The sequence below is a fragment of the Pedobacter quisquiliarum genome (assembly GCF_014642175.1).
Taxonomy (GTDB): Bacteria; Bacteroidota; Bacteroidia; order Sphingobacteriales; family Sphingobacteriaceae; genus Pedobacter; species Pedobacter quisquiliarum.
In genome coordinates this window covers 57,672-115,342 of sequence record NZ_BMIL01000009.1, presented here as the reverse complement: position 1 = coordinate 115,342, position 57,671 = coordinate 57,672, and the positions used below count along the sequence as shown (strand labels likewise).

Genomic DNA, 57,671 nt, shown 5'->3' with positions numbered 1-57,671 from the left:
ACCTGCGAATGAAAGCACACTGTGAAAACGGTGCTCGTGTGGCGGCGTTCCTAAAGACGCATCCAAAGATCGACAAGATCTACTGGCCAGGTTTTGAAGATCATCCTAACCATGACGTTGCAAAGCGTCAGATGCGTGATTTCGGCGGTATGGTATCCATCACAATCAAAGATGCAGACCTTCAGGAAACCTATCGTATTGCTTCAAGATTCAAGGTGTTTACATTGGCAGAATCACTTGGCGGTGTGGAGTCCTTGATCAATCACCCGACAAGCATGACCCATGGTTCAATTCCTAAAGACGAACGCGAGAAAGTTGGTGTAACCGATAACCTGCTCCGCTTGAGCGTAGGGGTAGAGGATATTGAAGACCTGCTTGCAGATCTTGAACAGGCACTTAGCTAAGGACCTTGGACTTTCTGGAATTACAATCCTTTCTGGATCTTAAAGTGCGGGCATATAATCAACCCGGGTTCATCACCAATGACCCGATTTGTATTCCGCACCAATATCACATCAAACAAGACATCGAAATTGCCGCATTTTTCGCGGCAATTTTAGCTTGGGGCCAGCGCAAAACGATCATAAACAAATGTAACGAGTTGTTTCAGCGGATGGACAACGCGCCATATCAATTTATGCTGCAACATGAAGACCAGGATCTGAAACGTTTATTGGGCTTTAAGCATCGGACCTTCAACGATACCGATCTACTCTATTTCGTGCATTTCTTCAAGCATCATTACAGTCAATCCGATACCCTTGAAGATGCCTTTTTACCTGATCCGAAAGCTAAAAGCGGAACATTCGATGGCGAGCAGGTACTCAACCATTTCAGATCTTATTTTTTCAGTCTGCCTGATTTTCCACACCGTACTAAAAAGCATATTTCTTCGCCCATGCAGAAATCTACCTGCAAGCGACTAAACATGTTTCTAAGATGGATGGTGCGTAAAGATAACTGTGGCGTTGACTTCGGCTTGTGGGCCAAGATTAAGCCCGCTGCGTTGATATGTCCCTGTGATGTGCACGTTGACAGGGTAGCCAGAATTCTAGGGCTTATATCAAGAAAACAGACGGATTGGCTTACGGCAGTAGAACTAACAGCGAAGCTACGGGCGTTTGATCCAGCAGACCCGGTGAAGTATGACTTTGCTTTATTTGGACTAGGGGTAGAGGCTAAGCTCTAACGCCTAAAGTTCTTGAACTTAGCGCTTGTAGTTTCTGAACCAACTGTTAACCTTCATCTGAATGACGCCCAAAAACGCTTCCCTGAAAATTCTGGTACTCATCTTTGACACGCCCTCTGTACGATCGGTGAATATAATCGGCACTTCAATAACCTTAAACCCGTACTGGATGGCGGTGAACTTCATCTCGATCTGAAAGGCATAACCAACGAATTTGATTTTTTCCATAGGAATGGTCTCCAACACCACTCTGCGATAGCACTTAAAACCCGCTGTGGCATCTTGTATGTCTATCCTGGTAATCAGTCGTACGTACATTGAAGCGAAGTAAGACATCAACACCCTGCTCATCGGCCAGTTTACCACATTAACCCCCTTCACATACCTGGAGCCAATAGCAACATCGGCGCCTTCCATGCATGCTGCCCTTAGGCGAATCAAGTCCAATGGATTGTGTGAGAAATCGGCATCCATCTCAAAGATGTAGCTATAATTCCGGCTGAGTGCCCATTTAAAACCGTGGATATAGGCAGTCCCAAGGCCTAGTTTTCCAACACGTTGCTCCAGGTGCAGCAAACCAGGAAATTCCATCTGTAACCTTTGTACAATCGCTGCTGTACCATCAGGTGAGCCATCGTCGATGATCAGAATCTCAAAGTCGGAATTCAGTTCTATTACTTTCCTTATAATTTTCTCAACGTTCTCTTTCTCATTATAAGTAGGAATAATTACTAAGCTGTCTCTCACGCGGGGGTATTGGTGGTTTAAAATGTTCTGCAAAAATATTGATTTTAAATTAAAAAACCCGTAGTAAAAATCTTACTACGGGTCTATATCAATTTGGGGAGCTGAATTATCTCACACCGTGCATCATTTTCTTAAGGAATCCTGAAATCAGGAACAACACGATTGCTGCAACACCTGAAAGCGTTACGAACACCATGAAGAATTCATAAAGATTATGGATGGTAAAACCAGCAAATGTTGGATATACAAGGTCAATTTTCTCTTTGGTCATGATCGCAATCTGCTCTGCAGTTGCAGTGACATTACCGTCCAGGATCCCTTTCAGGTCAATTCCTTTAGAAGTGGCAAATTCGAACTTATCACCGGTTGGTGGAATTAATGCGCCCAAGGTACCTGCAAGTGCATAACCTGCAGCATTACCAATGAACCATACACCCATTAACAGAGAAGAGAAACGTTTAGGCGCAAGTTTAGACACCAACGAAAGTCCGATAGGAGAAAGACAAAGCTCTCCAAGCGTGTGGAACAGATACATGACAAATAACCAGTGTACTGCCAATTTACCCGTATCACCGATCTTTGCAATCTGAATTGCGATGATGTAATAACCTACAGCAAGTAATAATAAACCAATTGCTTGTTTAACGGGAGAGATTGGCTCCAGGTTTCTTGCCTGAAGTTTTAACCATAACCAGCTAAATGGCAAGGCAAACATCACGATGAAAATCGAGTTGGCATTCTGAACGAAACTTGGCGGCAATTGGAAGCCCAGGAAGTTTAAGTCCGTCTGTTTATCTGCAACGAAGGTTAATGATGAACCCGCCTGTTCAAAGGCAGACCAGAAGAAGATCACGAAGAAAGCGATGATGTACATCACGATAATACGGTCACGTTCGATCTTGGTAATTGATTTATCTGTAAGAATCAATACGGCCAGGCTGACCGCTGCCGCATAAATGAAGGGATAAACCCAGCTCTTAATTGGATTTGGATCAAGCGATAAGTAGTGAAAAGCGAAGTATAGAACCACCATTAAGATACCACAGCCCAGCATAGCTGGCTTTGTGAAGTTCGCTTTTTCCACTTCTTCGCCAGCAACAGTATTAGTGAAGTCAGGCTTAGCACCTACCGGTTTGCCATTTGGATCTACAACAAACTTGTTTTTAAGTACGAAGAACAACAGGGTACCAAAGAACATCGCCAGACCTGCAGCAAGGAATCCCCAACGGAAAGCCTCCACAACACGTACTTCACCAACCTTCACATCACCCAGGAAAGGGCAGATCGACATACCTAAGAAGGCACCCACGTTGATACCCATGTAGAAGATTGTAAACGCTGAATCCAGCCTGTTATCGCCTTTATGGTATAGCTGCCCAACAATTGAAGAAATGTTTGGTTTAAAGAAACCATTACCTAAGATAATCGTACCTAAGGCAATCCACATCAATGTTTTAGCTAACTCCAGATTGGTATCGAAAGTGGAACCACTCATGAACAGCAGCAACTGTCCTATACCCATAACCAGACCACCCAGCATAATACAATTACGGTTACCCAGATACCTGTCTGCAACAAAACCGCCCAACATTGGCGTGAGGTAGCAAAGGCCTAAGAATCCACCGTAGATGATTGAGGAGTCTTTATCTGAAAATGCGAGTGCATTTACTAAAAACAGCGTAAGTAGTGCGCGCATTCCGTAGAAGTTGAAACGCTCCCACATCTCCGTCGTAAAAAGCACATACAAGCCCTTCGGGTGTCCCTTTTTGGAACCTGTATGATGTTCAGGTTGTAGAATTTCTTCCATTGTGTGTTTATTTGTAAATAAAGTTTAAGAATTAAAATCTAAATGCATCAAAGTTGGGCAAGTTAATCAGACATTGTCAAACTCGCAAATATTAAATCCTGAGGTGGAATAGCCGGTATACCTGCTTTAGGGGATTCTAGAACTTCTTTTTCGCAGGAATGTCTTTCCGTAAAGGATCAATATAGAACGCATCCTGATCATCCGGATCGTTGTTCAATTCAATGTTTTCCACAAGCTTCAAGCGACCTTTCTGGATCTGATAACCATCAAAGCTGGAGTCAGATGCATAAAACTCGTAGTTCCCCTGCATGGCAGGGTCATACGGCGCCAGGTGATCACAAACAATCATGTTTACTTTCTTGTCGAAACGTAGGGTCATCGAGTTCAGCTTGTTGTAAGTAAAAACAAGCCTGTTTTTTGTGCTCAGCTGCCCAGCTTGTTCAAAGACTGGTTTACCGAAAGTGGCAGTGCCGCCTTTTAGTGAAAGGATTTCAATCACCTTGCTGGTTGTCTTCTGGTTGTTGCCTTTCCAGCCTAAAAGCGCATAATAGGTGTCTTTACCCTCCGCTACAGGTACAATATCGTAGTACCGGCTACCAAACCAAATCTTAGGTTCTGTAACTGCATTACTGTCTGTGAAGTTAGAGGTTTGATCAATTAAAGGAATCAACTTGACCTCGCCTTGTTTGGAAGGCAGTTGAATGGTTCCGAAGTACCTGAATCCGCCTTCATCTGTCGGTACAAACCAGGTATAGAGTTTTACCGCATTGTCTGGCGATTTGATCACGGATACCATATCAAGCGAATCAAAACCGAAATTGAAGCTGCCCGGTAAGCGCAACGCCTGAACCAGGGTTTTAATGAAAGTGGCATTCTGCTCAAAGCGTGCCGTGTTTTCGCGCGCTTCAATGATTTTCTTACTGAGGCCAAGCAGGCTGTCCTGTAAGGCTGTTAGCTCGGTTGTTGCCGATATGTCACTATTTTGCTGTGCCCGGGTGTTGAGCCCTGCACAGCAAAGATAACTTGCTAATAAAAAAGCTGTTAAAGCCTTCTTCATTCAATATTAATTTAGGTTTTCGATCACGATTGCACTTGCGCCACCGCCACCATTACAGATCCCGGCAACGCCGATCTTGCCTTGCTGTTGGTTCAGCACGTTGACTAAGGTAACCACGATCCTGGCACCGGAAGCACCAAGTGGATGCCCTAAGGCAACAGCACCACCGTTAATGTTAACCTTGCTGTCATCTAAAGATAGTGCCTGGTTGTTCGCAATGGCAACAACAGAGAAAGCCTCATTGATTTCAAAGAAATCAACATCCTTAATGTCGATGTTTCCTCTTTGTAAAGCTAAAGGAATGGCTTTAGATGGGGCAGTGGTAAACCATTCTGGTGCTTGTTGTGCGTCAGCATAGCTGATGATCTTTGCCAATGGCTTTAATCCTAGTGCTACTGCTTTTTCCATGCTCATCAATACCAATGCTGCAGCACCGTCATTCAAAGTAGATGCATTTGCAGCAGTAACGGTACCTTCTTTAGAGAACACCGGCTTTAAGCCAGGAATCTTATCGAATTTAACTGTTGATGGTTCTTCATCCTGATCAATCAGCGTTACATTACCTTTACGATCCTTTACTTCAACCGCAACGATCTCAGATTTGAAATTTCCGGAAGCATGTGCCGCTTGCGCACGCTCGTATGAAGCGATGGCATAAGCATCTTGCTGCTCCCTGCTGATCTCACAAGTGCTGGCACAAAGTTCAGCCGCAGACCCCATGTGGTAGTCGTTATAAACGTCCCAAAGTCCGTCCTTAACCAAACCGTCTGTTAATTGTCCATGGCCCAAACGGTAACCTGTTCTGGCTTTGTCCAGGTAAAAGGGAACATTGCTCATGCTTTCCATACCGCCAGCTACAATGATGTCCTGCTCACCTAAAGCAATACTTTGCGCAGCAAGCATAATTGCTTTAGTACCAGAAGCACAAACTTTATTAATGGTTGTTGCCGGTAGATCATGAAGGCCAGCATTTTTTGCTGCCTGCGTAGCCGGAGCCTGGCCCAGGTTGGCAGATAATACATTTCCCATGTACACTTCCTGCACATCTTCGGGCTTAATTCCAGCCCTTTCGATAGCTCCCTTTATGGCAATACCGCCCAACTGGGTGGCTGAGAATCCTGCTAAACTTCCACCAAAAGCGCCTATTGGTGTTCTAACTGCAGATACAATAACAACTTCTTTCATTCTTGTTTATATAAATTGGTTCTTACAAAGTTAGCAAATTAAGCCCAGTTGGGCAACGCAGCCGATCATGGAAAACCTTTTCTGAACACCCTTGTTTTTAGACTTTACGTTAAGCTATGGTCAAAAGATTACCCATCCTTTTTTTGCTATTGTTCATCAGCGTCAATGCTTCCGCTCAATATACAGACAGCACCCAGTACTTTTTTGGATATGCCTTTACCGGATCCATCAACAAAACAGATGACGGTACGGCAAATCTGCTTAATAATGCCGTTAAACTCGGGATGAAGAAAAAGAGCATTTCCATGAACTTCAACAATTCTTATGTTTATGGAAAGCAGAACGGTCAACTGACCAATGATGATATTTCCTCTGCTTTTGACATAAACCTTTACAAGACCTTCCCGCACTTTAACTATTGGGGCTTAGCGAACTTTAACAAAAGTTTCTCCCTGAAAGTGAATCAGCAATGGCTTGCAGGGGTCGGCATCGCATATAGCATCATTGATCGGGAGCATGCCTACTTAAACCTGAGCGATGGGATTCTCATTGATCATAGCGATTTGATTCTCGAAGGTGGCATTGCCGATAAATACGAGACGCTCCGAAACTCCTTCCGTTTCAATTACAACTTCGTGATCAAAGAAAAGATCGTTTTCAATGGATCGAATTTTATTCAAAACTCCCTGTCCAATAAGAACGATTTCAACATCAAAACAACAAACCGCCTTGGCCTGAAATTCAATAAATGGTTAAACCTGAATGCGCAGCTGGACTACAACAGGGTAAATCGAAATCGTCGGGAAAACCTGCTTTTAAGTTATGGACTGAGCTTCGAAAGATACTTCTAACTGCCTTGCCGCCCAGCCCGCAAGTTTCAGGCGGTTCAAACAACACCCGGATCATGTTGTTATAAGTACGAACCTCAAATTGAACATTATGGATACGACAGACAATAAATTACCACTGGATGATAGCATGGGCCAGGACTATGATGAACAATCAAGTCAGCAGGATGTACACTCGAATGGCCTGAGCGATGAATTTGTTCTGAACCAGTTGAAAGCAGAAGATGAAGACGATGATGGCATACAGATGCCGGAGTCTGATTTACTGGAACAAGCATCAGATTCTTCGGAGCCATCCTTCACCTTAGACCCTGATAAAGGCATTGCACCGAAACAGTCTGATGAAGACACTAACGTGAAAAGTTAATCCGGCATTCAGGAGAAACACAGTATGCACACACAACAAACGCACACGAAACGCACATAACTTGTGCGCTTGGTGTGCGTCTCGTGTGCGGTTCGTGTGCGTTTGGTCTGCGTTTGGTACGGAGCTATCCCCTCCGCTATATCCCTTTCTCGTAGATCCGGTACCTTTTGTATGGTGTACCTTTAATTGCAATGATGGCGTTATTCACCATGTCATTGTTTTCCAGCGTCCAGCCAGCCTCTGCATATTGAAGACCTTTCTTGCGGTAAGATTTAATGATGGAGCCGTATATACATGCTTCAATCCCCATCTTCCGGTATCCGTCAACAACACCTAAAAGCAGGATGCGTATACCTTTGATCTTCTTCTTGCCGAGTAGTAACTTGAAAATACCTGTCGGCAACAAGCGACCTCGTTTAACTTTAATCAGAATTTCGTTTAAGTCTGGTATTGCAGCGCCAAAGCCGACAACCTTCCCGTTCTGTTCTGCAATAAAGCAGAAGTCAGGATCCAGAATCAGCTTCAGGTCTTTAGCCTGGTAGTCGTACTCTTCGTCATTCAGCGGCACAAAGCCCAGGTTTTTGTCCCATGCTTTATTGTAAACTTCACGCAGGGCTTCCGCATCTTGCTTGAAGTTCTTCATGTTGATTTTGCGAATGATGATATCATTCCTATTCAGACGCTCTTCCAACCTGTCCATCAGTTTTACCGACCGGTCGTCGTAGTTCGAGCCATCCCATTTCCAGGCAAGTAGGTCTACCTTCTTCGCCAGATTCCAGTTTTCCAGCAGGGTTGCGTAGTAGGGTGCGTTGTACGGCATCATCACCACAGGTGGCGAGTCAAATCCTTCAATCAGCAGTCCACAGGATTCGTTCGTAGAGAAGTTTACCGGACCGATTATCGTGGAAAGTCCTTTTTCCAATAACCAGGTTTTCGCCTGTTCGAGCAGCATATTTGCGGTTTCCTGATCATTGATGCAGTCAAAAAAACCATAAAACCCGTCGTTGGTTCCATTAAACTCATTGTGCGCGGTATTGTGGATTGCTGCAACACGCCCGGTGATTTTATCACCGTCGAACAAAAGAAAGCACTGGAGGGATGAATGTTTGTGGAAGGGGTGCGTGGTTAGCAGATCCCGTTGTGCTATGAAAAGTTCTGGTACATAGTTGGGATCGTGGGCATATAGATCGTGTGGAAAATCAATGAAAGCCTTTAATTCGGCTTTTGATTTTACCGGTACTATTTTCTTCATCGGATTCTTCGTAATTTAGGACTAAGTTAGTCTATTTATTTAAAATCATAGAACACGCCAGAACATGCCAGAGCTCCCAGACCTTCAGGCTTTCAGCCAGAACTTACAGCGGCGACTTTCGGGAAAGCGCATAAAAGCGGTGGCCTTGAATTCCAAAAAAGCTGAAGCGACTTTAGCTGAACTTGAATCTGCCTTGCTGGGTGGCGTTATAGAAAAGGTGTTCCGGGAAGGTAAGCAACTTCGTATTGCTTTTAATTCAGGTCAGTTGCTTGGCTTGCACTTGATGTTACATGGCGAGCTGCATATTTCGCCAGCTGATGAACCGGTCAAGTTCAGCGTGTTCGAGCTACTGCTGGATACAGGGGAAAAGTTCGTGCTTTCGGACTTTCAGAAACAAGCACGACCGATGTTGAACCCTGAACCAGTTGATGTTCCTGATGCATTATCGAAAGCATTAAACTTCAAGTATCTGAAGGAAGTACTAGGTGGCAAGAAAGCGATTATCAAAAATGTGTTGCTTGATCAGGAGGTAGTACGGGGGATCGGAAATGCGTATGCGGATGAGATTTTATGGCATGCAAAGATATCACCGTTTTCCATTAGTAAGGCAGTGCCGGATGCTGAAGTCAAGACCTTGCTAAAATCGATACGGCATGTGCTCGAACATGCTATAAAACAAATCTTAAAAGAAAAGCCGGATATCATGTCCGGAGAGCTGCGGGATTTTCTGCTCATCCACCAGAACAAAAGTCCGGAAAGCCCAACAGGGCATAAGATCGAGATCGTAAAGGCTGGTGCAAGAAAGACCTATTTCACCGATGAACAGGTTTTATTTCAATTGTAACCCGAACAGTACAGTTGGTTCAGTATAGTAGATATTCAACGCGCCGAGCTTTGCGTACATAAAAAAACTTTCCAGGTGCGGCTTCTACCGCAATGGTGCGGACAAATCCCACAACTGGAAAGCTTTAAATAATCAACCAACTAGTCGATTACTTCATGCATGTTTTCTGCATAAACCTTTAATCTTGACTTCAAAATCTGACGTGCCAGATGTATTCTGGTTTTTACGGTTCCGATCGGGATGTTCAGCATCTCTGCAATTTCCTGATATTTATAGCCTTCAAAGTATTTGACGAAGGGTGTGTAGTATTCTGGTTGTAGTTTGGAAAGGATTTTATTGATGTCATCTGTGACGAACTTGCTGTTGCAGGTATTTGATTCAGCGTTGTTGGAGAGGTTGTGATTGCTGATTTCGTCGGATTGGATGATTACGTTTTCTTTTCTTTTGATCCTTCTGTATTCGTTGATGTAGGTGTTCTTTAAAATGGTAAATAACCATCCACGTAAATTTGTTCCCTGTTTAAAAAGTCCTGAATACCTAAAGGCTTTTAAGAGTGTATCCTGAACTAAATCGTTGGCATCATCAATATCCTGGGTGTATTTAAGGGCAAACGCTTGAAGCGCATTCTTGTGGTCACAGATCTGTACGTTGATGTCTAGGTTTTTCATAGGTTTTAAGTTATAGGATGTGCTTTTTTCAGAACAATCTATGTACCAAAGTATTACTACGGGCCAATATGTTTTTGATTACGGCATCAAACTAAGTGCAGGCCTTTACTGTTGTATTTTAAACAAATATGAAAATCATGGAAAACACCAATTTGAACAACCAGCAGTCCGGAACTCCGGAAAATGATTCTGTGAAATTGAACAATGATACAGACTTTGAAAACCCGAGTGTAGATCCAGGATTTGCAGAATCTGATGACGATTCAGCAGGAAATGAAATGGATGGTCGCGAAGATGAGCGCAGCGGCAACATCGATTCTGGCAAGAGCATCAAAGAGATGCGTGAAGAGTTCGACCAGGATCAGGATGCGATGAATAATAAACCAGGCGATGGTGCCTATGATCCCACTAAAATATAGATAACGCTTATGCCGTCAAAGGTTGTAGAAGATTGTGCGAAATTATTAGCTGCGCAGGAACTGAACATCGCTTTTGCAGAAAGTGCTACTGTCGGTAGAATGGCTGCTGAATTCGGCCTTACTGATGAAGCAGGAAAAATTCTAAAGGGTGGCATTGTTTGTTATGATGCCGGCGTGAAGGAAGATCTCCTAAAGGTGGATGATAAACTTGTGGAGGAATTTACGCCGGAGTCGGCCGAAGTAACGGAAGCTGCTGCAAATGGCTTACGGTCGTTCATGCCCGCTAAGATTCATGTAGCGATTACCGGACTAACCTGTCCTGGTGGAAGTGAAAGCCCGGAGAAGCCGGTGGGAACAATGTTTATCCACTGTATCTCTGATGACTTTGAGTTTTCTGATCGGAGTACTTTCACCGGTGGAAAGGAAGTCATCATCATGAAGTGTATAGAAAACTTCGCCCATTTATTAATTCAAAAAATAAGCCCTGCTAAATAACAGGGCTTATTTTTTGGCTTTAACGTTTATAGTTGTTGTGCCGCAGTATAGTGATTCTGAATTACAGAAAGCGATTTCTCAGCAAAGGCCTTTACTTTCTCTTCTCTTGTATTTGCACCGAACTTCATAAGTTGGACCGCTTTATCATGACTCTTGATCATCATGTCTTTATAGTGCTTGTCAAATGCTGCGCCTTTCATGCCTTTCATCATGTCCAGCTCTTCACGCTGCTCCTTGCTAAAGTCGCCTTTAAGAATAATCTGGCTTTCGGTTGCTAAGGCTTCCGCTTCCTTATCCATTTGCGTATGATCTTTAATCATCATCTCTGCAAAGCTTTTGATCTTCGGATCGGTAGACACCTGTAGGGCCTGCTTTGCCATGGTAATCTCCAATAAGCCGGAAGCCTTTACGCCATCCATGAATATCTTGTCGTCATCAGACACTTTCGTCTTCTGTGAAATGTTGTTATCTGTAGGTCTGTTACCACCTGGTTCAACCGAGTTGTTTAATTCTTTTGATCCGGAGCCACTCGCATCGCTTTGGAAGGTGGTGTCTTCAGTGGCATTCTGGTTCACGGCACGCGTCTCCGGGCTTTGGCAAGCCGGGAGCACAAAAATCAAGCTTGTTATAAAGCAATAGGCAATATTCTTTTTCATAGTTGTCATTTTTGTATAATAAACATTGGAATGCGCGAGAAAGTTTGTCTTTTTTGAATGGCAGGAGTACCCCTGAATATGTGTGAAGGAAATATTGCCGTAACTTAGGGAGGCAATTTATGAAGATACTACATACGGCCGACTGGCACTTAGGAAAGAAACTGGAGCAGTGTGAAAGAACCGAAGAACATCAGGATTTCTTAGACTGGTTAATTGTAAAGCTTAGCGCGGAATGCATTGATGTGTTAATCATTGCCGGTGATGTATTTGACACTGGATCACCCTCCAATACGGCGCTTGAGCAATACTACCGTTTCCTGCGCATGGTGAAAGATACTTGCTGCAGGGAAGTTGTCATCATTGGCGGCAATCATGATTCCATCAGTACGTTGAATGCGCCGAAGTCCTTGCTCAAATACTTCAATGTTCACATTGTGGGCGGTGTTCCGGCCACATTCACGGAGCAGATCATTCCCATTCATGATGCCCGGGACAAGCTAGAGCTTGTCGTTTGTGCCGTGCCATTTTTGCGTGACCGCGATATCCGGTTATCGATTTCCGGAGAAACGAATGAAGAACGGGAACAACGGATTAAGCAGGGCATCAGTGAACACTACCATCGATTTGTAGAACACATTACAACTTATAAGGAAGCCGATATCCCGGTTATCGCAACAGGACATCTGTTTGCAGCAGGCGCTTCTACTTCTGAAAGTGAAAAGGAGATTCACGTGGGCAACCTGGGGCAGGTGCATGGCGATCATTTTCCAGTGGAGTTCAACTACATCGCGTTAGGGCACATCCATCGCCCGCAGGTGGTTAATAAAATGGAGCACATCCGCTATTCCGGATCGCCAATACCCTTGAGTTTTTCTGAAAATGAGGACCGAAAGCAGGTGCTTATTCTGGAGTTTAAAGGCGGCGAATTGTTGAGCCTGGTGCCGCATGAGGTGCCTTGCGTAAGGAAGTTGATCCGTATCAAAGGGGATCTGGAAACGGTGAGACAAAAGATCCTTGCGCTGGAGGATCCTGGGCTGAAGTATCAGCCATGGGTGGAAGTTCAGGTGGAAACGCAAACTGCGATTCTGGATCTTGACCAGCAGCTATCGGCCCTGCAGGCGCAAAAGCCTTTCATCGAAAGGTTCTTCCCAAGGCAGAACCGACTAAGAACCAGCAAATCTCTGGATGTGCTGCAGCAGGAAGAAATGGCCCTAAAGGACCTTACTCCCAAAGCAGTGTTCCTGAAACGTTGCGAATCCAAGATCGCAAATGAAGAAGTTCCGGAACTGATGCGCACTTTCGAAGAAGCCTTGGAGCTGATGGGTCAGAAAATTAATTAGCGCATTGCTCAATGAAGATACTTAGTATTAAAATTAAAAATCTCAACTCTTTAAGGGCTGAGCATAAAATAGATTTTAGTCAGCCGCCATTTTCGGAAACTGGCCTTTTCGCCATTACTGGTCCTACAGGTGCCGGCAAAACCACCATTTTGGATGCAATCACTGTTGCACTCTATGGGAAAGTGCACCGGCATAATCGTGATGTTGAAGAAATCATGTCCCGCCACACCGGCGAGTGTTATTCAGAACTTGAATTCGAAGCCAAAGATAAAGTCTACCGCGCGAAGTGGTCCCTGCATCGTGCAGGTGGCAAAGCGGACGGAAAACTCCAACAGGAAAAAATGGAGCTTTCTGAACTTCGAGACAGCGAATACGTCATGATCGGTGAACATCGCGTGACGCAGATCAGGCAGCAGATTGAATCACTGTGTGGCCTGGATTATCAACAGTTCCTTAGATCCGTGATTTTGTGCCAGGGTGACTTTACGCAGTTTTTGAAGTCTTCAGACCGGGACAGGAGTTTCCTATTAGAAAATATTACGGGCACGGAGATTTATTCACAGATCTCGGTATTTGTATTCGATAAGTTAAAGGAGGAGCGTGATCGCCTGAGCGCATTACAAAATGAACTCGGCAATGTGAAACTGCTTACAGCGGAGGAAAAGCAGGAACATGAGGCCACGTTGGCGCAGCTGCTGGCGAAAGAAACGCTGTTGCGCACAGATCAGCAAAGCGTTTCCGCAAACATTTCCTGGTTAGCACAACTCGACAAGCTGGAGCAGCGGAAACGCAGCCTGGCGGCAGATTATATTGCTGCACAGGAAAAGTATGCGACACAGCAGGAGGCCTTCGAGCGGCTGAAATGGCACGAGGCAGCCTTGCGCTTTAAGCCGCAATACGAGTATATTAAGGAAATAGAAGCAGAGGAGCAGAAAACAGCAGCACAGATAAAGGCTCTTGAAGTCAGCCTACCGGCGCTTGAAGCGGATGCAAATGCAGCGGGCGCTACCCTTAAGCTTGCTACGGAACAGCTTGAACAAGCTGCAGCAAGCCTGGAGTTGCAAAATCCAATCATTGATGAAGCCATCATTAAGGATGAAGGCATTAAGGCGGTAGAAGTTAGTTTAGAAGCTGCCCGAAACGCTCTTTATGTACTGCAACCGGAAATCGTTAACATTCAGACGCAAAAGGCACATTATGAATCCGGTTTAAAGTGGGTTAACGAGGAACTGAAAGCAGTTGAAGCTTATCTGCTTGCAAATGCGGCAGATGAGGGGCTGGGTAGAGAGCGACTCGTGTTTGAACAAAAGATAGCACGGCTGGAGGAGCTCAAAACGGCTTTACTTGCTGCGGAGGCGGACCGCCTGAAAACGGAGAACCTGATTCAGCAAAGCCAGTTGCGGCTAGAACAACAGGACGTGCTACAGCAAACAGCAATAGCCAGGCACAGCGCCCTGGAGAAAGACATTACGGCCCTTGAAGCACAACTGCAACAGCGCTTAGCAGGAAAGTCCCTGGACGAGCTCGAAGCTGCGGTGGCGGGTTTACCGGTATTGGTGAACAACTACCAGCAGCAAATGGATACCGTGTCGGCATTGGTGACTTTCCGAAAGGAATATGCCGCTACGCAGGCCGAGCTGAAAGCTGCAGCGCTTCAGCAGGCCGTGGAGGAGGAGAAACTATCCCGGTTAGAAGTGGCCAATGAAGAAGCCAGGCAGCTGTTTGATGCGCATGAAAAAGTGCTTAATGCTGAGCAAAGGCTTCAGAAGTATGAAGCCGATCGCGTTCACCTGGTAGATGGTGAACCCTGCACGCTTTGTGGAGCGGTGCATCACCCTTTTGCAGTAGTAAGTCCTCAGGATAACCTTTCTGCAGCAAAGCAGGCGCTGGAAGCCCAAAGGTCCGTGGTCGACACGGTCGGTAAACAGCTGTTCGAGGCAAAGATGGAAGTGCAAAAGCTAAAGTTGACTGTTCAAGGTGCCGAAAAAGCATTACAGGAAAAGCTGAATGCCGGCATGACGCTGAAAACCAAGTTCGAGACTTTGAATGCTGAACTTCCCGCTGCGGTTGGCGATAAAGATGCGTCATTGATTGAAGCACTGATGCTGGAAACCAGGCATAAGTGGGAGTCGCTAAGACAGACCCTGCTGACTGCTAAGCAGCTGAAGGAAGACATGATCAGGCAGCAGAAGCAGTTGGATGATCAGAAATTGACTACCATAAACCTGAAGAACGAGTCCGCCTTGATTCATGGTGATATCAAGAATTACCAGGAACATATCAGACGTGTTCAAACCGTTACCACACAGCTGCAGGAACAGCAGGAACAGGTTGTTCAGGAGCTCCGTCAGATGCTGGAGGGCTATCAGGTATCATTCGACCTGCAGCAGTTAGCTACAATTTCGAGTGCTTTAAAGGTCCGTATGGAACGATACCAGGAGGCGGAGCAGCGGTTGAAGAAGCTTACAGAGGAGGCTTTGATGCTAAACAAAGCACTGGATCCACTTACTTATGCGCTTCAGGAAAAATTAAAAGCTGCAGAAAAGCTCCAGGAAGATATCGCAAGGATTGGTGGCGAATTGCTGGGCCTGCAGTCCGCCAGAAAGGCATTGTTCGGTGATCGAGATCCCGTTGCAGAGCGAAATCGTTTAAACCTGGAGCTGAAGAAATTCGGCTCGACCAGAGAACAAGCGATGAACGTACAGCAGGAGAAGCAAAGGCGCCATTCAGAAGCGTTACTGACACACAAGCAGCTTGCTGAAAGCCATTTATCTTTGGCAGAAAAACTGTCTCGTTTGCAGCATGCTTTGGTGACGCATTTGGAACAGGAAGGCATTGCCGGCCTTGCCGCACTTGCTGACTTATTGCTACCCGATGACGTCGCAACATCGCTGAAGGCGCTAAAAAAGGAATTGGAAGAAAGTCTTAGCACCACACAGGAGCTTATTAAAGCGAATGCTGCGGATCTTAATTCGGAGCGTGAACGTGCATTGACCAGCAGCACGTTGGAAGCTTTACAGCAGCAGTTTAAAGAATTGGGCGATGCGATATCTGTATTAAACCAGGAAATTGGACGTATTAAAGGCATTTTTGCCGCTGATGAAGCAACCCTGAAGCAACATGCCAGCATCACTGGTAAAATCCAGCTGCAACAGCAGGAGTTTAGTCGTTGGAACAGATTATGTAACCTCATCGGCTCTGCGGACGGAAACAGCTTCAGGATGTTTGCGCAGGGGCTCACTTTGGCTCGACTTACAGAACTGGCGAATAAACATCTTGCTCAGCTTACGGATCGCTACAGTATTTTGAAGAGCAAAGACAAGGACCTTGGCCTGGAGATTGAAGATCACTATCAGGCCGATGCCACACGACCAATGGCGACACTCTCCGGTGGTGAAAGTTTTCTGGTGAGTCTGGCGCTTGCCTTAGGATTATCCGACCTGGCTAGTCACAAGGTGCAGATCAATACTTTATTCATTGATGAAGGTTTCGGCACCCTGGATGCGGATACACTTGATGTGGCCATTTCTGCTTTGGAAAACCTACAGGCAAAAGGGAAGTTGGTCGGGATCATCTCCCACGTGGAAGCGTTAAAAGAACGGATCGGCACGCAGATTCAGGTGGAGAAACAGCCTGGCGGCTCAAGCAAGATTAAAATACAGCACTACGGCGTGATCATGAATTAAGGCACGCTTGTTATTTACTTAAAAACATACATGAACTTCAATAAGACACTACTTGCTTTACTATTTGTGCCTCTGCTTACAGAAGCGCAGCAAACGAAGAAAGCAAACGAAGTATATATCGACAAAACCGGGATCATCAGGCTGCAAGCCAACAATAAGGAAGCAAGCTATTTCGGCGTGAACTACACACTTCCTTTTGCCTACGGCTACCGGTCGCACAAGAAGCTGAACATCAATATAGAGCAGGCAATTGACCGGGATGTTTATCATCTGGCGAGGCTTGGCATAAATGCCTTTAGGGTCCATGTCTGGGATACGGAAATCAGTGATGCTGCGGGCAACCTGAAGGAAAATGAACACCTACGCTTGTTCGACTATTTGATTGCAAAGCTCGAGGAGCGGGGCATCCGCATTTTGATTACACCTATTGCATTTTGGGGTAATGGCTATCCGGATGAGGATGAGAAGACCGGGAGTTTTGTAGAACGTTATACCAAGGGGGGCGCAGTGGTTGAAGAGGCCGCTTTTGTGGCTCAGGAGCGGTATCTGGACCAGTTCTTCAGACATGTAAACCCATACACCAAGAAGACCTATGCTGAAGATCCATTTGTAATTGCGACAGAGATTAACAATGAACCTAAACATAGTGGGCCGAAGTCACGCGCAACGGAATACGTAAACCGGATGGTGGCTGCGGTGCGGAAAACCGGCTGGACAAAGCCTGTATTTTACAACATCAGTGAGTCACCAAGCTATGCAGATGCTGTTGCAGCATCCACGGCGGATGGATTCAGTTTTCAGTGGTACCCTACAGGACTTGTTGCAGGACATGAGCAACAAGGCAACCTTTTACCACATGTAGATCGATACCAAATTCCTTTTGATACCATTCCTGCGTTTAAACATAAGCCGCGCATGGTTTATGAATTTGAATCTGCCGACGTGCTTAAGCCTTACATGTATCCGGCAATGGCGAGGAGTTTTAAGACTGCTGGTATGCAGTGGGCTACGCAGTTTGCTTATGACCCATTGGGCACTGCTTATGCAAATACTGAATACCAGACCCACTACCTGAATCTGGCTTACACGCCGGCTAAGGCGATTAGTTTACTGATTGCTTCAAGGATTTTCCACCATATGCCAGCTTACAAAGACTATGGCAGTTTCCCGGAGAACACCAGCTTTGCGGGTTTTAAGCTTGATTCAAAAGCAGCGGCAGCAGAGATGAACACCGCTTCGGAATATTATTATACCAGCGGATCGGAAAGTAAGCCCGTGGAGGCAAAAGCGCTGCAGCACATTGCTGGGGTGGGTTCATCTCCTGTTCTGAAATACAGTGGCAACGGTGCCTACTTTTTAGACAAGGTTAAAGCAGGTGTGTGGCGCCTGGAGGTGATGCCTGATGTAAAGGTACTCGCAGATCCATTTGGAAAGAACGAGTTGGATAAGCCGGTAAGGACCACCGTTTGGGCCAGTCACGATATGGAAGTTGTGCTGCCCGACCTGGGCGAAGGTTTTAGCGTACTTGCGTTGAACGCTGGAAACAAACACCAGCCTACAGTAAATAGGGGTAAGTTTAAGATTACGCCGGGTACGTATTTGCTGCGCAAAAAAGGTCTGGCTTTTACAGCTTCCGCACAGACGAAGGTTGGTGTGCTGGGCTTGAACGAATTTGTGGCGCCCGAGGCAGTTTCCAAAGCTACTGATGTAGCAGCGGCGACTTCGCTTCTGAAAGCAAAGGTTGCTGCAGATGGCACTCTGCCACTGTTTGATGGTACGGTTGCAGCTTCGAATGTTGTCGTTTATGCACCCTCTTGGGAGACTGATCCTTATGCATTTGTAAACGAAGCAGGTCAGCATGCACATCTAAGCTTAAAGCACAAACCATCTGGCACAGGTCAGTTGGGTGGTGTTCAGGTTAATTTAACTGATGTCGTGGATAAAGGTTCGCTTTCATCAGCGGATTGGAAAACGCTAAGCGTGAGGATTTCAGGCGATCGCGAAAGCAGGGCAAAGGTCATCCTGGTAGATGCGCGGGGGAATGCCGTTTCCGGGCTGATTAACATTGGGCGCAGGACAGTGGAAGTTCCTGTAGCAGTTCAGGCGATGAAGCCAGATGAGTTCATGCTACTACCACGACCTTACCCGGGCTTTCAGGCTTTGTATTTCAAGGGTAGTGGCAAGGAAGCCTTCAAACTTCAGGAGCTTGAAAAGATTCAGGTCCTGCTATTGGGGGATGATCAGGCCAATGAGGTTCGAATTGAAAGTATTAAGTTAGTTCGTTAGCTTTTTCAATCGCCATAGGTAACCGTTCTTCGATTGGAACCGGTCTAAACGGTCCAACTCGAAGAGCTGGTTTAAAAAGGTTTCCGCCTCCGGCATGTTCTTATGGGTAAGAACCGCGTATTCTTTAGTGGTTAGCGTAGGGTAATGGCTGAAGAGATTGAGGTAATTGGTGTTAATGGGTTTTTTCGAGGCTTTGGGATTCCATTTCTGGATGGCCTGCTCAAACTCTTCATAGGGTTTGAAGCCATATAGCAGGTATTGGTCCTGATTGGCATCCGTGAAGAGGATAGAGGGAAAGCCTTTAATGCCCAGGCTTCTGGCAAGCTTAACATCATCCTCAAAGGCTTTTATTGCAGCACCCTGCATGTCTTTGGCGAGTTGTTTAGGATCTAATCCACACTGTAATGCTGCGGTTTGGAGGTGTTCTAATCTGGTGGTATTGATCTTTTGCAGGAATACCATTTCTTTGATCTTGCGAAAGAACTGCAGTGCTTTGCAAGGATTCTGCAGCTGTGCTGCTTTAAAGGCAATGGATGGTGGAAAAGAAGAGTCTAATGGATCATGTAGCCAAACATCACCATCAATAGGCATATCATAGTATTGGCTTGCTTCGTCCCAGTGTACTGCTACGTCTCCAGGTGTGCGAACATCTTTCCCTTTGTAGGATGTCCAGCTTTCCAGCAGTCCGCCCATCTTGTATTCAATATTGAAGTAATCGCCATATTCAAGCTTCAGCTTGCGCAAATGCGGTTCAATGCCCCAACATGATGAACATATCGGGTCAGTGAAGTACATAATACTGATCTTGTGGTCAGGAATGATGATGGAATCTGCTAAAGGAAGATTGGTTTGTTTGGGAAGACTGCAGGTTCCAGTTTCTAATTCGCAGAAGAAGTTATTCTCTTCACTCATTGTCCTATAATTTGGTTATATATTTTTTAGCAATACTCTATTATGTTAAAAAATTAAACAAATGGTTAGGGTTCATGTGTGTGAATCGTGCTCAAGATAGCAAATTCTATAAATACTTTTCCGGATTTTAAACTTTAAAAGATTAAGTGATTGATTCGTACGCTTTTTCGAGGGTTTGGAGAAAGATCTCTGGCGCCTGTGCACCGGAAACGGCATATTTATCATCAAAGACGAAAAATGGAACACCACGAATGCCGATACGCTGCGCCTCCAGTTGATCAATCCGCACTTCGGCGTCAAAATCATCACCATTAAACAGGGATTGAACTGCAGATGCTGAGATCCCGATGTTTTTAGCGGTTTCTGTTAGAACCTGTTCATCATCAATGTTTTTGCCTTCCATAAAGTGGATTTTGAAAAGCGCTTCTTCAATTTCGTCACCAAGGTTTAAGGTTTTTGCAAGCTGGATAACCCGGTGTGCTTTAAAAGAATTTGCAACTACAGACTGGTCCAGTTTGAAATCCAGACCAACTTCTGCAGCAACCTGCGTTACATTGTTAAACATGTCGACAGCCTGTTCTTGGGGGATGCCTTTGGCTTTTGAGAAATATTCGTAGATGTTGGTGTCTGCTACGGTTTGCAGATTAGGATCAAGCTCAAAACTCTTCCAGGTGATTTTCACTTCGTCTTTATGCGCGAAAGCGGCAAGTGCGGTTTCAAACTTTCTTTTTCCGATATAACAAAAAGGACATCTTACGTCCGACCAGATTTTAACTTCCATGTGTATAGTTTAGGATTTCAAAGGTAATGGGTTTGGGAATTGGCATTGTTGATGGCGTGCAATATTGGCTTGTCTCTATTCTGGCGCAACAATGCGCGACCATTCCTGATGTCTTTTCAGAAATGCCCGCACGTAGGAACATGCAGGCACGACTTTCAGATCCTGCGCTTCGATGTATTGGAATGCTTTTTCAACCAGGTCGGCAGCTATGCCCTTGCCTTCCTGTGATTCAGGTACTTCCGTGTGCATCAGGTAAATCTTCTCACCTTCAATTTCATAACCGATGAAGGAACGCTGGCCTTCAACCCACAATTCTAACGCATGTTGCGTCTTGTTATCTTTAAGTTCAATATCTGGATACTTCATGTTCAGCAATGTATAGTGACTTTAATGTCTGCTATTAACAACGGCAAGGCGATATTGTGTTGGATTCTGGTGCTTGTTGGCGTTGATCCGCTTAATAGGCGTTAGATTGTCCGCCATCAATCGCAATGATCTGTCCGTTGACGTAAGCACAGTCATCACTCATAAGGAACACCACCAGCTTTGCAACTTCTACCGGCAAGCCCAGACGTTTGGAAGGGTTTTGCTGCGAGAATGCTTCTTCTGCTTGTTTCGGGTCCTGGGGGTTCATTTGTTTGAAGGCCTCTTCAACCATTGGCGTAAGGATAGCACCTGGTGCAATCGCGTTAACAAGAATTCCATCCTGAGCATATTCTAACGCTGCAGTTTTCGTAAGCCCGGACACGGCGTGTTTGCTTGCAACATAAGGACCTTCATTCAACACCCCGCGAATGCCGCCTACGGATGTCGCATTTACAATGCGCCCGGATTTCTGACTTTGCATTATTGGAATAACATACCGCATACCGTAATAAACACCCATGAGATTGATGTCAACAACTTTCTTGAATGACTCCATGTCATAATCAGCAAGCTTTGCCTGTTTCCCCTCAATGCCGGCATTGTTATAGAACCCATCAATTCTGCCGAACGCAGAAAAGGTTTGATCGACATATGCTTTTACCTGGGATTCATCAGAAACGTCTGCTGTAATGATCATAATCCCGGCGTCCGGGAACTCTGCTGAGAGTTGTGATTTCGCTTCCCCTAATGCTTGATCATTATAATCTACAAGGACAAGTTTTGCCCCTTCCTTGGCACATTCTACTGCGGTTGAAAGCCCAAGACCCATTGCTGCACCGGTTATTACAATTACTTTTCCTTCTAGTTTCTTCATAGTTCCTACAATTATATACGTATAAATTCCTCTTTTAGCTAAGTTACACTAAAGTAGAAACAATCCGCTATGATAGCTGTTCAGCATAAGATTTCAGCACATGTTATGGCAAACAAGAGACAACGCATTTTATTCTTCCCATTCAACCTGCTTTCGCACTATCTGCGATGTCTGGTTCTGGCAGATTCGTACAATAAAGCTGACTATGAAATTAAGTTCCTAAGCTCTGATCAGTATAATGGTTTTGTTGAGGCTCATGGCTATGATGTTTTCTCCTGCCAGGGTTTTGACGCAGAATACGTAATGGCCTGCACAAACAACTTCAGCTTTGACTGGCTGAATGAGAAAGATCTGGAGCGGGTGCTGCTTGGACAGGTGAAATGCATCAACGCGATGAAGGCCGATGTGGTCATCGGCGATGTTGCGCCTACATTGAAAATGGCTGCTGAACTTTCGGGCGTTAAACATATCAGCCTGGTGAATGGCTACATGACGCGGTATTATGCGGCGACGCGAAAGATTCCAAAGAAGCATAAAGCCTACGAACTTATACAGCAACTGCCGCCCCGGTTTGCAGATGCGCTGACAACAATGGGGGAAAAGCTGGCTTTTCGCAAAATACAGGCGCCATTTAATGGTTTGCGGAAGAAGTATGGCCTTCGTCGTGTTAATGACTATCTCGAAGAGCTTGAAGGAACGGAAAATCTGATCTGCGACATGCCCGAACTGTTTCCCCAAAAGTTTTTGCCCCAAAGCTACCGCTTCATTGGACCGCTGATCTACCAGTATCCTGAAGATCAATGTTCCTGGTCGAACCTTGCAGAAATGGAAAAACCAATTATCTGTGTGTGTATGGGAAGCACTGGGGACTGGGAAAGCTTAAGGTTTTTGAACGATCCATATTACAACAAGTATACGATCATCACCGCAGGTGATAAGGCCAGAGTTTTATCTGCCCCGCATATCCTTGCCCGCGACTTCATTAACCTTAATAAGGTGCTTGAAAAATCAAGCCTGATGATTTGCCATGGCGGGAATGGCACAATTTACACGGGCATATCAAATGGTGTTTTCATGCTGTGTCTGGCGAGTCACTTCGAACAGGATTATAACATTGAAGCCTTGGAACGCCAGGGTTACGGGAAGTCTGCTGCAGATTTCCAGGAAAGCGACTGGAAGGCAGAGATCTGTTTCCATTGCGAACGTTACAAGATCAGGCAGCCTGCATAGCATTAGGCTACTTTCGTTAGTCCCATCTTTAACAATCCAATGCTCGTGGCGTACGCGGGTGAAGTCAGTTTCTCTGCCCATTTTGATGGTACAGCACTTTTCTGCAGGTGTAGGGTAGGACTTCCGCCATGGCACTTCAAGCCGGTAATCTGCTCACCAAGCACACGAAGGTTGGGCAGATTAGCATCTCCCCCTGTGAAAACGATACCGCAGGTCAGGCAACGCCCTTTTAATGCTTCTTCAATTCTGTTGTAGGCAAGCCCAATCAGTTCTTCCATTCTGGACTGGATGATCAAGGCTAAATCTACCTTGGAGATAAATTTATCTTTAGTGCCATTAAGGATTTTATACTGGATGATTTCACTGGGATCAATTTGCTCTGGAAGCACAGAACCATAAACTTTCTTCATGAGCTCTGCCTGTTTGCTGCTTAGGCCAGTAAATTCTTTAATATCTGCATTGATGGTATTTCCGCCCAAAAGGATTGTATCTGCATATCGCATGATGCCATGCTTGTAAACCGATATGCTGGTTACCGCTGCACCAATGTCGATCACAGCGATGCCTTCTTCTTTTTCTTCTTCACAGATTACCGCTTCCGCAGATGCGATGCCCGTAGGATAGATATCCTTTACGCCAACCTGCGCTTGTCGCACACACTTCTGGAGGTTTTGTAGGCCTGTTACCTCGCCAGTGATGACATGGAAATCAGATTCAAACCGCTGCCCCGCCATCCCGATCGGGTCACGAATATCCGGTTCGTCATCTATGATGAAATGCTGCGGTTCGAGGTACACGATCTGTTCTCCGGGAGGATAGGGGTTGCCCTGCATCTCTTTTTTAAGTCGGATGATATCTTCGTTACCAATTTCATGGATCATATCTTCACGGATGATTACACCCCGTTGGTCCAGGTTATTGCAAAGGCCAGAATAGTTTGTAATGACCTGATTCACCTCAACATTCGCCATGGTGATGGCCGAGTGTAGTGCTTCACGGATGGCCGCTGCAGTTTTGGTAAGATTCACAACGGAACCGCGGATCAAGCCTTCAGAAGGCACTTCGGCAAAGCCCAGGATTTCTACCTTCTGCTGTGCATCAAGCCGGCCAACTAGTGCAACGATCTTGCTTGATCCGACATCAAGTCCGACGGCAATGCCTTCGGCATTCTCTTTCAGGATGATCTCTATCGCGGACTCTGGGGCTGCTGTTTTTGTGTGTTCTGGTCCATGTTCATGTGCAGCTTCCCGGTCATCACCCCATAGGGACTTAAATTGTGGAAACTGGCCGGAACTCAAGTTCTCAAATATTCCGAGCAGGCCTTTTTTCTTCATATAGCATGAAGTATAAATAAACTTCTTAATACAAACGAATATTTTCTGCAAAAAGTTTTGGTAGAAGCCTTTTAAAGGCCGTTTTAACTGTGAAAAAACGAGATGATGGGGAGTAGCATTCGCTTGTGTTATTGCAGCTTACAGGAGTAAACACAAAAACACAGACTTCTCCGGATGTTTCCCAATATTAAATCCTTTGAAATCTGTGTTCGCACCATGCTGAGGGCTGAAATGAATCCTACTTCCGCTGCAGTTAATCGTGTAAAAACAAGACGTACAATATTTTAATCTGCTGGTGTTGAATATGCAACGGAGGGTTGCATAATATTATACAGGGCAAGTTGTCTGTGATAACCCCAAGAGGGTTTGTTCAGCTTCTGCCAGTTGTTGTTCCATGTTCCCGACAAGCAAGGTTGTTCGCGTGCTCAGCTGCGGAAGCATATTCTTGTAGTAGTCAATACCCTGCTGTAGTTGGTTCGAGAACTTCGTCCAATACTTTTGCTTCTTGTCGTTTAAAACCTCTACCTGCGTCTTCATGTCCTTTTTCAGATAGTCAAGGTACAGGCGAAGTTCGTTCACAAAAAGGTTTGGGCGCGTGGCATGTTTAAGCAGGTCAATACGGCCATATATATGATCAATCATCTCTTTCAGGCTGTATTGGCCTGAAAAGTAGGCCAGGTTGGGACCGGGGCAGATACTTACCGCATCCCGCTCCTTAGGTTCTAACATGTGGTTCTTAAGGTAAGTGGAAGCGCAAAGCCCTTCGCATAGGCATACCTTTTCAGTAATGGCATTAAATTGCGCCTGATAAGCCGTGTCTGAAAGTTCTTGCGCTTTCAGTTGATTGATCTTTAGGTTCTGGTACTCCCGTGAAGCCGTGCAGATGGGTTGTTCCGTGAATTCTGTATTTGTACAAAGGAACTTCTTTTTACAGGGGCTTCCAGGGCGGCCTTTTTCTATGCGCTCTAACCTTAGCTGTTCAGCACTACTGTGTCTGAAATTGTTAAACAATACCCCTAAAGGTGAGGCATTACTGATGTAAAAGTCGCGTTCTTCAGCGGTAATTAATGCCGCTAGCGTTTTATCATCCACATTGGTTGCTTCGGGCACCAGCAGGAACGGACTTCCCCAGCCGGCTGCATCGAGATTGTAGTACTGCATCAAGAATTGATGCTCTTCAGCCGTGCCAATGCCGCCTTGATACGTTACGGTTTGTTTGGGTTGCTCCGGGACAGAAAGCCCTTTACCCGCTAATGCAGCAAGGTAAATCTTCAGGATATCATCATAAAGGATGGCCCGGTTTTGTTTGAATTCTTCGAGTATTGGTCCCATCAGCAGTCCGTCGGTAGCAAAGGCGTGACCGCCGCAGTTTAGACCTGACTCAACCCGAAACTCACTTACCCAAAGGCCTTTTTTCGCGAGCATCTTCGCTTGTATAATCGCAGAGCGATAGTCGCTTACTTTTAAAATTATCTTCTTTACAGTTTCCCCACTAACAGGAAAAAAGGACTGGCATTTTTCCATATAGGCGTACAGCCTTGGATTAAGCCCTGCAGAGATCACTACAGCAGAAGTGAGGGTACTTTCTTCGAAGCCACGCATGGCGGCCAGCGCATCAGTAAAGTCATCACCTGCGTAAAGCCCATCTGGGTTGTAGTTCGCTTTGTCCACCTTAGACATGATGTTCACATCGATACTACCGGGTTTTATTGCGCTTTTCAGCGCATTCGCGAGTGCTTGCTTTGCTTCGCCGTCAGGAAGCGCGATAAAGCGCTCGTACCTGGATTTAAGTGTTGAAGTTGCAGGTAAAACCTCAAAGTAAGTACATAAGTCACTACCAGGGATAAAGTCCTGCTTCTTCATTTCTTCAACCTGTTGGTTGACCAGCAGTTCCAGTAAGTTCAGATAGGCGGTGATCCGCTTCGCACGACTGTCGGGATCTTTGACACCGATCGGGGTATAGGGGAGCTGATTTAGCGAGCTGTGGTATTTGCGCATACGCTCGACGAGTTCATCATCAACGATAGATACCACGGATGATATACCAAATCGGGCAACTTTCAAGGGGGTATCGATAGAATAACCTAAACCTAAAACGGGGATATGAAATGTATGACTCATGAATAATTGTATAGATTGTGGCAAAGAAGCGCACAATTTCCAGGATAAAAGATGACCCAGATCACCTTTCCGGCATGATCGTAATCAAGTTTCCCGGCAAAGCAAAAATTCTATATTTGTAGCAACCTATGGAAAAAGCAACCTTATTAAAAGCGATAATTGAGTCTGCGATAGATGGTATAATCACCATCGACAATCGTGGTTTAATTGAAAGCCTCAATCCTGCAGCGCTGCGGTTGTTTGGTTACGATGCTGCCGAAGTGATCGGTAAGAACATTAGTGTATTGATGCCGGAGCCAGATAAGTCGGCACATGATGGCTACCTTGAGCGTTATGACCGTACCGGCGAACCCCGGATCATTGGCAAAGGTCGGGAGGTACGTGGCCTTCGTAAGGATGGTACAACATTCCCATTCCGCCTTGCGGTGAGTGAGGTACAATATGAGGATCGCAAGATATATACCGGCTTTGTGCACGATCTCTCGAAAGAGAAAGAGGCTGAAGAACAACTCCGGGAGTATGCAGCCAAACTAGAGGAACTTGTTGACGAGCGTACCAATTCATTAAAAGAGTTGATAACCGCTTTGCGTGAGGCCAAAGAAGAGGTGAGTGTATCACTTGAAAAGGAGAAGGAGCTTGGGCAAATGAAGAGCCGCTTTGTTTCTATGGCCTCCCATGAATTCCGGACGCCACTGAGCTCAGTTCAGTTGTCGGCATCCTTAATCCAGAAGTATGCAGAGCCATTTGACAGCATCCCCATTAAAAAACATGTTAACAAGATCAAGAATGCCGTAGGCAACCTAACAACCATCCTGAACGACTTCCTATCCCTGGAGAAGCTTGAAGCTGGGCGTGTGGAAGTTAATCTAAGCAACTTTGATCTGGTGAAGCTATCCGAAGAAGTTACGGAAGAAATGCAGATGATTGCCAAACAGAACCAGCACATCATTTATCAGCATACCGGTGCGAAAAGCATGGTACACCTCGATCAGAACCTAATAAAGAACTGCATGATAAACCTCATAAGTAATGCAATCAAGTATTCAGGAGAAAATACCTTCATCGAGTTCAACACCGAAATCAACGAAGAGGGCTGCAAAGTGATCGTTAAAGATAATGGGATTGGCATACCGGAGGCCGACCAGGTTTACCTGTTCGAGCCCTTCTTCCGCGCGCACAACACGGGGAACATACCTGGAACGGGTCTGGGCTTGAACATTGTCCGTCGCTATTCCAATCTGATGAAAGGCACCCTGCAATTCAAAAGCATTATAAACCAGGAAACTACATTCATACTGTCGTTCGAAAATCATGGATAAACGAAGAATACAAATTATTGAAGATAACGATGACATCAGGGAGAGTATCATTGAGATACTTGAACTAGCGAATTACGAAGTGATCGCAGCAGATAATGGTAAAACCGGCATTGAGCTTGCCAACCAGCATTTGCCAGATCTCATCCTTTGCGACATCATGATGCCCGAACTCGACGGCTACGGCGTATTGTATTTGCTGGGCAAAAATCCGCAAACCGCTTCCATACCATTCATCTTCTTAACTGCAAAAGCAGAGCGGATAGACATGCGTAAAGGCATGGAGATGGGTGCAGATGATTATCTTACGAAACCCTTCGACGACATGGAACTGCTCAATGCCGTGGAGAGTCGTTTAAACAAAAAAACAAAACAGGAGGCTTATTACAGTAAGTCGCTAGACACCATCGATGGTCTGATCAGCAGTACCTCTGGCATGCAGGAGCTCAGCAAGGCTGTAGCACAACGGAAAGTGCGTACCATCAAGAAAAAACAGGTTATCTACTATGAAGGGGACTCTATTGCCGGCATCTACCTGGTGGTACAAGGCAAGGTGAAAACCTACAAACTTACGCCCGACGGCCGCGAGCTCATGGTTGGCATTTACACAGACGATGAGTACTTCGGCATCCCTTCGTTGTTGTTGAACGAGCCACATGCAGAAACCGCAGAGGCGATGGAAGATACGATGATCTGTATGCTGCCCAAAGAGTTGATGGAAACACTATTGGGTAAATACCCCGATATTGGCAGACAGTTCATCAAAATCCTGTCTAACAATTTGTTGGACCGGGAGCAGCAGTTGCTTCAGCTTGCATACTTCTCTGTACGTAAGCGCCTGGCGGAAGTACTCATCCGGCTATACAAACAAGAACAATCCACCAATCCGCTAAACATAAAGGTGTCCCGCGACAACCTTGCCGCACTCGCCGGTATGGCCACGGAAACGGTAAGCAGAATATTGAGTGACTTTAAAGCAGAAAACATCATAGAACGCAAAGGCAGTCACATTCAGATATTGAATCTGCAGATGCTGCAGGAGATGAAAAACTGACGAAGATCATTATTACTGCTGATTATCCTCATTCCCCTGCTGGGGGGCAGCGACTACTTTTGATGGTAAATATTTATTATGAGAGTAGTCGCTTACAATATCAAATCTTCGGAGAAAGAGCCACTGGCAGTGGCCAACCGGAAGAAACATGAAATTACCCTGATTTCAAACCCCCTCAATGTAGATACAGCGCCATTTGCTGCTGGAAAAGTAGCTGTCGTAGTTACTAAAGAGGATGACCTCTCTGCACAGGTCCTACATAAACTCGCTGCCTTAGGGGTGAAGTACATCGCTACTCGGTCCGTTTCTACGGATCACATCAATCTTGATGCTGCAGCGGAACTGAAGATCAAGATCGCAGCAGTGCCAGCAGCCATCTTAAATACCAAAACCTTAAATGAAATTGCTGCGGTTCTTGCAGAACAGACCATCGTGAATCTGGACTCATGGCAAGGCAATTCTTGTCTGGGCAATGCCTGCGTATGCTCCAAATCATGCGATCGCGGGCCGGTAGATTTTCTTAATCCAGCAGTTGCGAAACATGAACACTAATCTTACAGCCAAATACAACGTTCCAGTACCCAGATATACCAGTTACCCGACGGTACCGTACTGGGACGCCACTTATTTTACCGCAGAAGCCTGGCGGAAAACAGTCATCCAAACCGTCGCACAAAGCGATGACCAGGAAGGCATCAGCCTCTACATTCACTTGCCCTTCTGCGAAAGTCTATGTACCTATTGCGGCTGCAACACCAGGATCACAAAGAACCACAAAGTGGAACTGCCTTACATTGAAGCAGTACTTGCAGAGTGGCAGCTGTACCTGCAAATCCTAGGTAAGAAACCAGTAATTAAAGAACTACATCTCGGTGGTGGTACACCAACGTTCTTTAGTGCAGAAAACCTGCAGTTACTTATTCAGGGGATCTTAGCACATGCCACGCCACATGAAGATGCAGCATTCAGCTTTGAAGGACATCCCGGGAACACCACCAGGGAACATCTGGAAACGCTTTACCAATTGGGTTTCAAACGCCTAAGTCTGGGCATTCAGGACTTTGATCCGCGGGTACAATTAATCATAAACCGCATTCAAACCGTTGAAGAGGTGGAAAACACCACCAGCATTGCCAGAGCAACTGGATACAACTCAATCAACTACGATCTAATATACGGCCTTCCACTGCAGACCCTCGCTGGTCTTGAAGAAACCGTGGCTGAAGTTGTGCGCCTTAAGCCGGATCGTATTGCATTTTACAGTTACGCACACGTACCATGGGTGAAACCTGGACAACGACGTTATACAGAGAAAGACTTGCCAGATGCGGCATTGAAGCAACAGCTTTATGAAACCGGCAGAAGCATGTTGAAAGCTGCCGGCTACGAAGAAATCGGTATGGACCACTTCACCCTGAAAACAGATGGACTATACCTTGCTGCACAGGAAGGTAAGCTACACCGTAACTTCATGGGCTACACTGATCAGTATAGTAAGCTGATGATCGGACTGGGTGTATCCTCAATATCAGACTCCTGGGCTGGATTCGCCCAAAATGAGAAGAAGGTAGAGACCTACCTCGAACGCGTTAATCGTGGCGAACTGCCCGTCGTAAAAGGACATATTTCCACGTCAGAAGATCTCATTTTGAGGCAACACATCTTGAACATCATGTGTAATGGTTATACCACCTGGGATAGAACAGATACATTCTGTACAGCCTTATTCGAAGGGCTAAAGCGCATGGCAGCACTTGAGGAAGATGGCCTTGTGGAGATTGGCGCATCCAGACTGCAGGTTACTGAGACCGGCAAGCGGTATCTCAGGAATATTTGCATGACTTTAGATGCCAGGCTTTGGGAGAATCAGCCAACTACGCAACTATTCAGTATGGCTGGCTAAGGACTACTTACAGACAGCAGCACCAGAATGAAGGGCTGGACTTAAATAAGGTATATTTAGGTCCAGCCCTCTTAGTATAAACCAGATCCCTAGACACAACATCATATAAGGGATAACCTTATTCACGCGATTACGTACAGCTGCACCTGTTAGTCCGGTTGTAACTGCCGCAATCAGCATTAATGGCGCTGTGCCCAGCCCAAAGAAAAACATATAGCCCACGGCGTCCATAACCGTCGGGCGGTTTACCGCGCCGGCCAAAGCCAGGTATACAAAGCCACAGGGCAGCAAGCCATTGATCATACCAATGATCAGGTGATTGGCCTTGTGTTTCAACGCGTAGCCAAAAAGTTTGTTGAAGGGCTTTAACAGCATGTTGTATTTTGTGCTTTTGCTCGCCGCCAATTTGAAGATTCTGGATAACGCTGCCACTAGTATCAGGCACCCACTTAATATGCTCAGTCCTTGCTGCATGCCAGCCATCCACAGCTGATTGCCAATGAAGCCGATGATGATCCCCAGCACACAGTAGGATACGATGCGACCTGCCTGATACATGGTTTTATCCAGGAGGAGCCAACCTGCACCTTGCTGCAGGGAAGGCACGGCAAAGGCCAGCGGGCCGCACATGCCAATGCAATGCAAGCTACCCAACAGGCCGATCATGAATGCTAAATACGTCTCGCTCATGGCAGCATCACCTCTTTTTCATACAGGTATGGTCTGCCCATACTTGTCCAGTCCAGCTGTACTTTCCAAAGTCCCCTGGCTTTTTGTAATACCGGAACTTTAAAGACCCTTGCTGTGTCAGTTGATATCTCATACTGTTGGTCAAGTCTTTTGTCAGCGGTACGAATCATCCGAAGCTGGCCACTTGCAGCTCTCGCAAAAGTCACCACAAGACTGTCGTTTCGAAGTTCAACTTTTGGCGCTGCACGGTCCTCACGCACATGCGATTTTTTACGGTACTCCAGGTTGTAGTTAATGCCTTTTTCATAGTAGTCATTATCTACCAGTGCATCCTTGTCACTACGCATCATCAGTACGGCGTACACGATGATCATGGTCATAAAACAAACCATGCCGATCACTAATTTTGTTCCCCAGTTCATATCCTAATTGTTAGGTGGTGCAATAAATGTTGTTTGGAATTCGTCAATTACCTTTCCTGCTGAAACGAGCTTAAACTTGATTTCAGACTTGAATTGTTTGACTTCTGTTTGCGGCATCAACACAAAAAAGGTGAGTTTGACACTTCCCCCATAGGCTAATTTGTGCTCCTTCTGAATATACTGAAGCTTTATGGACTTATCTTCCGGCACAATCTGAAATTCAAGTGCCTTGCTCGTCTTGTTTACCAATTCTGCATTATAGAGGTTGCTTACCATTTTATCATCCCGCATTTGATAAAGGGTGCCGCTTGCGCGGAGAATAGTTGTTTTTACGTCAGAGCGGTCAATCATCAGAAAGGATAGCAGCGACATCAGGACCAGCAGCACTGCGGCATAACCATATACCCGGCGACTAAGTTTAAACGGTTTCTTTGATGTAATCTCTTCCTCCGATTTAAACCCAATGAGACGAAGTGGACGGTTTGTTTTTTCCATCACCATGTCGCATGCGTCAATGCAGGCCGTACAATTTGTACATTCCATTTGTGTACCATTTCTGATATCAATCCCGGTAGGACAAACCTGGACACACAATTTACAATCAATACAATCACCTTTAAGGTTCTCGAAGCCCTTCTGGACCTTGCCACGAGGTTCTCCACGATTATAATCGTATGCCACAATGATACTCTGGCTGTCCAGCAAAACACCTTGCAGCCTGCCATAGGGACATATAACCGTACAAACTATTTCACGCGCACGCGAAAACACCATATAGAATACAAAAGTGAAGATCCAAATGGCGATAAAGCCAGATAGATGACTTGCTATAGGTTGCGTTATAATCTCAATTAAGGCCTCGGAGCCGATAATGTAACCAAGGAACACATTTGCAATTAAGAACGAAATCATGAAGAACAGCCCATGTTTGGCCGTTTTCCTCCAGAATTTATCCATGTCCATTGGTCTTTCATTCAGTTTCTTTTGCTTTACCGGCTCACCCTCTATCCAATACTCGATTTTACGGAATACCATTTCCAGAAAGATGGTCTGCGGACAAATCCAGCCACAGAAGACCCGTCCAAATACTACTGTAAAGAGGACAACAAATACAATGAAGGTAAGTAAGGCGAGCACAAAAAGGTAGAAGTCTTGCGGCCAGAAGATGATGCCGAAAAATACAAACTTGCGCTGCAGTACGTCTAACAGAACCAGCTGTTCACCATTGAACTTAATAAATGGAGCTGCAAAGAGCAGCCCCAGAAAAAAGTAACTCAATAATGTACGATACTGGTAAAGTTTACCTTTTATTATTTTTGGGTGAATGGCCATGACTACGGTTGTTTGTCGCCCTGCGGTGCTTTTGCATTCGCAGGTTTGCTTCCTTGCAGGGAAAGCACATAGTTGGTGATATCAGCGATCTGTTGTGCACTCAGGGATTTTTCCCAGGCCACCATTCCTTTTTCAGGAACACCATACTTAATCACTTTGAAAACGTCTTTTACTCCGCCGCCGTGCAACCAGAATTCGTCTGTTAGATTTGGCCCTACAATGCCTTCGCCTGCTGCACCATGACATGGCGTGCAGCGATTTGCATATAGTGCAGCTCCAGACTGGATAATCACTGCATCTTTGCTTTGTTCAATGTTGTTCTCATTAACTGCACTGGCAGCATTTGCGGGATTTAGCAGGAAGGCTTCTTTATCACGCGCCGCCTGCTCAAGTTCAGCTACATATTCCTGCTCCTGATTTTTGCCACTGCCAAGTACTTCATAGTGCAAAAGATAGCCGGCAGCGAAGATGATGCTTCCATAAAACAGCACCATAAACCAGCGAGGGGTAGGATTGTCGAGCTCGGCGATACCATCAAAAGTGTGTTCCATCACCAACTCATGCTCCTCAGAAAGTGGTTTTAACCCCATCAGGCGGTTGAAAAGTGGCACCTTCGGCGTAATCAGGGCAGCTTCTGCAGCAGCGGCAAGGCGTTGGCGTTCTCTTTCATCAGCATTCGGGAAAGGCAGCGTATTCAGTGTACCGTTAGCATAAAGCTTAATCAGATTAAACATCATGACGGCCACGATAAGTATAATTAATGCGGTGATTAAAAGTACAACCACCATTAGATCTGCGTAGCTCATTGTTAAGATTCTTTATCGTTTAAAGGAAGTTCACTCATGTATTGCACTTCTTCTTTCTTCATCAAAAAGATGAATAAGCCTACCAGGACAAAGAATAGCACAAAGATGCTCAGAGAACTGATCAGGTAACCTTCATTACCGTTTATTAGGGTTTGAAATTGCTTAAACATGATCGTAGAATTAATTTGCTTTAATGTCTGTTCCAAGGCGTTGCAGATAGGCTATCAATGCAATGATTTCCTTATCGCTTTTTACCTTTATGTTGTTTTTCTGCAGGTCCGCAGCAATTGCTTTAGCCTGTTCATCAAGGTCTTGATTTGCCTGATGCTCATAGCCATCCTCATAAGGAACACCAAGGCTGCGCATCGCGTTAATTGAGGCGATGGTTGTTGTCGTATCCAGCGTTTGCGTGCTTAACCATTCGTAAGGTGGCATAATACTTCCAGGCGACATGGTTTGTGGATCTACCATGTGGTTGAAGTGCCATGCATTTGAATACTTTCCACCTTCACGTTGCAAATCAGGTCCGGTACGTTTAGATCCCCAAAGATGTGGGTGATCATAAACAAACTCACCTGCTTTGCTATACTCGCCATAGCGTTCTGTCTCGGAGCGGAAGGGGCGAATCATCTGGGAGTGACAGTTCACGCAGCCCTCTCTGATGTAAACGTTACGGCCATGCAGTTCCAGGGCGGTATATGGTTTTACACTGCTGATGGTTGGAATGTTAGATTTGATGGTGAACGTTGGCATCATCTCGATCATACCACCTATTAAAATAACGATCAATGATAACACCATAAACACCATCGGTTTACGTTCTATCACCCTGTGCCATCTTCTGTCTGTTCCAACAGCCTCAAACTTGGCTGGCAGTGGTAAGGATTCAGCTGCTTCGTCGGCGACCAACTTGCCTGCTTTTGCGGTCTTGATGATGTTGTAAGTCATCACAATTACACCAATCAGGTAAAGCAATCCGCCAAAAGCCCTTAACATATACATTGGGATGATTTGGATTACCGTCTCCAGGAAGTTCGGGTACTTCAACACACCTTCTGGTGTAAACTCTTTCCACATCATGCCCTGGGTAAACCCGGCAAAGTACAATGGAATGGCATAAAATAGTATCCCGAGCGTACCGATCCAAAAGTGGAAGTTGGCAAGCTTTTTAGAGTATAATTCTGTTTTATAAATTCTTGGAATCAACCAATATAAGATCGCAAAAGTAAGGAAGCCGTTCCAGCCTAGTGCACCGACGTGTACGTGTGCAACAATCCAGTCGGTATAGTGAGCAATGGCATTGATTTGCTTAAAAGCAAGCATTGGGCCTTCGAACGTAGCCATACCATAGGCGGTTAAGCCAACCACCATGAACTTTAAAATTGCATCATCACGAACCTTATCCCAGGCACCACGAAGTGTGAGTAGTCCGTTTATCATACCACCCCAACTTGGAGCGATCAACATCACCGAGAATGCAACGCCTAAAGATTGCGCCCAACCAGGTAAGGAGGTGTAAAGTAAATGGTGTGGTCCAGCCCAGATATATATAAATATCAGCGACCAGAAGTGAAGGATACTTAGTTTGTAGGAGTAGATTGGACGGTTCGCCATCTTTGGAAGGAAATAGTACATCATTCCAAGGTATGGTGTGGTTAAAAAGAATGCCACCGCATTATGCCCATACCACCATTGCACCAATGCATCTTGAACACCTGCATACAAGTAGTAGCTTTTAAATGCAGAGATCGGCATCTGGAAAGAGTTAACAATGTGTAATACAGCAACAGTAACGAACGTAGCAATGTAAAACCAGATGGCAACATACATGTGTTTCTCACGTCGCTTGATGATTGTTCCAAACATGTTCCAGCCAAAAACCACCCAGATTACAGTGATGGCAATGTCGATTGGCCATTCCATTTCTGCATATTCATGTGAGGTTGTTAAGCCTAACGGAAGGGTTATTACAGTTGCAACAATGATGAGTTGCCAGCCCCAGAAGTGAACCTGGCTGAGCGCGTCACTAAACATGCGCGCCTTCAATAAACGTTGTAATGAGTAATAAACACCCATGAAAATGGCATTGCCGACGAACGCGAATATGACGGCATTGGTGTGTAATGGCCTGATCCGGCCGAAAGTGGTGTACTGGCTTCCCAGGTTTACATCCGGGTTAACCAGCTGTAAGGCTATAAACAAGCCGATAGTCATGCCAATAATGCCCCACACTATGGTAGCAATGGCGAAATTGCGGACGATCTTATTGTCATAGTAGAATTTCTCAGTCATACTAATAAGGTGTTTGTGAATTATGGTGTAAAAGTAGTTTGCCGTTGCTGACGCTGGAATGACGCTTGTTGTTGCTAAATATGATCCTCATCACTTTTTTCAATGCCAGGTTTTACCTCATCATCAAACAGGATCCGTAGCCCTGGTGTGTAGGTGTCGTCATGTTGGCCGGATTTGCTGGCCCAGAAAAAGGCAGCTAAAAAGATCAGGGCCAGCAGGATGCTGACGCCGATAAGCATATAGATGATGTTCATAACAGTTTGTTTTTACGTGCGTATAGTCGTGCAGTGATACTCGTGAAGGAGATGATGGTTGCTGTGCTTGCCGGCATTAGTATGGCGGCCATAAGTGGTGAAAGCAGCCCTTGTACGGCAAAGGAAAGTCCCACGATGTTGTATATCAATGAAATTGCGAAGCTCATGTGGATCACCTTTACCGCGTCTTTTGCTTGCTGTATAAAGGCTGGAACTTTACTGAAGCTTGCACCATCAAGGATGGCTTCACAGCCCGGGGTGAAGTTGTTGATGTTATCCGTTACCGCAATACCCAGATCGCTTTGCTTTAAAGCACCTGCGTCATTGAGTCCGTCGCCAAACATCAGCACCTTTTGTCCTTGTTCCTGAAGTGCTTTAATGTAATCCAGCTTTTGCTGTGGGCTCTGTTTAAACTGCATCTGATTACCATCTGTGAAAATGGTCATCAGTTCCATTCGATCATGATCCTGATCTCCAGAAAGCAGGTGCAAGTTAGCACCTTTTCGCAGGCTAACGGTTAGTGCTTTTAAACCATCCCGCCATTGCTGCGTAAAGAGATAGTAGCCAAGGTACTGCTGGTCTATGACAACATGAACGGTACTTCCCGGAATAGGCTTTTCTAGCGTTATCCCGGTGAAAGCGGCATTGCCGATCTTCACCTCATGCTGCATTATCCTGCCACTGAGGCCCCGTCCGACCATCTCACGGTAGTTGTTAACGGTGTAATGCTGTGGCAGGTTCAGCCATTTCACCAGCTCGCGACTAAGCGGATGGCCGGAGTTCCTGGCCAGATCACTAACCAGTTGTGCTTGTTCTGCAGTGATGTTCCCCTGAAATGTAAACCCTGCGCGTTCCGGATTGCTGATGGTCCCAGTTTTGTCGAACACGAAAGTGTCTATTCTGGCCAGCTGCTCAATCACTGCAGTGTTTTTCAGGTAGAACTTATTTTTATCAAAAATGCTCAGGACAGCAGCAAGGGTAAAAGGGGAGGCGAGTGCCAGGGCACAGGGACAGGCGATGATGAGCACTGCAGAAAATGAAGCAATGGCTTTTGTGGCATCTCCATGAAACATCCAGTACAGACCGCTTCCAAATGCGATGGCCAAAAGCACAATACTGAAGTACTTGCTGGCCGTGGCACTAAAGGTCATGATCGTATCTTTCTCAATCCGGAAAGTTTCGTTGTTCCAGAGCTTAGTGAGGTGACTCTGGGATACCGCTTTTACAACTTCAAGCTCAATTGCGGCACCCAGTTGCCTTCCGCCGGCATAAACTATTTCTCCTAGTACCTTTTGCACCGGCTTAGACTCTCCGGTAACGAAACTAAAATCGACCTTCGCATCACCTTTCAGGAGTATGGCATCTGCCGGAATGATCTCATTGCTGCGAATCAGTATACGATGTCCTTTTCTTAACTGATCCAGGGGAATAGGACGTTCAAGTCCATCCTCCAGAATGGTTACGGCAACAGGGAAATAGGAGCGATAGTCGCGTTCAAATGATAGGTGATGATAGGTGCGTTGTTGCATCCATTTACCCACTAGCAGGAAGAAGATGAGCCCGCAAAGGGTGTCCACCCAGCCAGGTCCCGAATTGGTCGCAACTTCCACTATAGAGCGGATAAACATGACGGCAATACCAAGTGCGAGCGGGAAGTCGAGGTTGAGTACACCGTTTTTCAGGTTGAGCCAGGCGCCTGTGAAGTAGTCCCTGCCACTGTAAAATACGACCGGAAAAGCGAAGGCTAGGTTTAGCCAACCGAAGAAGGTCTTGAAATCCTGCTCAAAGCTGGAAAGGCCAAAATATTCAGGGAAATACAACAGCATGGTATTCCCGAAGCAAAAGCCCGCAACGGCGATCTTGGTGATTAAGCTACGATCTGTAGTTTGCGTCTGCTGGGATTTTACAACATCCTGCAAGCTGATCAAGGGTTCGTACCCGATATTAACCAGTGTTTCTACAAGATGTTTGAGGCTGAGTTCCTGATTATCAAAGGTGATGTAAACCTGCTTCTTAAGAAAATCTACACGGGATTCTGTGATGGCAGGATTAATCTTGTGGAGGGTTTCCAGGAGCCAGATGCAGGAGCTGCAATGGATGGCGGGAATGTATAGCGTGATGATGGTGATCTTGTCATCCTGGTAGTCGACCAGACCGGCTGCAATTTCCGGTTCATTCAGGTAATCAAAGTTTAAGCCCTTTGGCTTGTGTGTTTGCCCTGGTACATCATTATAGGCATAATAGTCTGTCAGATTATGTTCGTGTAAGATGCTATAAACACCAACACAGCCAGCACAGCAGAACTTTTTATCGTCATTCAGGAGCGGGGTGGCTGGGAGGGCCTCCCCGCAATGAAAGCAAATGGTATCGAGTTGTAACGCTTTGGTTTGTAACATGAATTTTCAATATGTCCAAAGATGACATAAGCTTACATGCTACAAAATGACCAGCCTTTTTGCAAAATATGATGCTGGTCACTTTTTCAGGTTTATTGACCTAAACGTTTTTGCTCCGCGTCAAGGGCAGTTTGGCGATCTCTGGAGGACTTCACTGTTGATTTGCCAAAGCGCTGGGTGTAGGTTAATCGCACGCTCCTTGATGTACCCCATTGTTTTAAGGTGTATTCATTGCCTTCCAGGTTGCTGCTGATTCTCGGCTTTTGCGTGTGGAAAACATCACTTACACCAAGTTTAAGGTTGCCATTTTTGTTTTTGAAGTTGTAACGAAGTCCTGCATCCGATGTAAAAAAGGTCTTCAGGTTTAATGCATTATCGATTTGAGGTGTACTGTAGAAGAAACTCATGTCTGCACTCCATTGACTGGACATGTTGAAGTTATGCTGCATGTATATGTTGCCTGTAAATCGCTTTGATTTGAGCTCAAAACCATTGATGTTTGGACTCTTAAGTTGCTTGTGATAAGCCAGAATGTTGTTGTTAAAGTTCCACCATTTTGTAACCGTTACCGGGAAGTTTAATGTTAGTGATATGATGTCATCTGATGCAAGGTTTAAGTTTGTTTGATACATTGAATTCAGCGCTGCATTTTGCAGGAGGATCTGCGTAATTACATCCGAAACATGGGTGTATGCAAGGGCGATACTGTACTTCTGTTTAAACAAATATGTTGCTTCAAAATTGGTTGCGAATTCAGGTCTTAAATTCGGATTACCCTGGTTGTAAGTGTACTGATCAAGGTAGTCCATGAATGGATTTAAATTCTGATAATTTGGTCTGTTTATCTTCCTTGAATACGAGAAGTTTAGTACATTGTTTTCATTGAAATTTTGGCTTACAAATACAGATGGAAATAAGTTGGTGTACTTGCGGTCGATCTCTTCATTTAAGGTTACAGAGGTACCGGTAGAGTGTGTTCTTTCTGCGCGTAATCCAGCCTGTATAGAGAGTTTACCTAAGGTTGCACTAAAGGTGGTATAAGCGGCGCTTACTTCTTCGCTATACTTGAATCTGTTGCTGCGGTTTGGATCAGTAAGCCAGCCACTTCCAACCTCATTTTCGAAAATAAAGTTGTTGTCACTTTCTACGCCCGCATATTTCAGACCGGCCTCAATTTTCAAATCCTTGTTCAAAGGCAATACATAATCCGCCTTAATCGCTCTGATGTTGATCTCTGAAGGTGCAAAACTTCTATAGATCTGCCCATTCTTAAAGAAGGTGCCATCTGCGCGGAAAAACTTATTTCTATACAGCGCATCGTTATCGCCATCGAAAGTGCTGTAGTCCACATCCAGCGTAAGTTCTTGTCCCGCTGTATCCAGGATCCCTTTATAGTTCAGGTTATAAGAATAGTTCTTTCTGGCACCTTCGTTATGGCTTGGCGTTCTCAGAATCGAATCGGTCTGACCTAAACTGCTGCCGATGTTGGTCCTGCTGAAGCTGTTCTCTTCTCTGTTGTTGATATTCCCTTTTACCAGAAACCCAACCGTGTGTTTAGGCGATAAGAAGAAGTCTGTACCAATTTTGAAGTTATGTGAATTGTTGTTGGATGTGTCCGTATTACGCTGACTGAAGTATAGTTTATTGGCTTCATTTGGTGTTACGCGATCAATCAGGAGGTTCTGTTCCCATTTGTTGTTGTTATAGCTGTAAGATCCAAAGGTGTTAAAGAAGTTCTTACGGTAGTTGAGGTTGAGGTTGTTGCTGCTGGAAAGACGTTTGTTATAACCAGCGCCAATAGCGACATTTCCGTTAAAGCCATCAGCTTTGCTTTTCTTGGTTTTAATGTTGATCACACCTCCGGTACTGTTTGCCTCATAGCGCGCACCAGGATTGTTCATAATCTCTATGCTTTCGATCTCTGTACTTTGCATAGACTTGAGGAGGTTTACAACCTCTTCCTGACTTAAATAGGTTTGTTTTCCATCAATGGTAACCAACACATTACTCTTTCCTGCAAGGGAGATGTTCTCGTTATGATCTACAACAACACCTGGTGCTTTTTTAAGTGCTTCCAGTGCATTTAGACCTGCTGCTGACGGTGTTGCATCAAGGTTAAATACAAGCTTATCCGCTTTGCGTTCCAGCACAGGTTTAGCGGCAGTTACGACCACTTCATTCAGGTTATTTTCAGTTTCTTTAAGCAGTATCGATGGTACGGAATAGGACTTTTCTCCGTTCAGTTTTATTGATGCTGTACTGACTTTATTGTAGCCCATTGAAGTGGCAACAATATAGTACGATCCAGTCTTAGCTTTAAAATTAAATTGTCCATTTTCATTGGTCATTGCACTACTAACAAGTGCAGAATCCTTGCTCGAATACAGGAGTACTGTAGCAGCTGGCATGTTTTGTTTATCATCTTTTACCAATCCTTCAACATTGATTAAATCCTGAGCGAAGGTGGTTAGCGGGAGCAAGTAAAATAGACAAATTAGGGCGGCGGTAAATATCGTTTTCATGATTGTAATCTTTGGCTGTAAGACGACCGTAAATACCGATTGGTTACAGATTTAAATGTTAAATTTGTTAAATAAATATTTTAGTTTTACTGTAACAAATCGTCAGCAGCAATGTCATTATTAAAAGATCTATATACACCGGTTTTCTACAACGGTATTGCCAGCTGCATGCAGGAAACACTGCTTGGCTTTGATACGCAATTATTTCTGGAATACATATACGTGCCCGCATTTGAGACCATGGAGCTTAAGGCACGCATGAAGCATACAGCAATGTGTATGCACCAGTTCATGCCTGCATCATACTCCGATGCAATGGTTTTATTGGTGGCACTCATCGAACGCCTGAAAGCACATGGCTTCTTGCAAGAGCGCCTGGAGATGATGTTCTTACCCGCATATATTGAAACTTATGGGCTCAAGCATCCACAGGCTTCCATTGAAAGCATGGAGATTGTAACGCAGTATGTAAGTTGTGAATTTGCCATCCGACCGTTTTTGAATGCGCATTTTGAACAGACGCTAAACGCAATGCAGGTCTGGACCCAGCATGAACATGCACGAGTACGAAGACTGGCGACGGAAGGTTGCAGGCCAAGACTGCCCTGGGGCTTAGCGGTGGACAGGTTAAAGAAGGATCCCAGCCCTATATTGCCTATTTTAGAAGCGCTAAAAGCGGATACGGATGAGGCGGTGCGCAGGAGTGTGGCCAATAACCTCAACGACATCTCTAAAGATCACCCGGATGTAGTCCTGGCCATAGTTAAAGCCTGGAGCGGAAACTCGAGGGAAACGGATGCAATTATTAAACATGGCTGCCGCACTTTGTTGAAACGTGGACATACGCATGTGCTGGAACACTACGGCTTGAATGCTGAAAAAATTATTTTGGAAAATTTTGAGTTGCTTACACCTGAAGTTAAGATTGGTGGCTTATTGTCTTTCAAATTCCAAGTGGGGAATGTAGGTGACAAAGCTAAAACCATACGTTTAGAGTATGCGATATATTACAGGAAAGCAAATGGACAACTGAACAGGAAAGTGTTTAAGATCAGTGAGCGGATATATCAGGCTGGCCAACTTGAAAACATCAGTAGAAACCAGTCTTTTAAGCTGATTAGCACCAGAAAATATTATGAAGGTGAACATGCCATCGAAGTGTTGATCAATGGATCGGTGATGGCTGAAGGAAACTATATGGTTCGCCTGTAAAGCTGTCGCGCAGTATTCTGCACGACAGCAGGCTTATTAATAATGTTATTCAACCGGCTTAGCTTTAAGCTGCGATTTTGATACATAGATTTTTGCACCTCTTCCGTCTACATAATAGTATCTGGATTTATTGTCGATGTAGATGGTCTGTCCATCCGGACCTACTTTATCTTTATACGTCTTATCTACAAGCGTCGAGGCACCTTTAACCGCAACTTCAGCTGTTTTGTTTCCGACACTTTTTGCAGTTTTCTTGATCTTCTTATCCGGATCAATCTTAAGTGTGTCTTTTTTCTCCTGGGCAAATGCTGCCGTACTGCATGTAACTGCTACTGCAAAAGCAATTGTTTTCAAGATGTTTTTCATAGGATATGTTTTTGTTCAACGTAATTCATTTACTATAACAGCACTTTAGGCGGTATGTTTTGGAAACCCTTTTTCGCTTTCAACTGTTAATGATGAAATGAAGAGATCAGCCATTCTATTCCTGTTTGTCCTTACCTGGGTCATCATCGGTATTGGATTCTATTTTTTAAATCGTAACCCGTCACCGACAACAGATACACCCGTGGTACGCGTGGGCAGTGTGTCCGGTGATCTGAGTAACCATGTTGACTTTGTAAACGCGGCGCAGTTGGTAACGCCGGCTGTGGTGCACATTAAAACGCGTAGCAGTAATGGCGGTGGACTTGGTTCAGGGGTCATCATCGCTGAAAACGGGTACATTGCGACCAACAACCACGTGATTGAAAACGCGGAATCGATTACCGTAATTCTGCCGGACCGCCGGGAATTTGTAGGTGAGCTGGTCGGCCGTGATCCGAATACAGATCTAGCATTACTGAAAATCAAAGCAACCAAACTGCCTGTCGTGAAGCTTGGCAATTCTGATGAAGTGCTTGTTGGTGAATGGGTGCTTGCAGTGGGGTATCCACTTACCTTAAGTACTACAGCGACTGCGGGAATCGTCAGCGCGAAAGGACGTAACATCGGCATCATTGAAACGAGTCAGCAGCAAGCCTCCCAGCAGGGTAGTAGTGCCATAGAGTCTTTCATACAAACTGATGCAGCCATTAACCCGGGTAACAGTGGGGGTGCACTGGTCAATACCAGGGGAGAATTGATCGGTATCAATGCTGCCATTGCATCTATGACCGGGAGTTATGCTGGCTACGCCTTTGCGATCCCTGTAAACCTGGCTAAGAAAATTCTGGATGACTTCAAGCAGTTTGGTGAAGTACGGAGAGGTCTTCTGGGAGTGAGTTTCCCTTCGCCTACAACAGAAGATCAATTTCTAAAACAACAGGGCATAAAACCAGGGACTGTTAATGGTGTATTCATCACCGATATTCAGCCTGGAAGTGCTGCCGCAGAAGCAGGACTTAAAGCAGGGGATATCATTCAGAAGATAGATGGACAACAGATATTCTCTTCTTCTGAGTTTTCAGAACGCATTGCGAGGCACCGCCCTGGCGACGAAGTGAAGCTAAGCTACCTTCGTGATGGGAAGGAACGGAATACCTCAGCGAAATTAAAACGTGAGGACCGATCGCGTGACCTTGCCAGCCGTCAGAGTGTTAGTGAGATGTACGAAAAGCTTGGTGCTCGATTTACCCCGCTGCCATCAGCATTGAAACAGCAATTGGGTGTCAATGCGGGTGTAGTTGTCACAGAAGTTGCCCGGAACGGGGTGTTTGGGCAGATTGGCATTCCTCCGGGAACAATTATTGTTTACATAAACGGTACAGAAATTTCTAGCCCGAAGGATATTGAAACAGCACTGTTAGAAGCAGGGCGGTCGAGGATTCAAATCCTGGCGATTGCACCTGATGGCTCTAAAGTAGCCTTCAATTTTTCTTTCGGAGCGTAAGAACAGCGCTGGAGATCGCGGATTGGTGGCGAGTTGGTGAGGGATTGATAAGGGCTCAAAGCGTCGTTAGCCTAGCAACCTCTAACCAACCCCTAAGCAAAACCTGACCGACTACTTAGCAACTATGGAGCAGATGGGGAGCAATAGGCTAGCTAATGATGATCGAAAGACCTGTTTTAGCGGTGCGTTTTAAGTTGCAAGCTGGATTTCACCCCCGAAGAGGAGCGTGAATAAGCATACAGCAGTGCAAAGCTGAAAATTTTTCTTGTTGATCGTGAACCGCTTACAGGATAGTTGATGCTTTTAACTTGGGGGGACTTCCTGGAATTGAAAAATAATTCTACCTTTGAACCATACCAATCGCAAGGATATGTGATAACGGTTTGAAAGAAGAAGAAAAATATTTTAAAATAAATTTCTTTATTAAAGTAAAAGTTCTACTTTTGCAATCCCAAACAACGAGAGAATGCAAATTCTTAAGTTGGACAACACCAGTTCGGGGTGTAGCGTAGCCCGGTATCGCGCCACATTTGGGATGTGGAGGTCGTAGGTTCGAATCCTGCCACCCCGACTAAAAAGGCCTCTAAGTGCAAACTTAGAGGCTTTTTTGCGTTTAAACCTTTTATAAGTTACAGGTTGGTGTGGCCTCATCGTTAAAAGGAAGGGCCTCTGAAGGCGAATATGTCTGAGATGTTTGTTAACCAGGACTGCATTGTTTAACTTTCTTCTGAAATTTAAAGAGAAGTACATCATTTGACTAATTTAATCCCACGTTATGCCTACAATGATTTACGCCACTAAGAAGCTAGAGAAATTAATTCCGAAGATGATTACCGTGGATGCTGCTGTTGAAACAAGTCCGCTTGGGAAGTGGAATGCCACCGTATTTCTTGTCGACCGAAAAAAATGCTGGTTGTTTACAAACGGACTGACGAAGTACAGCGTCATACTGCCTAATGTGAAAACAGCTGATCATGCCCAAATTGAGACCCTCTTTAAAAACACCTTTGTCAACCAGCTTATTTATGACGGCATCATTGTAGATTTCGAGGCACTCACCAGCAGCATGGGGCAGCTAAGATTCATGCGTACAGATAACGACCGTGTTACGACAGGCTTTCAGAATCAGCGGGTTTACGAATTAGAAGTGTGGAAAGAGGAATTTAGAACGTTGGAGCACATGCCGATGACAGACTTAGCCAATCGTATGAATGGAATTCCGATTCATATAGGTAAGAGTAAGAGATTTGCTGATTTCACCGATGCAATCTGCGAAATGAAAAAAGCTTTGTCTGTCGCCATTTAGCTCGCTATGTCGGAACAGCTTGTATTATCAAAGCGGCAAGCGCGGCAGATTATCTTAGATGCCGCGGGCTTGTCCAGGACGGGCCAGTTTGGATTTGGCAAAGCAGCTGTATATGAAGTTATCAAACACTTGGGGTTTGTGCAGCTGGATACGAATCTAGTGGTTGAGCGTGCCCATCATCATGTATTTGCATCGAGAGTGCCGGATTATCAAACCAGCTGGCTTACGGAACTTTGCGATGAAGGACTTGTTTTCGAATACTTCGCTTCTGATGCAGGGTACATGCCGATGTACGACTTTCGTTATACTTTACCTGTAAAGCAGGCTTTCGAGCTAAACCGTCCGGTCTTGAAAAAGCCGATACTCCATTTGATGGCACAAATACTGGATCAGGTGGAGCGGGACGGAGCGGTAAGGGTGAGCGACTTCGAAAATGACCGTCAGGAAGCAAGTTCGGGTTGGTGGGACTGGCGCCCGGCAAAGGTAGCACTGGAGCGGCTGTACCTGGAAGGGAAGTTGATGATCCGCAGAGATGAAAAATTTCAGAAGGTGTATGAACTGCCATTAAACCTGGTTCCGGATGAAATAGACCAGACGCTTCCAACGGCAGCAGCATACGCCAGATATATCATACATAGAACCTTATCCGCCTTGGGCATTGGCGCTGCAAAAGAACTACGCTGGCGTAGCCGCCGGGTTAAAGACAATGCTATTAAATCGGAGCTGGAAAAAATGATTCTAGAGGGTGCGGTAATTCAGGTTCAGGTGGAAGGTCTGAAGGAAATATATTATATGCTAAAGGAACAAAATACCGTTCCTGTGAACGCGGGAGATGTTTTCATTCTTTCTCCTTTTGATCTTTTGAATGTATTTAGATACCGTTTAAAAGAATTTTTCAATTTCGATTATCAGTTAGAGTGTTTTGTTCCAGCGGCTAAGCGGCAATACGGCTATTTTTCCCTGCCGGTACTTGCAGGAGATTGCTTCATTGCGAGGATGGATGCAAAAGCAGACCGAAAAAACAAGCTTTTAATTGTACATAACATCCATTTTGAAGCTGTTGAAATCAGCGATTCGCAACTCGACAAATTCATTCAGGCATTAAGGGTTTACATAATGTTTAATCAATGTAGGGACGTGTTATTTATCAAATCAAATACTCCTGCTTACCTGTCCAAACTACAAACGGCATTCGGATGATAGAGGTGTTGCACTTGTAATTCCAGCTTCTTTTGTTGAAAAGCGGAGAAATATCCTATCTTTATTTTGGCAAAAGGCCACCCTACTGATCATCCCATTACGCAATCACTTATGGTCAACTTGAAAGAGATTGAGCTACTTTACAATGCTATGCCCACCCCAAGCGTCATTTTACACCCCGACGCGCCGGATTTTACCATTGCTGCGGTCAACAAAGCTTTTCTGGTCAGTACTTATAAAAATGCCGAGGATCTTATCGCAAAACCGTTTTTTTCTGTGTTCCCGGCTAATGTGGATGACGATGGGAGTAGGACGGTAAATATAACGCAAGCCTTTGATCATGTGCTCAACTCCAAGACACCTTACCTTGTCTTAAAACATCGCTATGACTTACCGTCTGAGGCTATTATTATGCCAGAGCTGCGCTATTGGAACATTGAAACTTATCCGCTACTTGACGAAGCAGGAACGTTACGTTACATCGTTCAAAGTTCTACAGATGTGACCGAACTCGTGGTCGCAGAAATGAAGCTGGAAGAGAACAATGTGCGGCTTTTGAAAGAGCTGGAAGGACGCGAGCAGATGGAGTCCGCCCTTCAGTTAAGCAATGAGCGGTATAATTATGTAAATAAAGCAACCAATGATGCCATATATGATTGGGATATTGAAGCCGATAATATTGAATGGGGACATGCTTTTTATCATGCTTATGGTTGCCCGACAGAGGGTCGGTTTTCGATTGATAAATGGAAAGCGTTAATATATCCCCAGGACATTGAACGTCTGGAGCGGAGCTTGGATGAAACGCTACGCAATCCTGGTGCACAAAACTGGACTTCCGATTATAAATTGAGGAGGATGGATGGGCGTTATGCCGAAGTGGAGGAAAATGGATATATCCTGCGGGATGAGCATGGCCGCGCGAAACGCATGATTGGCGTCCTGAGGGATGTTACATCCCGCAAGAAGGCGGAAGAAGAGCTTGAAACTTTGAAGAACACTTTTAGCGAGCTTTTTCAATTGAACCCTTTGCCAATGTGGGTATATGATTTGCATTCGTTGAAATTCCTTGATGTGAATGAAGCTGCAGTTGCCCATTATGGATATTCAAAGGCTGAATTTCTTTCCATGTCCATTCAGGAAATCAGACCGCAAGCTGATGCAGCAGCGTTCGTCGAAAAGCTTCGGTCGGAGGTTGAACCGGGTAAACCACACTCGTTGATTGTAAATCACCGGAAGAAATCGGGAGAAACTATTCTCTTACAAATTAAGGGAAATTCCATCCATTACGGAACAAAAGAAGCGCGGCTTGTGGTTGCTATAGACATCACGGAAAAGACCAGGTTTGAAAGAGCCTTAATTGACAGTGAACGACGTTTTAAAACTTTGATTCAGGAAAGTTCCGATCTGATTGCGATTATGGACGGAGATGGGGTCTATAAATACGTGAGTCCTACTATTGAGCGCCTGATGGGCCTTACGCCGGAGCAGGTAGTCGGGAAAAATGCGTTTACTGCTATTCATGAGGACCATCGGGCGTATCTGATTGAACAAATGGAAGCACTCGCGGAAAAGAAAAGCATCAAATTAGCGCCTTATAGGCTTACAGATCAGCTGGGCCGGACACACTGGATGGAAACGATCATAACGGATATGCGTGCGGATGAGGCGATTGATGGCATTATCTGCAATGCGCGTATTGTTACGGATAGGGTAGAACAGGAGCTGAAGATTAAAGAACATCTGGAACGCTTAAACATTGTTTCCAAGGCAACCAGCGACACGATTTGGGACTTAAATCACCAAAATGGTAAGGTGATATGGAATCAGGGTATTCAATCCATATTTGGGTATGATTGTTTAGAATCGGATTACCAGTGGTGGTATGAACGTGTGCACCCAGAAGATCTGGAACGAGTAACAGGCGTGGTGCAGTACAATGTTGATCATAAACTATCGCGCTGGACCAGTGAATACCGGTTTAGATGTGCAGATGGTTCATACAAAGACATACTAGACCGCGGGTTCCTGATATTTGATCCGGAAACCGGAGGTGTTGTAAAAATGATTGGTGCATTTCAGGACATCAGCGAACGTGTTGCTTACACCAAGGCGGTCGAAGAGCACAACAGCAGACTAAAGGAAATTGCCTGGACACAGGCACACCTGGTGAGGGGTCCACTTACGAGCATTCTCGGATTGATGGCACTGCTAAAAGATCCGGCCACAGACGAAGCAACGAAAACGTCTGTTTTGACGTATCTAGATCATTCTGCGGCCAAACTTGACGAAATCATTATGGAGATCATCAACAAAAGCCATGAGTCTTTGAAGGATGCCTAGCGTTTTTACTAAGACTTTTTAGCGGTTGCAACAACCACAATTCCGCCGATTAATAAAATACCGCCGAGGTATGGGGGCCAGTTTACACTCTTTTCTTTGTCTGCAGAGACTTGAATCGGTCCTGCGTCAATCACTTTTTCTTTTTTGGTGTAAGAAAATCCTGTCCAGATTAGCATCACAACGCCAAGTACAATCAAAATTAATCCTATCGTTCTGTTCATAATGTATGTTTTACTTACATACTATAATCAAAAAATAGAAATTTTGTTTTTTAAAGCAATGTAAATGCCGAATTATTACTATTTGGAGAGGTAGAAAAAGAACATGGCTTTAACAATCTGACTCATGGACCGCTTCCCGGAAACCCAGTCTGCAATGCTATCCCGATCGACACCGGTGTCGAAAGCAATCTGTTTGATACGGACGTTCTTTTCTTTCATTTTTCTTTCCAACCAGGCCGGAGTGACCACCGATGTAGGCGTAAGGCCATGAGTTGTTGGTTCAATATCAAGCTCGTATTCTGGGAACCATTTGTCAAAGACCTCATGTGCACGCTTGATTAAGGTTGCTTCGTTCGCATATTTCTTGGATCGTGTTTCAGATTGACTGACCTCCATGTAGATCTTCTGATCGCGAACATCTTTGATGGTAAACTGGATATTAGATTGCATTTTATGGATTTCAGCTGCTTTTTCTAAGGCTTCGAGCTGATCCGTTGCTAATAGGTCTGTGAGCGTTTCTATTCCGGCTATAATGGGCATGGGCTATTCTATGTTAATGTCTAAAACCAACTGAATGCTAGTTTTAGTGCATTGTTTGAAAGAAGAAAGAACTTTGCGTGCTAAATGCCGCGGGTATTTGTATTGCGCATCAGTTGTATGGCTTAGCTATTCTTGAAAGTGTTTGTCCTAGATTAGAACTTGGTGGATAACAAAATCCTGGATAAGCTTGATTTCTTTTCTTTAATTTGGCTTTTTAAGCTTTATACCCATCAACATGTTTAATCGTCGGAAATTCATAAAAGCCTCTGCAGTATCTGCAGGAATGTTAGCCATCAATCAGCAAGCCATTGCAGACATCGTACCTTCAGAAACCATTTCAGCGGCAGCTAAGCCAATCATCATTTCTACCTGGGATTTTGGTGTTGCAGCGAACAAGGCTGGCTGGGCGGTGCTCTCTAAAGGTGGGCGAGCGCTTGATGCCGTTGAGCAAGCCGGTTGGGTGCCTGAGTCGGATGTGAAGAATCAAACGGTGGGGTATGGTGGCCTGCCAGATCGTGATGGTAATGTGACCTTAGACGCCTGCATTATGGATGAGCAGGGTAATTGCGGTGCAGTACTTGCGCTGGAGCACATCAAACACCCGATATCTGTTGCCAGGAAGGTGATGGAGAAAACACCACATGTGATGCTTGCCGGTGCAGGAGCACTCCAGTTTGCATTGGAGAACGGCTTCCCTAAAGAAAACCTGCTTACACCTGAAAGTGAAAAAGCGTGGAAAGAGTGGTTGAAAACCGCGGAATATGCGCCGGTGATGAACATCGAAAACAAGCAATACGAAAAAAGTAGTCCGCAAATGCTACCTGGAAATCAATATAACCATGATACGATAGGCATTCTGGCAATCGATGCAAGCGGAAACATTTCCGGAGGTTGCACTACAAGCGGAATGGCGTATAAGCTTCATGGCCGAATTGGCGACAGTCCGATTATCGGCGCAGGCTTGTATGTGGATAATGAGGTTGGTGGCGCTACATCTACGGGTGTAGGTGAGGAGGTGGTTCGCAACGTCGGCTCTTTTCTGGTTGTGGAACTGATGCGTCAGGGCTACTCTCCAGAAGCAGCATGTAAGGAAGCAGTTATGCGGATCATCAAGAAGAAACCCGAGATCGCAAAAAACATACAAGTTGGCTTTCTTGCCATTAATAAAAAGGGTGAACATGGCGCTTATGCCATCCAGAAAGGCTTCTCCTATGCGGTATGCAATGACGTGAAACAGGATCTATTAATTCCAGGCAAAAGCTACTACTAGGCTATGGTGAAGTTGGAAGTGTGTGCAAATGGTGTCAACTCAGCATTGATTGCACAGGAAGCTGGTGCCTACCGCGTTGAATTATGTGATAATCTTCTTGAAGGGGGCACAACGCCTTCATACGGGCAAATTGCCCTGGCTAGAAAACTACTGCATATAAAATTATACCCGATAATACGTCCTCGTGGCGGAAACTTCGTCTATTCAGATGTTGAATTTGAAGTGATGAAGGCCGACATTCTCAATTGCAAAGCCTTGGGATGCGATGGTGTTGTTTTCGGCATCTTAAATCCGGATCAAACCATAGATGAAGAGCGCTGTAAGGCCCTGCTTGAAGTTGCACATCCGATGCCGGCGACCTTCCACCGGGCTTTTGATGACTTGAAGGATATGCATCAAGGCTTGGGACAATTGATAACACTCGGTTTTGAAAGAATATTGACGTCTGGCGGTGCGGCCACCGCTGTTGCTGGTGCCGATGTTATTAAACAGTTGATAACAGCTGCTGCAGGGCGGATCGAGATTATGCCAGGCGCCGGACTGAACTTGAACAATGTGGAAGAACTGATTCAGCGCACAGGTGCCCGGGAGGTTCACGGTTCATTTTCAAGGGACGTTCCATTTAGGTTGACTGATGCAGATGTTGTAAAGGCAGTAAGTCTTAGACTTTCAAGTCTTTAGCTATGTGAGGCCGGCTTGTGAATAGGCCATTTGAATTAAAAACTTCACAGTAAATATTCGTTTTACGTGAAATGAATATGCCGAATGATTTATTACTTTTACAAGCTAACACGTACTTGAAACAATATGCAGGACTTTGTTGATATTGATAAAAAAAATAAACAATACCAGTCCCTAATTGAAGATTCGCCCTTAGCCATTTACACGAGTGATCAGGATGGGCGGTTAACGTATTTCAACCCGGCGGCAGTTCAATTGTGGGGAAGGGTTCCGGTGATGGGTGAGGATTTTTGGAGCGGGCCATGGAGGATCCATTTTCCAGATGGGAGACCAATGAACCTCAGCGATTCGCCTATGGCGAAAGCACTACAACAAATCGCAAGGTTTGAAAATCAGGAGATCGTAATTGAGCGGCCGGATCAGACCTTCAAGCGTTTGCTTGTATTTGCTATTCCGACTTTTGATGATCAGAGTACGTTCTCGGGAACGCAAAATACCTTTGTTGATATTACGGCAAAAACTTCTTACGAAACCAAACAGTCTGTATTATCAGCAATTGTGGAATCATCTGATGATGCCATCATAAGCAAGGATTTGAATGGGATTATTTCCAGTTGGAATCAAGGCGCTCAAAGGATTTTCGGGTATACAGAAACAGAGGTAATTGGAAAACCGGTTTCGATCCTGATACCCACAGAAAGGCTTAAGGAAGAAGATACCATCTTGGGTCAGATCCGCCAGGGGAATAAAGTAAAACATTTCGAGACCATTCGGATGACGAAAATAGGAAAATTGATCCCAATTTCGCTAACGGTTTCGCCCGTAAAAGACGTCTCTGGAAATATCATAGGGGCATCTAAGATTGCAAGGGACATCACCGAGCAGGTTGAAGCCCAGGCATCCATTAAGCGCAATGCGCAGAATCTTGAGTTGCTGAATTCTATTGGTAAGGTTATACTGGAACAGCTGGAAGTGAAAGAAGTCCTTCAGCAAGTTACGGATGTGACCACGCAAATCACTGGAGCATCCTTTGGGGCTTTCTTTTACAATACTTACGATGACAATGGTGAAGCTTTTATGCTTTATACGCTTTCAGGGGCCTCAAGTGCCCAATTTGAATCCCTGGGCATGCCAAGGCATGCAGCGTTGTTCAAGCCGACATTTAGCAATAGTGAAGTCATCAGGGTAGATGACGTGACCATGGACAGCCGCTATGGAAAGAATATGCCTCTATTCGGAATGCCAAGCGGCCATTTGGATGTTAAAAGTTACCTCGCTGTGCCTGTTGTTTCAGCCAACGGTGAGGTGATTGGCGGATTGTTGTTTGGACATCCCGAAGTGGGACAGTTTCGTGCCGAGCATGAAGATCTCGTAGAGAGTATTGCCTCACAAGCTGCCATTGCGCTTGAAAATTCAAGGCTATTCGAAGAGATCAAGACGATGAGTGATAAGAAAGATGAATTCATCGCACTCGCGAGCCATGAGTTAAAAACACCGCTTACGACAATCAAAGGCTATTTACAGCTACTTGCTAAGAAAAAGCAGGACCGTGTGAATGCGCTGTTTATTGAGAAAACGCTGGATCAGGTGGCAAAGTTAAACGCGCTGATTGCTGACTTACTGGATGTTTCAAAAATTGAGGCTGGTAAGTTGCAGTTTAATCTGGAGCATTTCGACTTAAGGTTGTTGCTGAAAGAAGTTATGGAGACTTTTCCTTACACTTACAAGACGCATAAGATCATTTTTCATGATGCCAATGAGCCTGCAATCGTCTATGCTGATAAACAGCGCATTGAGCAGGTCATCAATAATCTACTAACCAACGCAATTAAATATTCGCCTGCAGCGGACCTGGTAGAAATTTCATTGTTTAAAGATGCTGAGGTGGTCACCGTAAGGGTGAAGGATTACGGTATCGGGTTAAAGGAGGAGCATAAAAGTAAGATCTTCACCAGGTTCTATCGTGCCGATGGCGTGGTTAATGTATCTGGTCTTGGCATTGGACTTCACCTGACCAAGGAAATTATTGACAGGCACAACGGGCAAATCGGTGTAGAAGGCACGTTTGGCGTTGGTTCAGAGTTCTACTTTACCTTGCCGGCAAATGGTGGATAACATAGATGTATAACTGTTTTCTTTTATAACAAAAAAGGCTTTTCAAAATGTTGAAAAGCCTTTTTTGTTCCTAATACAATTTAAATTCTAATAATCCTCTTCAAATATAACCAGAAAAAGGTTAGTTGATGTGTTTTGATGTAAAATAATTGCTTTTTATATATTATATTTTGTGAATGTTTGACAAGTGGATAATAAATACGTCATGTTGCGTCTATTTTTGGACAATCTTATGGTTCTTGATCAAATATCTTATTGATTCGTTAGTTTTTGTAGCTATTTTGAGTCGTTTGTGTTGTAAATACAAGTAATTTTAGGTATTTGCAGCTGGAATACTGAAGTAAAAAGTTGTTCCAACATTCAATGTACTTTCCACCCAGATCTTGCCGTCACTTTTTTCAACAAAATCTTTGCAGAGAATAAGTCCCAAGCCACTGCCTTTTTCATTTTCTGTGCCTATCGTAGTAAATGAGCTTTCCATTTTGAACAGCCGGTCGATCAATTGCTCAGGTATTCCAGTTCCATTATCACTTACAGAAAACAATATGGTATCATCCTGCGGTACTGCTCGGATTACAACTTTGCTATTGGTGTGACTAAATTTCACAGCGTTTGACGTCAGGTTACGGAGTACCGTGCTTAACATCTGTTTGTCTGCGTTAACCAAACCTACCGTGTCTTCAGCCATCTCGATCTGAATGTCTTTTATGATTGAAATGGGTGAAAGCAGTTCTATATGTTCCAGAATAAGGTGACGAACGTCAATTAACTCGGGTTTAGGAAGTAGCGCACCAGTTTGTAACCTGGACCAACTCAGCAGGTTTTCAAGCAAGCCGAACGCATTCTGTGCTGCTCTGCGGATGGTAAGTGCCATCTGCTCTAATTTAGGCGGACTGAATTTCTGTGTATTCTTTGCAATCAAGTCGCTATAGGCAAGGATAGAGGTAAATGGCGATTTTAGATCGTGCGCAATTATGGAGAAAAATTTATCCTTAGTTGAGTTTAAATCCTGTAAGGCCTTCTCATTAATCTTCAGCTGTGTGATGTCATAGCTGATGACAAGGTAAGAGAAGCCCATAAGGCCAGAGGTGTACTCAGGAATAACTTTAAGCGCATAGTGCCTGTTGGCGTCGAAACTGAAGTCTAACTGCTGTTCCGCCTTGCTCTCTCTGGCTTTTTCAAGCAAATCTTCAATGCCCTCTGCGAAATTTGCTGGCAAGCCCAGATTGTAAACGTTCTGGCAGGATGGAAGATCAGGTGTATGACCAGTTAGCTCCTGAACGGCTTTATTTGCATAAATGCACTTTCCCTTTTCATCAAACCGGAAGATCAATACAGGCAGGTTTTCAGAAAGGGTACGGTAGTTTTGCTCACTGTCGCTAAGATTCTTAAAGATCAAGGTTGTGGGATTGATAAATCCTTTCTCCACAACAGCCTTATAGGTAAAGAAAAACGCTAGTAGCTTGGCACAGTGTCCCACGGCATTGGAAGCACTGTAATTAGATACATACAGCGTAAAGCAGAATTCGGTCAGAATGGCGAAGCATATCGATAGGCATAAAGACCTGAAAATGGATGGCTCAAAATGTTGACGGTTCTTTTTCAGCAAAAACAAGCCTACAAAGAGTATTGCAATGATGGTGTACTCGGCATAAATTTTAAAGGCTGTCTGGCCAACACCATCAATGAAGCAAATCGGGAAGTTTTCCCATACTAAAATCGAGCAAATGATCAATGTGGTTACAACCAGGTAGGCTATGAAAGTGGCATCAACATTTATTCTCCGCTTCCGATGAATAAAGGTGAAGCCGACAACGAGTGCCGTTGCTTCGAGAAAGCGCGTTGCTACCCAGAACTGGTTGGAATAGTAGATCTGATCGTCGATGATGTTCATGCCCTTGAACGTAATCGTGTGTAACAGGTCGAGCACCCCGATGAATAGATAGGCGATCCCTTGAAAATACAGATAGTTGCTGTCCAACATTTTCCTGGAGTTCCAGGTCACCGTAAACACTGCGAAGGCCACGATTATAGAGAACAGTTCAACGAGTGTGTGGAAAAGCAGGTAGTTCTGGGCGATGCTTACCAAAAAAATGAAGACCAGTAATGTTACGGCAGCTAATGTTCTGTAGTACTTTTTAAGCCAGGCCTGGAGCGTGTTCAATAATGTAGGAGTTGAATGATGTTAAAAGCGTAGCACAGATGATATAACCAATACCTGATGCGGCTACAAATATACAGTTTGAGGTCTTAATGCTTCCCTTTAATAAAAGAGTTTTAGTAAGGATATCTACCTGAGTGGCCAGGGGAGGTTTATTGCGCGTAGGTAATCAAGAATGACATGGATTTAAAGTACTTATACATTCCAAAACCGATGTTTTTACTTTGCACATTTTTTCCCACATTCCTTAGGTTAGTGTAAAATTTATATATGTTCAGATTGATATACTTTAATCCTGCTGCCGGTTATAGAACATTTGATTATAAGCAAGTTGAACGATTATCAGAGGGAGAACGCCTTGTAGCTGATGCTGAAGCAATGATAATCTGTGTAGTAGATTATTACAACAAGGCAATTTTGCACAAGTGTAGCGATTACGAAACACACCGGGAGCAAATCGATCCACTGATCTTTGATCCTAAGGTTATGGGCTTGTATTACTGATGGCTGTTCTCCCCGGTTATTTACATGTTAGGCGGCTTCATCAGGTTTCACGCGAAAAATGATTTGTGCTTTCAGAATCGGCCTGACCACGCCCCTGCGGTAAATGGTTGTTGAATTCTTACGTATCTTTTTGTTTAGCTTAAGCTGCATATAGTTCATCACCAACTCACGCCTGATCTCACCTTGTTCTTTCACCTTAGATAATAGCTTTAATGACAGGGCAGCCATGAGTCCGCCAAGAATAAATAAGAAGCTCCACCCTTGTATGTTGATGATTTCAAAGGTGCTTACTATACCTTCCGTGTTTTTGAATTGGATGTCCCATAACAGTTGCTGATTGGCAAAGGTGTCTGCGAGCAGCCCGCCGATCATCGGTGAAAGCGCTGAAAACACGGCAACCACCATGTTCAAGGAAGACATGTAAGCCATGGCCTCTCTTCTTGGCGCAAGTTTCATCCCGATGTTGTATAAAGCAAGGTTAATTCCGCCGGTAGCAGTACCGCTGAAAATGCTGATTACGGTAAGGATAAGTAAACCATACACGCGTTCGGTAGGCATAGAAGCATATACCCAGGCCAAGATACAGGTGATGTAAACCGGTGCACATATGTTCAGAATCGTCTTGTTGCTAAAACGATCGGCATATTGGCCTATCGTTTTGATGGAAAGAATGTTGCTGACCTGAGCAAGGATCGTAAACCCGATTACATAGGAAAGGGGTAGACCCATGGTATTCATCAGGTATACGGTAAAAAATGGAACGGCAAGGTTTAAAGCAAATGCCCAGGCTGCGTTAA

Annotated in this window: 51 protein-coding genes and 1 tRNA gene (2 of these 52 cut by a window edge); 25 read left to right on the top strand and 27 right to left on the bottom strand. The window is 44.9% G+C overall.

Annotated features, from left to right (window positions below; all coding sequences use genetic code 11):
* Positions 1-404: the end of a cystathionine gamma-synthase gene (locus IEW69_RS13770; RefSeq protein ID WP_188627505.1), read on the top strand. It extends 736 nt beyond the left edge of the window; the window shows 404 of its 1,140 coding nt (coding positions 737-1,140); its start codon lies off the left edge, out of view; it ends in the stop codon at positions 402-404.
* Positions 405-409: 5 nt separating this feature from the next.
* The gene (locus IEW69_RS13765) at positions 410-1,189 is read left to right on the top strand and encodes a TIGR02757 family protein (protein WP_188627451.1); all 780 of its coding nucleotides are present in this window, start codon (positions 410-412) and stop codon (positions 1,187-1,189) included.
* Positions 1,190-1,207: 18 nt separating this feature from the next.
* On the opposite strand, the gene IEW69_RS13760 is transcribed toward IEW69_RS13765, so the two are convergent.
* The 4 genes from IEW69_RS13760 to IEW69_RS13745 all read right to left on the bottom strand — a co-directional run bounded on the left by IEW69_RS13760 (position 1,208) and on the right by IEW69_RS13745 (position 5,985).
* Positions 1,208-1,936, bottom strand: a complete 729-nt coding sequence (locus IEW69_RS13760; protein ID WP_188627450.1) for a polyprenol monophosphomannose synthase — start codon at positions 1,934-1,936, stop codon at positions 1,208-1,210.
* A 106-nt stretch (positions 1,937-2,042) separates the two neighbouring features.
* Positions 2,043-3,743 (bottom strand): peptide MFS transporter, encoded by a 1,701-nt coding sequence (locus IEW69_RS13755; protein ID WP_188627449.1) that lies wholly within the window; start codon positions 3,741-3,743, stop codon positions 2,043-2,045.
* Between the two features lie 136 nt (positions 3,744-3,879).
* Positions 3,880-4,800, bottom strand: coding sequence for a hypothetical protein (locus IEW69_RS13750; protein WP_188627448.1), 921 nt, complete (start codon positions 4,798-4,800; stop codon positions 3,880-3,882).
* A gap of 6 nt (positions 4,801-4,806) precedes the next feature.
* Positions 4,807-5,985 carry an acetyl-CoA C-acyltransferase gene (locus tag IEW69_RS13745; protein ID WP_188627447.1) on the bottom strand — a complete coding sequence of 393 codons (1,179 nt, stop codon included), beginning with the start codon at positions 5,983-5,985 and terminating at the stop codon, positions 4,807-4,809.
* Positions 5,986-6,101: 116 nt separating this feature from the next.
* On the opposite strand from IEW69_RS13745, the gene IEW69_RS13740 reads away from it, so the two are divergent.
* Together IEW69_RS13740 and IEW69_RS13735 are read left to right on the top strand one after the other, a co-directional pair.
* Positions 6,102-6,836, top strand: a complete 735-nt coding sequence (locus tag IEW69_RS13740; protein ID WP_188627446.1) for a DUF481 domain-containing protein — start codon at positions 6,102-6,104, stop codon at positions 6,834-6,836.
* 88 nt (positions 6,837-6,924) lie between these two features.
* Complete coding sequence (locus tag IEW69_RS13735; RefSeq protein WP_188627445.1) at positions 6,925-7,200, top strand: hypothetical protein; 276 nt, start codon at positions 6,925-6,927, stop codon at positions 7,198-7,200.
* Between the two features lie 136 nt (positions 7,201-7,336).
* Here IEW69_RS13735 and IEW69_RS13730 read toward each other — a convergent pair whose 3' ends face one another.
* On the bottom strand, positions 7,337-8,452 hold the full coding sequence (locus IEW69_RS13730; RefSeq protein ID WP_188627444.1) for a GNAT family N-acetyltransferase: 1,116 nt from the start codon (positions 8,450-8,452) through the stop codon (positions 7,337-7,339).
* A 64-nt stretch (positions 8,453-8,516) separates the two neighbouring features.
* On the opposite strand from IEW69_RS13730, the gene IEW69_RS13725 reads away from it, so the two are divergent.
* The gene (locus IEW69_RS13725; protein ID WP_188627443.1) at positions 8,517-9,296 is read left to right on the top strand and encodes a DNA-formamidopyrimidine glycosylase family protein; all 780 of its coding nucleotides are present in this window, start codon (positions 8,517-8,519) and stop codon (positions 9,294-9,296) included.
* A 140-nt stretch (positions 9,297-9,436) separates the two neighbouring features.
* Here IEW69_RS13725 and IEW69_RS13720 read toward each other — a convergent pair whose 3' ends face one another.
* Entirely contained in the window at positions 9,437-9,964 is a 528-nt protein-coding gene (locus IEW69_RS13720) for a sigma-70 family RNA polymerase sigma factor (protein WP_188627442.1), read from the bottom strand.
* Positions 9,965-10,101: 137 nt separating this feature from the next.
* Between IEW69_RS13720 and IEW69_RS13715 the strand changes: the two genes are divergently transcribed.
* A complete protein-coding gene (locus IEW69_RS13715; protein ID WP_188627441.1) occupies positions 10,102-10,383 on the top strand; it encodes a hypothetical protein in 282 nt (93 codons plus the stop codon).
* 9 nt (positions 10,384-10,392) lie between these two features.
* A complete protein-coding gene (locus IEW69_RS13710) occupies positions 10,393-10,878 on the top strand; it encodes a CinA family protein (RefSeq protein WP_188627440.1) in 486 nt (161 codons plus the stop codon).
* Positions 10,879-10,904: 26 nt separating this feature from the next.
* On the opposite strand, the gene IEW69_RS13705 is transcribed toward IEW69_RS13710, so the two are convergent.
* Positions 10,905-11,534, bottom strand: coding sequence for a DUF4142 domain-containing protein (locus tag IEW69_RS13705; protein ID WP_188627439.1), 630 nt, complete (start codon positions 11,532-11,534; stop codon positions 10,905-10,907).
* Positions 11,535-11,653: 119 nt separating this feature from the next.
* Here IEW69_RS13705 and IEW69_RS13700 point away from each other — a divergent pair, with 119 nt between their 5' ends.
* Genes IEW69_RS13700 through IEW69_RS13690 form a run of 3 tightly spaced genes read left to right on the top strand, consistent with a single transcriptional unit; the run spans position 11,654 to position 18,846 of the window.
* Entirely contained in the window at positions 11,654-12,874 is a 1,221-nt protein-coding gene (locus IEW69_RS13700) for an exonuclease SbcCD subunit D C-terminal domain-containing protein (protein WP_188627438.1), read from the top strand.
* Between the two features lie 11 nt (positions 12,875-12,885).
* Positions 12,886-16,560 (top strand): AAA family ATPase, encoded by a 3,675-nt coding sequence (locus tag IEW69_RS13695; protein ID WP_188627437.1) that lies wholly within the window; start codon positions 12,886-12,888, stop codon positions 16,558-16,560.
* 30 nt (positions 16,561-16,590) lie between these two features.
* On the top strand, positions 16,591-18,846 hold the full coding sequence (locus IEW69_RS13690) for a cellulase family glycosylhydrolase (protein WP_188627436.1): 2,256 nt from the start codon (positions 16,591-16,593) through the stop codon (positions 18,844-18,846).
* On the opposite strand, the gene IEW69_RS13685 is transcribed toward IEW69_RS13690, so the two are convergent.
* The 4 genes from IEW69_RS13685 to IEW69_RS13670 form a co-directional block, all read right to left on the bottom strand.
* A complete protein-coding gene (locus tag IEW69_RS13685; protein ID WP_188627435.1) occupies positions 18,835-19,758 on the bottom strand; it encodes a DsbA family protein in 924 nt (307 codons plus the stop codon). The genes IEW69_RS13690 and IEW69_RS13685 overlap by 12 nt on opposite strands.
* 142 nt (positions 19,759-19,900) lie before the next feature.
* Positions 19,901-20,539: a DsbA family oxidoreductase gene (locus IEW69_RS13680; protein WP_188627434.1), complete on the bottom strand. Its 639-nt coding sequence runs from the start codon at positions 20,537-20,539 to the stop codon at positions 19,901-19,903.
* 75 nt (positions 20,540-20,614) lie between these two features.
* On the bottom strand, positions 20,615-20,905 hold the full coding sequence (locus tag IEW69_RS13675; RefSeq protein WP_188627433.1) for a GNAT family N-acetyltransferase: 291 nt from the start codon (positions 20,903-20,905) through the stop codon (positions 20,615-20,617).
* Between the two features lie 91 nt (positions 20,906-20,996).
* Positions 20,997-21,779: a glucose 1-dehydrogenase gene (locus IEW69_RS13670; RefSeq protein WP_188627432.1), complete on the bottom strand. Its 783-nt coding sequence runs from the start codon at positions 21,777-21,779 to the stop codon at positions 20,997-20,999.
* 105 nt (positions 21,780-21,884) lie between these two features.
* Here IEW69_RS13670 and IEW69_RS13665 point away from each other — a divergent pair, with 105 nt between their 5' ends.
* Entirely contained in the window at positions 21,885-23,009 is a 1,125-nt protein-coding gene (locus IEW69_RS13665) for a glycosyltransferase (RefSeq protein ID WP_188627431.1), read from the top strand.
* A 2-nt stretch (positions 23,010-23,011) separates the two neighbouring features.
* Here the strand turns inward: IEW69_RS13665 and ftsA are convergent, their stop codons facing one another.
* Complete coding sequence (ftsA, locus tag IEW69_RS13660) at positions 23,012-24,343, bottom strand: cell division protein FtsA (RefSeq protein WP_188627430.1); 1,332 nt, start codon at positions 24,341-24,343, stop codon at positions 23,012-23,014.
* Positions 24,344-24,670: 327 nt separating this feature from the next.
* Positions 24,671-26,464, bottom strand: a complete 1,794-nt coding sequence (locus IEW69_RS13655; RefSeq protein ID WP_188627429.1) for a hypothetical protein — start codon at positions 26,462-26,464, stop codon at positions 24,671-24,673.
* A gap of 128 nt (positions 26,465-26,592) precedes the next feature.
* On the opposite strand from IEW69_RS13655, the gene IEW69_RS13650 reads away from it, so the two are divergent.
* From IEW69_RS13650 to hemN, 4 genes are all read left to right on the top strand, one after another.
* The gene (locus IEW69_RS13650; protein WP_188627428.1) at positions 26,593-27,783 is read left to right on the top strand and encodes a PAS domain-containing sensor histidine kinase; all 1,191 of its coding nucleotides are present in this window, start codon (positions 26,593-26,595) and stop codon (positions 27,781-27,783) included.
* The gene (locus tag IEW69_RS13645) at positions 27,776-28,834 is read left to right on the top strand and encodes a response regulator (protein ID WP_188627427.1); all 1,059 of its coding nucleotides are present in this window, start codon (positions 27,776-27,778) and stop codon (positions 28,832-28,834) included. Before IEW69_RS13650 ends, IEW69_RS13645 begins: the two co-directional genes overlap by 8 nt.
* A gap of 78 nt (positions 28,835-28,912) precedes the next feature.
* Entirely contained in the window at positions 28,913-29,386 is a 474-nt protein-coding gene (locus IEW69_RS13640) for a Rossmann-fold NAD(P)-binding domain-containing protein (RefSeq protein WP_188627426.1), read from the top strand.
* On the top strand, positions 29,376-30,737 hold the full coding sequence (gene hemN, locus IEW69_RS13635; protein ID WP_188627425.1) for an oxygen-independent coproporphyrinogen III oxidase: 1,362 nt from the start codon (positions 29,376-29,378) through the stop codon (positions 30,735-30,737). Before IEW69_RS13640 ends, hemN begins: the two co-directional genes overlap by 11 nt.
* 3 nt (positions 30,738-30,740) lie before the next feature.
* Here the strand turns inward: hemN and IEW69_RS13630 are convergent, their stop codons facing one another.
* From IEW69_RS13630 to IEW69_RS13590, 9 genes are all read right to left on the bottom strand, one after another.
* Positions 30,741-31,427: a sulfite exporter TauE/SafE family protein gene (locus IEW69_RS13630; RefSeq protein ID WP_188627424.1), complete on the bottom strand. Its 687-nt coding sequence runs from the start codon at positions 31,425-31,427 to the stop codon at positions 30,741-30,743.
* Positions 31,424-31,849 (bottom strand): FixH family protein, encoded by a 426-nt coding sequence (locus IEW69_RS13625; protein ID WP_188627423.1) that lies wholly within the window; start codon positions 31,847-31,849, stop codon positions 31,424-31,426. Before IEW69_RS13625 ends, IEW69_RS13630 begins: the two co-directional genes overlap by 4 nt.
* 3 nt (positions 31,850-31,852) lie before the next feature.
* Entirely contained in the window at positions 31,853-33,127 is a 1,275-nt protein-coding gene (gene ccoG / locus IEW69_RS13620) for a cytochrome c oxidase accessory protein CcoG (RefSeq protein WP_308420591.1), read from the bottom strand.
* Between the two features lie 56 nt (positions 33,128-33,183).
* On the bottom strand, positions 33,184-33,987 hold the full coding sequence (locus IEW69_RS13615; protein WP_188627421.1) for a cbb3-type cytochrome c oxidase N-terminal domain-containing protein: 804 nt from the start codon (positions 33,985-33,987) through the stop codon (positions 33,184-33,186).
* A 2-nt stretch (positions 33,988-33,989) separates the two neighbouring features.
* Positions 33,990-34,157, bottom strand: coding sequence for a hypothetical protein (locus tag IEW69_RS13610; protein ID WP_188627420.1), 168 nt, complete (start codon positions 34,155-34,157; stop codon positions 33,990-33,992).
* 10 nt (positions 34,158-34,167) lie between these two features.
* Positions 34,168-36,279: a cytochrome-c oxidase, cbb3-type subunit I gene (ccoN, locus tag IEW69_RS13605; RefSeq protein ID WP_188627419.1), complete on the bottom strand. Its 2,112-nt coding sequence runs from the start codon at positions 36,277-36,279 to the stop codon at positions 34,168-34,170.
* Positions 36,280-36,353: 74 nt separating this feature from the next.
* On the bottom strand, positions 36,354-36,533 hold the full coding sequence (gene ccoS / locus IEW69_RS13600) for a cbb3-type cytochrome oxidase assembly protein CcoS (protein WP_188627418.1): 180 nt from the start codon (positions 36,531-36,533) through the stop codon (positions 36,354-36,356).
* Positions 36,530-38,929: a heavy metal translocating P-type ATPase gene (locus IEW69_RS13595; protein ID WP_188627417.1), complete on the bottom strand. Its 2,400-nt coding sequence runs from the start codon at positions 38,927-38,929 to the stop codon at positions 36,530-36,532. The genes ccoS and IEW69_RS13595 overlap by 4 nt, the downstream gene beginning before the upstream one ends.
* A gap of 92 nt (positions 38,930-39,021) precedes the next feature.
* Positions 39,022-41,451, bottom strand: coding sequence for a TonB-dependent receptor (locus IEW69_RS13590; protein WP_188627416.1), 2,430 nt, complete (start codon positions 41,449-41,451; stop codon positions 39,022-39,024).
* A 111-nt stretch (positions 41,452-41,562) separates the two neighbouring features.
* On the opposite strand from IEW69_RS13590, the gene IEW69_RS13585 reads away from it, so the two are divergent.
* Positions 41,563-42,663 carry a DNA alkylation repair protein gene (locus IEW69_RS13585; RefSeq protein ID WP_188627415.1) on the top strand — a complete coding sequence of 367 codons (1,101 nt, stop codon included), beginning with the start codon at positions 41,563-41,565 and terminating at the stop codon, positions 42,661-42,663.
* A 45-nt stretch (positions 42,664-42,708) separates the two neighbouring features.
* Here IEW69_RS13585 and IEW69_RS13580 read toward each other — a convergent pair whose 3' ends face one another.
* Positions 42,709-43,029: a hypothetical protein gene (locus IEW69_RS13580; RefSeq protein ID WP_188627414.1), complete on the bottom strand. Its 321-nt coding sequence runs from the start codon at positions 43,027-43,029 to the stop codon at positions 42,709-42,711.
* Positions 43,030-43,126: 97 nt separating this feature from the next.
* Between IEW69_RS13580 and IEW69_RS13575 the strand changes: the two genes are divergently transcribed.
* From IEW69_RS13575 to IEW69_RS13555, 5 genes are all read left to right on the top strand, one after another.
* Positions 43,127-44,533, top strand: a complete 1,407-nt coding sequence (locus IEW69_RS13575; protein WP_188627413.1) for a trypsin-like peptidase domain-containing protein — start codon at positions 43,127-43,129, stop codon at positions 44,531-44,533.
* Positions 44,534-45,030: 497 nt separating this feature from the next.
* A tRNA-Pro gene (locus IEW69_RS13570) sits at positions 45,031-45,104 on the top strand.
* Positions 45,105-45,308: 204 nt separating this feature from the next.
* Positions 45,309-45,839, top strand: a complete 531-nt coding sequence (locus IEW69_RS13565; protein ID WP_188627412.1) for a DUF6933 domain-containing protein — start codon at positions 45,309-45,311, stop codon at positions 45,837-45,839.
* A 6-nt stretch (positions 45,840-45,845) separates the two neighbouring features.
* On the top strand, positions 45,846-47,039 hold the full coding sequence (locus IEW69_RS13560) for a winged helix-turn-helix domain-containing protein (protein WP_188627411.1): 1,194 nt from the start codon (positions 45,846-45,848) through the stop codon (positions 47,037-47,039).
* A gap of 111 nt (positions 47,040-47,150) precedes the next feature.
* Positions 47,151-49,382: a PAS domain-containing protein gene (locus tag IEW69_RS13555; RefSeq protein ID WP_188627410.1), complete on the top strand. Its 2,232-nt coding sequence runs from the start codon at positions 47,151-47,153 to the stop codon at positions 49,380-49,382.
* Between the two features lie 8 nt (positions 49,383-49,390).
* Here the strand turns inward: IEW69_RS13555 and IEW69_RS13550 are convergent, their stop codons facing one another.
* Both IEW69_RS13550 and IEW69_RS13545 read right to left on the bottom strand, forming a co-directional pair.
* On the bottom strand, positions 49,391-49,603 hold the full coding sequence (locus IEW69_RS13550; RefSeq protein WP_188627409.1) for a YidH family protein: 213 nt from the start codon (positions 49,601-49,603) through the stop codon (positions 49,391-49,393).
* Between the two features lie 78 nt (positions 49,604-49,681).
* Complete coding sequence (locus IEW69_RS13545) at positions 49,682-50,143, bottom strand: helix-turn-helix domain-containing protein (RefSeq protein ID WP_188627408.1); 462 nt, start codon at positions 50,141-50,143, stop codon at positions 49,682-49,684.
* 235 nt (positions 50,144-50,378) lie between these two features.
* Here IEW69_RS13545 and IEW69_RS13540 point away from each other — a divergent pair, with 235 nt between their 5' ends.
* The 3 genes from IEW69_RS13540 (at position 50,379) to IEW69_RS13530 (ending at position 54,209) form a co-directional block, all read left to right on the top strand.
* Entirely contained in the window at positions 50,379-51,413 is a 1,035-nt protein-coding gene (locus tag IEW69_RS13540; RefSeq protein WP_188627407.1) for a glycosylasparaginase, read from the top strand.
* Positions 51,414-51,416: 3 nt separating this feature from the next.
* Positions 51,417-52,094, top strand: a complete 678-nt coding sequence (locus IEW69_RS13535; RefSeq protein ID WP_188627406.1) for a copper homeostasis protein CutC — start codon at positions 51,417-51,419, stop codon at positions 52,092-52,094.
* 126 nt (positions 52,095-52,220) lie between these two features.
* A complete protein-coding gene (locus IEW69_RS13530; protein WP_188627405.1) occupies positions 52,221-54,209 on the top strand; it encodes a PAS domain S-box protein in 1,989 nt (662 codons plus the stop codon).
* Positions 54,210-54,522: 313 nt separating this feature from the next.
* On the opposite strand, the gene IEW69_RS13525 is transcribed toward IEW69_RS13530, so the two are convergent.
* Positions 54,523-56,373, bottom strand: coding sequence for a sensor histidine kinase (locus IEW69_RS13525; RefSeq protein ID WP_188627404.1), 1,851 nt, complete (start codon positions 56,371-56,373; stop codon positions 54,523-54,525).
* 267 nt (positions 56,374-56,640) lie between these two features.
* Between IEW69_RS13525 and IEW69_RS13520 the strand changes: the two genes are divergently transcribed.
* Positions 56,641-56,874, top strand: a complete 234-nt coding sequence (locus tag IEW69_RS13520) for a hypothetical protein (protein WP_188627403.1) — start codon at positions 56,641-56,643, stop codon at positions 56,872-56,874.
* A gap of 27 nt (positions 56,875-56,901) precedes the next feature.
* Here the strand turns inward: IEW69_RS13520 and IEW69_RS13515 are convergent, their stop codons facing one another.
* Positions 56,902-57,671: the 3' portion of an MFS transporter gene (locus IEW69_RS13515; protein ID WP_188627402.1), read on the bottom strand. It continues 715 nt past the right edge of the window; only the last 770 of its 1,485 coding nucleotides appear in the window; its start codon lies beyond the right edge, outside the window; the stop codon is at positions 56,902-56,904.

What these genes read in the sequence shown, in the direction of transcription:
- IEW69_RS13755 (WP_188627449.1), bottom strand. Translation starts at nt 3,743, where the DNA reads ATGGAAGAAATTCTACAACCTGAACATCATACAGGTTCCAAAAAGGGA.
- IEW69_RS13750 (WP_188627448.1), bottom strand. Translation starts at nt 4,800, where the DNA reads ATGAAGAAGGCTTTAACAGCTTTTTTATTAGCAAGTTATCTTTGCTGT.
- IEW69_RS13745 (WP_188627447.1), bottom strand. Translation starts at nt 5,985, where the DNA reads ATGAAAGAAGTTGTTATTGTATCTGCAGTTAGAACACCAATAGGCGCT.
- IEW69_RS13740 (WP_188627446.1), top strand. Translation starts at nt 6,102, where the DNA reads ATGGTCAAAAGATTACCCATCCTTTTTTTGCTATTGTTCATCAGCGTC.
- IEW69_RS13735 (WP_188627445.1), top strand. Translation starts at nt 6,925, where the DNA reads ATGGATACGACAGACAATAAATTACCACTGGATGATAGCATGGGCCAG.
- IEW69_RS13730 (WP_188627444.1), bottom strand. Translation starts at nt 8,452, where the DNA reads ATGAAGAAAATAGTACCGGTAAAATCAAAAGCCGAATTAAAGGCTTTC.
- IEW69_RS13725 (WP_188627443.1), top strand. Translation starts at nt 8,517, where the DNA reads ATGCCAGAGCTCCCAGACCTTCAGGCTTTCAGCCAGAACTTACAGCGG.
- IEW69_RS13720 (WP_188627442.1), bottom strand. Translation starts at nt 9,964, where the DNA reads ATGAAAAACCTAGACATCAACGTACAGATCTGTGACCACAAGAATGCG.
- IEW69_RS13715 (WP_188627441.1), top strand. Translation starts at nt 10,102, where the DNA reads ATGGAAAACACCAATTTGAACAACCAGCAGTCCGGAACTCCGGAAAAT.
- IEW69_RS13710 (WP_188627440.1), top strand. Translation starts at nt 10,393, where the DNA reads ATGCCGTCAAAGGTTGTAGAAGATTGTGCGAAATTATTAGCTGCGCAG.
- IEW69_RS13705 (WP_188627439.1), bottom strand. Translation starts at nt 11,534, where the DNA reads ATGAAAAAGAATATTGCCTATTGCTTTATAACAAGCTTGATTTTTGTG.
- IEW69_RS13700 (WP_188627438.1), top strand. Translation starts at nt 11,654, where the DNA reads ATGAAGATACTACATACGGCCGACTGGCACTTAGGAAAGAAACTGGAG.
- IEW69_RS13695 (WP_188627437.1), top strand. Translation starts at nt 12,886, where the DNA reads ATGAAGATACTTAGTATTAAAATTAAAAATCTCAACTCTTTAAGGGCT.
- IEW69_RS13690 (WP_188627436.1), top strand. Translation starts at nt 16,591, where the DNA reads ATGAACTTCAATAAGACACTACTTGCTTTACTATTTGTGCCTCTGCTT.
- IEW69_RS13685 (WP_188627435.1), bottom strand. Translation starts at nt 19,758, where the DNA reads ATGAGTGAAGAGAATAACTTCTTCTGCGAATTAGAAACTGGAACCTGC.
- IEW69_RS13680 (WP_188627434.1), bottom strand. Translation starts at nt 20,539, where the DNA reads ATGGAAGTTAAAATCTGGTCGGACGTAAGATGTCCTTTTTGTTATATC.
- IEW69_RS13675 (WP_188627433.1), bottom strand. Translation starts at nt 20,905, where the DNA reads ATGAAGTATCCAGATATTGAACTTAAAGATAACAAGACGCAACATGCG.
- IEW69_RS13670 (WP_188627432.1), bottom strand. Translation starts at nt 21,779, where the DNA reads ATGAAGAAACTAGAAGGAAAAGTAATTGTAATAACCGGTGCAGCAATG.
- IEW69_RS13665 (WP_188627431.1), top strand. Translation starts at nt 21,885, where the DNA reads ATGGCAAACAAGAGACAACGCATTTTATTCTTCCCATTCAACCTGCTT.
- ftsA (WP_188627430.1), bottom strand. Translation starts at nt 24,343, where the DNA reads ATGAAGAAAAAAGGCCTGCTCGGAATATTTGAGAACTTGAGTTCCGGC.
- IEW69_RS13655 (WP_188627429.1), bottom strand. Translation starts at nt 26,464, where the DNA reads ATGAGTCATACATTTCATATCCCCGTTTTAGGTTTAGGTTATTCTATC.
- IEW69_RS13650 (WP_188627428.1), top strand. Translation starts at nt 26,593, where the DNA reads ATGGAAAAAGCAACCTTATTAAAAGCGATAATTGAGTCTGCGATAGAT.
- IEW69_RS13645 (WP_188627427.1), top strand. Translation starts at nt 27,776, where the DNA reads ATGGATAAACGAAGAATACAAATTATTGAAGATAACGATGACATCAGG.
- IEW69_RS13640 (WP_188627426.1), top strand. Translation starts at nt 28,913, where the DNA reads ATGAGAGTAGTCGCTTACAATATCAAATCTTCGGAGAAAGAGCCACTG.
- hemN (WP_188627425.1), top strand. Translation starts at nt 29,376, where the DNA reads ATGAACACTAATCTTACAGCCAAATACAACGTTCCAGTACCCAGATAT.
- IEW69_RS13630 (WP_188627424.1), bottom strand. Translation starts at nt 31,427, where the DNA reads ATGAGCGAGACGTATTTAGCATTCATGATCGGCCTGTTGGGTAGCTTG.
- IEW69_RS13625 (WP_188627423.1), bottom strand. Translation starts at nt 31,849, where the DNA reads ATGAACTGGGGAACAAAATTAGTGATCGGCATGGTTTGTTTTATGACC.
- IEW69_RS13615 (WP_188627421.1), bottom strand. Translation starts at nt 33,987, where the DNA reads ATGAGCTACGCAGATCTAATGGTGGTTGTACTTTTAATCACCGCATTA.
- IEW69_RS13610 (WP_188627420.1), bottom strand. Translation starts at nt 34,157, where the DNA reads ATGTTTAAGCAATTTCAAACCCTAATAAACGGTAATGAAGGTTACCTG.
- ccoN (WP_188627419.1), bottom strand. Translation starts at nt 36,279, where the DNA reads ATGACTGAGAAATTCTACTATGACAATAAGATCGTCCGCAATTTCGCC.
- ccoS (WP_188627418.1), bottom strand. Translation starts at nt 36,533, where the DNA reads ATGAACATCATCTATATGCTTATCGGCGTCAGCATCCTGCTGGCCCTG.
- IEW69_RS13595 (WP_188627417.1), bottom strand. Translation starts at nt 38,929, where the DNA reads ATGTTACAAACCAAAGCGTTACAACTCGATACCATTTGCTTTCATTGC.
- IEW69_RS13590 (WP_188627416.1), bottom strand. Translation starts at nt 41,451, where the DNA reads ATGAAAACGATATTTACCGCCGCCCTAATTTGTCTATTTTACTTGCTC.
- IEW69_RS13585 (WP_188627415.1), top strand. Translation starts at nt 41,563, where the DNA reads ATGTCATTATTAAAAGATCTATATACACCGGTTTTCTACAACGGTATT.
- IEW69_RS13580 (WP_188627414.1), bottom strand. Translation starts at nt 43,029, where the DNA reads ATGAAAAACATCTTGAAAACAATTGCTTTTGCAGTAGCAGTTACATGC.
- IEW69_RS13575 (WP_188627413.1), top strand. Translation starts at nt 43,127, where the DNA reads ATGAAGAGATCAGCCATTCTATTCCTGTTTGTCCTTACCTGGGTCATC.
- IEW69_RS13565 (WP_188627412.1), top strand. Translation starts at nt 45,309, where the DNA reads ATGCCTACAATGATTTACGCCACTAAGAAGCTAGAGAAATTAATTCCG.
- IEW69_RS13560 (WP_188627411.1), top strand. Translation starts at nt 45,846, where the DNA reads ATGTCGGAACAGCTTGTATTATCAAAGCGGCAAGCGCGGCAGATTATC.
- IEW69_RS13555 (WP_188627410.1), top strand. Translation starts at nt 47,151, where the DNA reads ATGGTCAACTTGAAAGAGATTGAGCTACTTTACAATGCTATGCCCACC.
- IEW69_RS13550 (WP_188627409.1), bottom strand. Translation starts at nt 49,603, where the DNA reads ATGAACAGAACGATAGGATTAATTTTGATTGTACTTGGCGTTGTGATG.
- IEW69_RS13545 (WP_188627408.1), bottom strand. Translation starts at nt 50,143, where the DNA reads ATGCCCATTATAGCCGGAATAGAAACGCTCACAGACCTATTAGCAACG.
- IEW69_RS13540 (WP_188627407.1), top strand. Translation starts at nt 50,379, where the DNA reads ATGTTTAATCGTCGGAAATTCATAAAAGCCTCTGCAGTATCTGCAGGA.
- IEW69_RS13535 (WP_188627406.1), top strand. Translation starts at nt 51,417, where the DNA reads ATGGTGAAGTTGGAAGTGTGTGCAAATGGTGTCAACTCAGCATTGATT.
- IEW69_RS13530 (WP_188627405.1), top strand. Translation starts at nt 52,221, where the DNA reads ATGCAGGACTTTGTTGATATTGATAAAAAAAATAAACAATACCAGTCC.
- IEW69_RS13520 (WP_188627403.1), top strand. Translation starts at nt 56,641, where the DNA reads ATGTTCAGATTGATATACTTTAATCCTGCTGCCGGTTATAGAACATTT.